Source organism: Zooshikella harenae (assembly GCF_018837975.1).
Lineage (GTDB): Bacteria > Pseudomonadota > Gammaproteobacteria > Pseudomonadales > Zooshikellaceae > Zooshikella > Zooshikella harenae.
In genome coordinates this window covers 1-43,981 of sequence record NZ_JAGSOY010000040.1, presented here as the reverse complement: position 1 = coordinate 43,981, position 43,981 = coordinate 1, and the positions used below count along the sequence as shown (strand labels likewise).

Sequence of the window (43,981 nt, the reverse complement as noted above, 5' to 3'; positions counted from 1 at the left end):
TGAAGAAGGGCTTTATTGGTTACAGAAAGCGGCTAAGCAAGGGCATACAGAAGCAATGTATACAGTTGCTAGTTTAATGTTGATTGGTAAAATTAGCGCGGAGAATGCTCGTAATGAGGCTATTTGTCTATTAACGCAGTCAGCGGCAAAAGATTTCTTGCCTGCTGAAGAATTATTAAGAAAAATGCGTAGCCGACAACTAGAGATGCTCAGAATGAAAAAAACTGCGTAATAGCAGGCGATATTAGCAAATAGGTAGTATTAAATTTAGTTGTTAATACCATCTTGTTTTATGATTTTGTCAAAAGTGCCTGACAGTTTTATCTTTTTTAATCCATAATTGATAATAAAGATTTTTTGTTGAGGTGCTGTTGTTTTTTTTGAAATGGCTATATATTGAGTCATCATTGCTACAGGTGGATTGATAACAGTAAAGGCATTTTTATAGCGATGGTGTTTGACTTTGATTAAATAGTTAAGATAGTTTTCATCTAAAAGAGTAAGTTGAATTCTGCCTGAAAAAAGTTTTTGTAGATTTTTTTCATCATCAGCTACAAGATCAATATCATAGCCCTTTTTTTTGACTGATTCAGGAATATAGTAGCCTCTTACAGTACCAAGTCTGTAGTCACTTGATGTTAGGTCAATAGTTGTTCCTCTTTTTTTAATGAGTGACCATTTATTTGTCATCACTGGATCCGAGTATAAAAAATACTGGGTGCGTTCCTCTGAATACCAAACTCCCATTATACCATCTACTTTTTCCCCAAATTTGGCTTCTTCAATGGCTCTGTTCCATGGTACAAATTTGAGTTCAAGAGTATAACCTGAAATGTTGATGGCTGCAGATATAATGCGGGGAATGGGGCCATTTTGTTCCATACTTCGGCTATGGTAAGGAGGATAATCCATCACTGACAGAATGATGGTATTTGGTTTGTTGGCAGCTAAAACCTGAGTTGGCAATAAAGTGAGTAATATCAAAATTAAATGCTTTATTGTGTATAAACGTTCCATATGATTATTCATTAATGAGTACGATTACTAGTTAATAGTGTAGTCATTTTAAAATGCTACGTAATTATGATTGATTAATAGTTTGGCTTTCGGAAATTTAGTGATTTTTTTTGGGTTAATATTCAAAAAAATATTGTAACCCAATAGGTTGTCTTAGAAGTGTTAAGGTATATCGAATTTAACTAACGTTTGTATAAATTGTATGAGGAGGTTATGGGGCTATTAAATAGATACTTTTTCTGACATTATGGGTATCGATAAAAAGAAATATTTTTTTAGAATGTTGTTGTCAATAAAAATTCAGAAAAAACAGGCATCAATTAATCGGGTGATTGGTATAGTGTAAGTTAAAGGATGACTTAATATATGGAAATATCTTACATGTTATTTGCTTATTAGCTAAGAAGTGCTAGAAATAAACGGGCATTGAGCATTATTTAGAGTTCATTTTTTTGCAAAGCTGTAAAGTTTTATATGTCTTAAAAACAACAAGCACTATTTGCTTGTTTTGCATAACAAGGAGTGGTTATGTCTTTGAAAAACATACTTTTACGACCATTTTTTACTCCAAACTTATCTCTCTTTGATAAAAATACTGTCATTTTTTTATGTTGTTTGTTTGTTGCCAGCAGTTCAATGACAGTATTTGCATTGGATACTGAAGAAGCTTTTTGTATAGAAGAGACGGCAGGGTTTTCTGTTCAATGTTCTGCAAACGATGTAAGAGTAGCAGGGGTTGCAACTAACCCAGATGGCACACCTCAATTACAAATACTGGATGATGGCTGTGCGTATCAGGGCGATACCGTATCTTTTACCGCAACCTTTAAGGTGGAGGCTTCTGCAAAAGAGCGGCATGATATTGGTATTTACTTTGTTTCAGATGGTGATCCAAATAATGATGGGGCCCAAAGTGGGCGCTGCAGTATTTCGACATTGCCTTATCAACCTAATCCACCATGGCTTGATTTGGATGGTACTAATGATCCATTTCCAGGCACGACTGATCCTTCTGGTATTCAAGACACATGTGGTGATATTGACAAGCCAGATCATAACCCACTTTATCCAACAATCACCTTAACTGCAGTATGTATCGACCCTGATAAAGATGGAAAGTTAAATCTTCCTTATTGTACAAGCTGGCGACAAGCGGGTGCTAATGAGCTTTGTGTTAAACCAACCGATGCTTTTCCTGGCTCACCCTCTAAGTGTAAGTGTGATGAGACGTTTAATATTCCGATTGATGTGCCTCCCGCTGAGTTATTAGTTAATAAAACAGTTAATCCAGCAGAATTAAAAGAACCAGGTGGAGAAGTTACGTTTACAGTAGCTGTAACAAATGTAGGTATTGATCCAAATAATGATGTGACGTTAAATTCATTAGTTGACGATATTTATGGTGATATTACCCAGTCAGGCCATGATAATATTACCAATACCACGTGTAGTACACCTCAAACAATTCCATCAGATGATAGAAACCCAGGTGGAATAGATACCTACTCATGCCAGTTTACAGCACTAATAGCGGGTAATGCTGGTATGGTAGAGACGGATACGGTTACTGCTCAGGGGACAGATGACAATGGTAATAGTTTAAGTGGACAAAGTAGTGCAACAGTTACGTTACTTGATGAATTACCCGAAATTGTAGTCAGTAAATTAGTATCACCCTCAGAGCTTATTGAACCCGGTGGTAATGTTACTTTCACTGTTTCAGTCAATAACGCAAGCAGTGCCAGTAGTGATCCTGTAACGCTATCTGAGCTGGTTGACAATATTTATGGTAATTTGAATGGTTTGGGTACCTGTAGTACACCGCAAACAATCCAACCAGGTGCGATTTATACATGTTCTTTTACCATGCATGTGACTGGGAATGCAGGTGATGCTGAGACTGATACCGTAACCGCTTCAGGAAGTGATGATGATGGTAATGCTGTGGCTGCAAGTGATTCTGCAACAGTGGTCATACAGAATGTACCATCAGCTATTTCGTTAGTGAAAACTGCTAATCCTGATCAAGTATATGAGCCAGGAGGTAAGGTTACTTATACCTATATTGTGTCGAACGACTCCAGTGTTGATTCAGTAACAATTAATAGCCTTACTGATAACTTACTGGGTGGTCTTAATGGACAAGGAACCTGTAGCTTGCCTCAAACGTTAGCGGCTGGTGCCAGTTACACTTGTCTTGTGACCAGTGTTGTGAGTGGTAATGGGCATGACTCTGTTACTAATGTTGCTGAAGCAAAAGGTATTGATGATGATGGTGAAGCTGTTTCTGCTATGGATGATGCAACAGTCAATATTAGCAATGTACCACCTGCTGCTAGTTTATCAAAAGTTGTAAGCAGTGCATTGGTGACATATACAGTGACTATTTCAAATGACTCTGATGCTGAGCCATTAACAGTGAATAGTTTAATAGATGATAAGTTTGGCGATATTACACAAATACAAGGCAGTATAAAAAATACATCATGTATTGTGCCTCAGCAGCTGCAGCCTGCAACGCGGCCAGGAGATAGTTATAGCTGTACATTTGATGCGCAGGTGAATACTGTTCCACATACTAATACTGTGGAAGGCTCTGTTGTTGATGATGATGGATCAGCTCCAGTCAAACCAACAAGTAGTGCTACGATTTCGTGGGAATAGTAAGTTAAGTAAATAAAAAAGCCGAGCAATGCTCGGCTTTTTTATTGAATAATATTGACGATAAAACATAAAATTTATACTGCTTCGATAATGACTGTTGGTAGAAGGAAAAAATATGAAGGATACCTTTCGTTTATTGAAAGATAAAAAATTACGTCATAAGGAAAGATATACGTCATTGGGGTACCAATATGTTATTGCAGATAATATCAATTTTTTAAAAAAAGATGACTGGAATGAAATAACGAAGAATAAATCAGTATTTATGAGCATCGATTACTTACGGGTTTTAGATGCTTATAGTCCTGAGAATACCGAACAACGCTATGCTCTAGCTTATCAAGAGGGAAAACCCATCGCGGCATTTGTTTTTCAAATTGCTGTTATTGGAGGTGAACAATTAGTTTTACCTGACAAAAAACTAAAAGAACAAGTCATTAAACGCTATCAAGAACGTGTATTAGTCTGTGGTAATTTGGTATCTAATGGTTTGCATGGGCTTGCTTTTAGTGATGAGCTTTCTATTGAGCAAGGGTGGCGTATTGCTGCGGAACTGATGTATCGGATTCGTCGTGGTGAGAAAATAAATGGATCAGTTAATTTTGCGATAGTTAAGGATTTCAATGAGAATGAGCTGGAGGCTTCTATGGTTATGGAGCGTTACAGTTATCGAAAGATACAAACGGACCCGGATATGGTGTTACAACTCTCTCAGAACTGTGATTCGTTTGATGAATACTTGCAGCTATTGACCTCAAAATATCGGAACCGAATAAAAAAAGTCATAAAAACGCTTCAACAGGCCAATATCACTGATCTGCGAATCGTTGATTTAGCTCCTTATGAGGCTATTATTCATCGTTTGTATTTACAAGTGGAAGAGCGAGCAGAAGTCAGGCCAGCCACATTACCAAAAGGTTATTTTTCAGCCTTAGCTGATGCGTTAGATGAAGGTTTTTGTTGTTCGATTATTAAACTCAATAATGAGGTTGTGGGCTTTGTTACAACAATAAAAGATGGTGATATTGCTAAGGGGTATTATGTAGGGTTTGATGCACAAATTAACCAAACATTTCCCATTTACTTTAGACTGCTGCAGTTAGTGGTAGAGCACGGGATTAGCATGGGGTGTCAAGTAATCTCTTTTGGAAGAACGGCATCTGAGCCTAAAACAGGTTTAGGGGCTAAACCATCTTCTACTTTTGTCTGGGCTCGTCACCGGTTGCCCTCTGTGAATTTTATTGTGAGAAAATTGTTTCGTGTGATTCCTTATGAAGAAGCACCCGATCGCAATGCGTTTAAAAAATTGGAGGGATAACTTTGTTTCTAAAAGAACAAAATGAATGATCTATAATATTAAAGTTAAGTTCTATTGAGTTGTAAAATTAGTCGTATTTAAAGGTGTACTGTCATGAATAAGAATTATGTGGGTTCATTGGCAGTGTTTATTGCAGCACAGTTTTGTATTACGCCATTATTTGCTAGTAAATCACATTACGGAGAACGGTTTTGTAGCTATGAGACAATTACCTGTTACAAAGTAAAGCATGGCGATAGTTGGCATTCCCTTTTTCCTGATTCGGCGCGGCGCGATTTGATTCAGCGATTTAATCGTATGAATGTAAGGTTGCGTCCAGGAATGAAACTTGCTGTCCCAAATGAGCTTCACACATTGTCGGTTATGGATATTTCTCCATTTAAGCCGCAAATACCTAACTCAGGTGAAAAGTTAATAGTGGTTAATTTAAATGTATTAGCATGGGGAGCATATAATGAGGAAGGTAATTTAGTTCATTGGGGACCGCTGTCTGGTGGCAAGGATTGGTGTCCGGATGTAAAACGTCCTTGTCGAACGGTGACAGGAACTTATTCGATAAAACGTAAACTAGGTTCTAGTTGTAAGTCTTCCAAATATCCTATAGGCAAAGGTGGCGCACCTATGCCTTACTGCATGTTCTTTTTCCGTGGGTTTGCATTGCATGGCTCACCCTATGTACCTGGTTATAATGCAAGCCATGGTTGTGTTCGCTTGTTTCCTGAGGATGCTCGCTGGATTAATCAAGAGTTTGTCGACCCCCCATCATCTCCATTTGGTGGAACAACGATCGTTGTTGAGCGTTCCTAAGATGAAAAAGGCCAGTTTGTTAGCTGGTCTTTTTCATCTTTAACGCTGGATCTTAAGGGAGGTATTAACTTGGATTTTCTGGGGGAACTTCCTCTATTGCGGTTGGCGTTACTGAATCAGTACCTTTTTGAGAATTTAGGTAAGTAATTTCGGAGTCATCAATAATTGTAGTATTACCTGATTGATTATCAATTGTCACGGTATACACACCCGCAGCAGTGGCAACAGTCATATACGTTTGTTTTGCGCCACGACTGATAGATACTGTTTCAAAGCTTTCTCCATTGACTTTTTGACCTGTCCAAACATTTACATCATCGAGAGCGTTACGTGTGCTGGTAAGCTTCATATCAACCACATCATTAATATGAGGTAATGGTAGGGTAAGTGTTTGGCCAACGGCAAAATTTTCAATGACACCTGTATTTATTTGAGCATGAGCGACATGAAGTCCATTTTCTTCAACGATGGGCTGTTGGTCGTTAATTTCCCACGCTTTTATGGGACCGTAATCAACTGAACCTTGTTGCATAAGCGCTGGATCTATCTCTGCGACATTAATAGGGTTTAGCTCTTTTAAGTTCTGTTCTGGTTTTGCAGTAGCGACTGTCGTTTCTGTTTGTTGTTGCGTTGGTTGTGTTTGTGACGATACGGTTGTTTGCTCTTTTGTTTCTGGAGCTTGAGCTACTGGTTTTGGAATTGCTGAGTCGTCACTGGGTTGATAAAAAATGATAACGGCTATTGCACCAACAATTAAGGCAACAACGGCAGTGGTTAAATGTTTAGACATGGTGGCACCTCTTAAGAGATGTAAAAAAGGGTGTTTGTGGAACTACTTTATGGAGTGTTAGAGCTGATGAACTTAGCCTAATAACGTCTGTAAATACTTTGCCTTTCAGTATTTATAAGATGCTTGCAAACAGTATAGTCGAATATAGGAGTAAGTGATTTTTAGGTGTGTTAGAAAAAATATTTTTTTAGTATTTAAATTTATTTAGTTATAAAAAAAGGGGCATGGAATGCCCCTTTTTTTATTGCACTTATTATTTCTCTACAACTTTGACATTGTCGATATTAAATTTAATACCAGCGTTAGGGCCAAAGAAGAAGAGTTTTTCGTAGCGAAGCTGACCTACAGGTTTGAAGGTAATATCGCCACTGATTGCTTGCCATTGGCCAGCAGCTGTTGGTTGACGCTTGATGACTACCCAGTGATGGCCAGCATCATCAATATAGTACAGTCTCATATCAGCATACTGAGTGCCGGTAGAGGCTGCATCAAGACGGAAGTCAGCAGAGATAGTGTAAGTTTTGCCTGACTTGATGATACCTTTAACATCATACAGTGCACCAGAATACCAGTAAGGGCGGTAAGTAACAGCTAAGCTGTTATAGCCTGTTCCTGCTGATATTGGGGCTAATTGGATTGAGCTTTGGAAAGCGGCTCCCCAACTTTGTAAACCATTTTCAAAATCACTGTAGAGTAATGATGCTGGCACTACAGGTTTTGGCTGCTCACTGGACTTGGTTAGCTTAACTTCGTCAATCAACAATCCTGTATCACTATAGGGTGAATGAATGAACAGGTAGGCGGTTTCTAATGAGGTCAATGTTGAGGTTTCTTCAATATTGATACGCTCAGAAATAACCGTAAATTCCTGATCAGTAACTGATGCTACTTTGATGGTTTTATAACGCTGTCCAGGTATAACGAGAAAGACCTGTACGTCACGGCGAACATTTGCAGTGCTATCTATTTTGACTTTAGCGGAAAAGTCGTAGTTAGTATTGAGCTGTAAACCTTCGATAGGCTGATAAGCACCATTACTGTAACGACCATTGCTAGCATGTAAAACATTGTCAATACAGTCGTTAGTGACTTCAGAGATTGCTAGCTGTCCCCCGTAAGTAGAGCCCCAGTAACGAGTGCTATTTTCATTGAAATCACCATCTTTAACCAGGTTGTCTGCAACAGGTTGTTTTTTACAGGCAGTTTTAGTGACTGTAGTTTCTGTTGTTGTTTCCGTGGTGGTTTCAGTGGTCGTTGTCTCTGTCGTGGTTTCTGTCGTTTCAGTTGTTGTTGAGGAAGTTTCATCAACAACTTTGGTTGGCATAAAATCAGCCAGTTGAGTAGCTAAGCGGTTTAGTGCTTCAGAGGCATTTGCTGATTTGCTGTCTGTGATTGGTTTACCACAGGCTAAGCCTTTACATGCATAAACATTGGGGTTAGAGAAATATTGTAAACGAGGTACATAGCTACCACTTGAGTAGGCTGATTGGTAGGCCATTGTTGTTACGAAAATATTATTTTCACCATGACCGCGTGCCCAGTCGTAAACACCTCCTTTACTACTTTGGGCATAAGAGTGTCCAAGACTCATGTTATGCCCTAATTCGTGGGCATAAGAGCTAGTACATTTAATATTTACCCAGTTGAAGGCATAAGATTTGGCATAACTGTAGAGTTTGTTGGTTTTTTCATCGCCCATACCAACATAACCTAAACCACAATAGCCTGTTGCTGGGCCAACTAATGATACAAAGTCAGCACCATATTGTGCACGAAGTGAAGCAACATATTCGCTATTTTTTAATTTTTCCAGGTCGCCATCACCAATGACATCGCCAAAACCTTCACTAGCGGGTAACGCGCTGTGGTGTACTAAGCGTAACCGCATATTGATTTTACTGTTGATATAGCTTTGATTAGCGTATTCAACCAGTGCATTGAGACGTGCAGCCATATCATTACTTTTTTCAGTATTGGCGGTATATACAGCCATTACGTCGATGACAACAGGCTCAGCAATAGCAACTGTCGATATCGATGCTACAGCAAAAGCCACTGGACTTAGCAGTGCCTTACCAAGTGCGTTCATAACTATCCTCTTTTCCCTAATCTAACGTCGTTAACGTGACTTTGTTATTTATTAATTTTAAAAAAACAAATAACAAAACCATTTATTTTGGTGCATAGGATTTAATGGTTGTGTTGGCAGTAATACCTTTTTTTAATTTATTGACGCTGAGTTGTGGGAGAGAAATTTACCTCATTGAAACAATAGTATGACTTGAAGTTTGTCACAAAAAAACTTTGTTCGTGAGGTGAATCAACATAATAAAGATAAACGGTTAACGATAAATATGTATTTTTTATCTTGTTTATAGTGTGATATTGATCAGATTGATAATGATGGGAGTGTTGGTAAGTTTGTACCAGCTTAAGTTATTAATTAACTTGATAATAAATTTAATTAATAACAAAAGGCGATAGAAATACTGAAATTAGTGAGAAAAAAATTAAAAAATGGAGAAACGCATATTGTTTCTCCAAAAAAATAGAGTATTTAAATTTGGTTTATGCAGTGAGAGGTAATTGGAAAAAAGACTTAGTCACTTGCCAGGTTTCGTTAGCAACCCTTGCATAATCAGTGTGTTGGCCGTCAGCGATGGTTTTTACTACTTCAGGTAAGAAGGCTGGTTCGTTGCGTCGAGACTTTGGTTTAGGATTTAGTGTTCTTGGTAAAAGGTAAGGTGCATCAGTTTCAACCATAAGTCGGTTGCTGGGAATACTTGGTATAAGCTTTAGGAGATGTTGTCCACGCCGTTCATCACAGATCCAACCTGTTAAGCCGATGTGCAAATCTAAATCCAGGTAGTTAAACAACACGTGTTTCTGTCCAGTAAAACAATGAATAACGCCATTAATAAGGTGATCCCGATAGTCTTTTAGAATGGCTTGCATACGCTGATCGGCATCTCGTTCGTGTAAAAAAACGGGTAGCTTTAACTCACAAGCAAGCTCAAGTTGTTGAATAAATACTTTTTCTTGCTGGGGGCGAGGTGAAAAGTCTCGATTAAAATCCAGGCCCATTTCTCCCAAGGCTACTGCTTTTTTATCGGTTGCTAGTGAGCGAAGTTGGTTAATACTTTTAGCGTTTGCCTGTTTGGCATCATGGGGGTGAATACCTACGGTGGCAAAACATGTATCATCATATTGGTTTGCAAGTTCCAGAGCTTTTTCACTGCCATTAACCGAGGTACCCGTAATAATTAGGGTTTTAACCCCAGCTTTTTTTGCTCTTGCAAGTACTTCTTCTCTGTCATTAGCAAAAGATTTATCCGCAAGGTTGACTCCAATATCAATTAAGGTGGGTGCTGATGATTCCACAGTTGAAAAGACCTCTTTTACATGAAAAAACTTTTTATGTTTTTTTTACAAAGATGCTTTTAATAAAAGCGATAGGGGACTTTTAGCGAACTTGTCGTTGTATAACCAAAACGGTATATCGCAAATATTGCCCACATAATTTGTCCATATAAAGTGTGTTTATATAAAAGGGATAAGCTTACAGTTTTTGCAGCTGGTGTGCAGCACTTAAACTAGCAAGGTAGGCGTCTCGAACAGTAAAATCACTAATGTTGAGTTGGAGTAGTCGTCCCCAGTTAATTTTTTGCCAAGCAGCTTGTTCATATAATATTGTGGTTGACAGGATAAACCCCATGATGCCTTTATAGTGTAATGCGGCATCAATATGTTCAGAGGGTAAAGCTAGACTTGATAAGACACTCTCTAACGTTTGGTCAAAAAAGGCATCGAGCATTGACAGTAACCCTACCAGAAAATATTGAGAAGGATCACTGCCTTTAATATGGCGAGACATCAGCTGGCACATCAAAGCCCTTTGTAAAGCCAGAACGATGAGCTCATTGGGTTTATCCACCAGGGTGCTTAGTTTAAGCATGATAACAAGGTTGCGTATTTGGGTAATACCAAGCATCGTGATGGCTTGCTTAATACTTTCAACAGTCCTTGTTCGGCGGTAATAGGCGGAGTTTACAAGTCTTAATATTTTGATCGCAATAGTAGGGTCTTTATCAATAATGGACTCTAACTCAGAGACTTCTACATCAGGATTTTGCAGTTTTGCTAACAGCTGCATCACGATCGCTTTATTAGACTCAAGCCGGTGACCATGAATTTGTTCGGGCTTGCATAAAAAATACCCTTGAAATAAGTCAAAACCAGCCTCACGACAAAAACTAAGCATGCCATAGGTTTCAACTTTTTCGGCCAGGGTTTTTACGTTGTATGCTTTTAGTTCGGCCAGAATTTGGGGGATTTCTTCTTTTGAGGTATCTAATACATCAATTTTTACAATATCAACATAGGGTAGGACAGAAGGTTTATCTTCACTATGCTGGTAATCATCAAGGGCAATGGTAAAACCTTCATCATGTAACTTTTTTACTGCAGCAACAGTTTGTTCATCGAAAATAATATCTTCTAACACTTCTATGACAAAACGGTTTTTATCGATGACTGGTGGACTAAATAAGAGCTGATGAGTGAAATTTACATAGGCAGGAACATCACCAATCACATCCTCTAATTGTAATGATCCAATAACACTATCCAGTAAGTTGGATGTGGCGGCATTCCCATCTTCAAAAATGGCTTGATGATCATTCTGGTCTCTAAATAATAACTCATAGGCCTTGACTTTTTTTTGTGTGTCAAAGATAGGTTGTCGAGCCAATAAAACTGTCTTTTCTGCCATGATGATAAGTAAATTTTAGCCGTGAGGGGTTCCCTAATCCTTTCTAGTCTAGTTGACTGAGTATAGCTTGGGTAGCTCAATGGCTGTGCTTTTTGGCTTTAGTAATAAGGTGGGATCAGTAGAAGAAAGCCTCACTAATAGACTGAGATTCTATCAGTGAAGCTTGAAGTTGAGGTTAGGATGAGTGAGTGGCAGGTTGTGCAACTAAATCATCGGTCTCAATGTCTTCTTGGTGTTTGCGAGCAAAGAAGGTGTACATAGTGGGTACAATGTATAAGGTAAATAATGTACCAACAGTCATACCTGTTGCTATAACCAGGCCAATATTGAAACGGCTAATAGCTCCAGCGCCATCCGCCAACACGAGTGGTACGACACCCAGTACCATAGCACCAGTGGTCATAAGTACTGGACGTAACCGAATTGCCGTAGCTTCCAGAGCCGCCTGATGAACACTGTAACCACGTTCTTTTTGTAACTGATTGGCAAATTCCACAATGAGAATGCCATGTTTACTGATCAGACCTATTAGTGTCACCAAACCAATCTGGGTGTAAATATTCATTGTGCTGACACCCAAAAAGAGTGGCACTAATGCCCCAAAGATTGACATCGGTACACTGATCAGAACGACAAAGGGATCACGGAAACTTTCAAACTGTGCAGCAAGCACCAGATAAATCACAATTAACGCAAAGACAAAGGTAATCAGTAATGCGTTACCTTCTTGCATAAATTGGCGCGATACTCCCGAATAATCTCGACTGAACCCTTGTGGAAATACTTTATCAGCAGTTTTATTCAAAAATGCCAATGCATCACCCAAGGCAACACCTGGCATAACAATACCTTGGACAGTAGCAGCATTTAGCTGTTGAAATTGCTTAAGCTGATTGGGTTTACTGATTTTTTTAGTCGTAATAACCGTACTTAGTGGAATAAGGTCATTCTTCTGGTTTCTTACGTAGTAACGTTTAAGCCAACTGGGATCAATACGTGATAAAGCATCGGCTTGAGGAATGACTTTGTAGCTTCGTCCATCAAGGGTAAACCGGTTTACTCGGCCTTCACCCAGCATGGTGGCCAATGTATTACCGATAGCCTCCATACTTACTCCAAGTCGTGCGGCTTTATCCCGGTCAATCCAGACTTGCAGCTCGGGCTTATCAAATTTGAGATCACTGGTGATCATCATGAATTTACCACTTTTTCTGGCTTCAGCTAAAATTCGTTCAGTGACTTGATGAAGTGTCCGATAGTCTGCGGTGGTATTCACAATAAACTGAACAGGTAAACCTTCACCTGAGCCAGGTAGTGGTGGCATGTTAAATGAAAAAATTTGTAAGCCGGCAACTTCATTTAATTTTTGCTGTAGTTGAGGTTGTATTTCCAGCTGACTGCGCTCACGTTCATTCCAGGGTTTGAGAATCATGCCTGCAATAGAACTATTGACACTGCCCATACCATTGACCAAAAAAGAGCTGTCATACTCAGGGAATGAGCTAAAAATAGACTCAAACTGTTTAGTGTATGCATTCATATAATCAATATTGGCATACTGCGGTGATGACGAAGAAATAAACACAATGCCTTCATCTTCGTTTGGTGCAAGTTCACTTTCAATGAATAAAAACATGACAGGTAAACTGCATAAAATAACCATCGCAAATACAACAGTTGGCGCACGGTATTGTAAAATACTGGCAAGAGAGCGTTGAAAGCGTTGTTTAAGTAGGTCAAAGAGTTGATCTAATTTAGCGGCTAATTTACTCTCATGGCTGGAATCCTGTAATAATTTGGAGCACATCATAGGAGATAACGTCAGAGCAATAATGCCTGAGATTATGACTGCTCCTGCCAGGGTAAAGGCAAACTCAGTAAATAATTTACCCGTAAGCCCTCCCAAGAATCCAATTGGGGCATATACTGCTGCTAAGGTAATCGTCATGGCAACAACAGGCATGGCAATTTCTCGTGCACCTAATATTGCCGCTTTAAAAGGGCTTAATCCTTTTTCAATATGACGATGAATATTTTCCAGTACGACAATCGCATCATCCACCACCAAGCCAATAGCCAGTACCATGGCTAACAGGGTGAGCAAGTTGATGGAGTAACCCATGACAAGCATGAAAAATAACACACCTACCATGGATAACGGGATTGTCACAACCGGAATAATGACAGAGCGTAATGCCCCCAAAAACAGGAATACAACAAAAATAACAATGACTGTGGCTTCAACCAAGGTATTGACCACCTCATTGATAGACGCTTCGATAAAGCGAGTCGCGTCATAAACAACATCAGCTTTTAAAGTAGAAGGAAGTTGTTTTTTGACTTCGGGTAATTTGTTTCGTACACGCTGAATGACTTCCAGAGGGTTTGCTGAAGGTGTTGAGCTGATTGCCATATAAACGGACTGAATACCATTAAAGGCAACATAGGAGTCAAAGTTTTCAGCAGACAATTCGACGCGAGCGACATCCTTAACACGCACAAGCACATCTGCACGACTGGCAATAACAATATTGCTAAAGGCTTGGGGTGAGGTTAAATCTGTTTTGGCATTGACGCCTGTAACAATAAATTCACCTTTTGTTTCACCTGCGGCAGAAAGAAAGTTATTGGTGAGGATTGCCTGGTTAATATCTTCGCTTGTAATTTGGTGGGCTGCCATTTTTACAGGGTCCAGCCAGATACGCATAGCGAAGGTTTTTTTACCTAATATTTCCGCCTCTGCAACTCCTTCAATGGTAGCTAATTTTGGTTGTACGACACGTGTTAGGTAATCTGTTACTTGCTCGTTATTCATTTCCTCGCTGTAAAAACTCATATACAGTAAGGCTGTACCTCGTGCAGACTCTTTGGCGACTACAGGTTTGTCAGCATCTTCAGGTAGTTCATTTTGAACTTCAGCCACTTTTGCCATAATTTCAGTTAAAGCAGAGTTAGCGTCATACCCTAAATTAAGATTCGCTTTTACCGAAGATACACTTTGTTGACTGTTTGACGTGATGTAGTCAATACCTTCTGCACTGGCGATAGCCTGTTGGATCGGTGTGGTAATAAAGCCTTGAATAACATCACTACTGGCACCAGGATAGGTGGTGGTAATGCTGATAACAGCATTTTCGAGCTTGGGATACTGTCGAATACTGAGGGTTTCAAAAGCTTTAAAACCTAATAATAAAATCATCATACTCACGACAGTGGCCAGCACCGGTCGTTTAATAAAAACATCAGTAAAATGCATGGTGTAGCTCCTGCCTACAACTCAACATCATTATTGATAATGATGCGGGTACCATTATTGAGCTTTAATTGTCCAGAGGTGACCACCTGAGCTCCAGCTTCCAGACCACTAAGGATGGCCACATCACCATTTCGTTCTTCACCTGTTTTGACATAATGGCGTGTGACAGTGAGTAAGGGATTACCATCTTCAGCTTTTCCATCCTCTTTAATTAAAAATACTGAGTCGCCATATAAACTGTAGGTAATAGCGGTGAGAGGAACTGTGATGACAGATTTGGTCGTAGGTAATAAAACACGTAAATTAGCAAACATACCAGGTAAGAGTTTATCGTGTTCATTACTGACACTGGCACGAACTAACAGATTGCGTGTTTCTTCATTAACCTTTGAGTTAACTGCAATTAATTTCCCCCGGAAGACATCTTTATTATGTGCTTCAACCGTAAATTCAACTGTTTGATTAGTTGCTAATTTAGGGAAATCCTGTTCAGGTAAACTGAAATCAACATATAAAGGATTAGTGTCCTGAAGGGTGGCAATAGGTGTTCCTGGAGAAACATATTCTCCTAAGTCGACCATACGAATACCTATTTTTCCATTAAATGGTGCACGAATCGTTTTTTTCGCAATAACTGCTTTAGTACTTTCTACACTGGCAACGGCTTCTTCTAAGGTTGCTTTACTACGATCAAAAGTAGTTTGAGGAATTGCCCGCTTAGCCAGGAGCGTCCGATCACGTTCGTAATTAATTTTGGCCAGTTTTAATTGTGCTTCAAAACGTTTTAAGTCTGCCTGCTCAACTTGATCATCAATTTTGATTAAGATCTGGCCTTGAGAAACATCTTCCCCTGATTTAAATAATATTTCTTTAATTGTACCTCCGACTTCAGTACTTACCTCTACACCATTGACGGCGGTGAGTGTACCAATTGAGTTTAAATAGGGTTGCCAGTTTTGTGACTTTGCTTTGTCTGCAGAGACAGTAACAGGAGGGGGTGTATAGTTAGCAAATGCTGCCATACCTTCAGTTATTTGCTGGTATTTCAGGCCAAAAATAGCACCAAATATAATTAGTAATATGATAATGACAATCATCATGCGTTTAAACATGAAGAATTCCTTGCTTAAGTGTTAGTGACTTCAATGACCTGAAAACAGGCATATACCATTTATAAATAATATTAAATTTATGGAGTTTTTAATAACCCATGTTGTATACAGTTTTATTATACGTAACGTTATGTACGCTTTATGAGTGAATGAATAGCGCTAATTGTCCATTATAAAGTGATTGTCGGTGTACTTCATCGTTGATTTTTTTCTGTCATTGTGAGCAGTAATAAACGTAAGATTAACTATTTAGTGTCGGTTGCTCTATCTATGCACTCTCGCAAAGTATTTTTCTCCAATTAATGAGGTTAACCAGGAGATCGTGCTAAAGCAGATTGGGCTAATCATTAGCCAGATGAAAAAAGCTCACAATGTGTGGTTAGTTTCAAAAATGTCCCAAAGTCTATTTATCCTTCGCGACAGCGATTTAGAGACTTAGTTGCTTAAGTCGCTGATAGACAAAGAACAGATAACATTTTAGGGAGTAACCATACTCAATAAGCGCAGATGTTCTTAAAAAGGGTCTCTGTTTAAGTTTTGTCAAAATAGCGTATGATGCATGGTTTTCTACCATACTATAACGTATGTTTTTATTTTCATGCAATCATTCTTGCTGAGTTCAGCATGATAGTAAGATCTTTCGGTGAGTGGATAGATAAGGTATGACTAAAGCGACACATGAAGATTGGCTCTACGCAGGGTTTCGTATTTTGGTTAACAAAGGACATAACCAATTAACCATTGATCATTTGTTATTGTTGCTTGGGGTTACCAAAGGGTCGTTTTACCATCACTTTAAGAGTCGCCATGATTTTACTGAGCAGCTACTGAGTTATTGGCGAGAACATATTGCTACCCGAAGTATCCGTGAGTTACAGCAACGTCATTTGTCCCCTTTAGCTTGTTTAGATGAAGTATTAGTAGGAATGGCCAGTAGTCGGGATGTAGGAACAATTATACCACAGCTCCAGGGAATTGATGCTTTGATGTTGGAAATGGCAATACGTGCTTGGGCACAACACTGTAGTTATGCAGCAAGTCATCAGCATAGTGTTGATCAGGAGCGAATGGCATTTTTACACAACATGTTTAGCCAATTGGTTAACGATCAGACATTAGCTAAAAGTTTTAGTTGGCTGCTAATGTTAACCTGTGTGGGCGAAAAACATGTACCTATTGAAATTAGCAAGCAACAGTTTCGTCAGGTTCTATTATTAATTCGGCAATTAGTGGTAGAGCAATCAGCTAATGGGTAGGTTAGCGTATTACCCTTGGTATTGTTTTTGTCATTGTTTTTACCATAGTGTTATCTGCCATGGAGATAGGCATCGAGCAGACTATTTGCGAAAAAAAGGACAGACGGCTGACATGACAGAGTTAACCATCAGGATGAATAAACTCAAGCAGCAGATTGTAGAATGTGAGCGTAAAGCCAGGGAATATGAACAGCAAGCGCGAGAAATAACAGTTTATCAGCGCTTTGATAATCGACGGGCAAGTTTGTTAAAACAAAAAGCACGTGCTGAGCGTCGTAAAGCTGAACAGCTAAAGCAAGAATATGCTCAATTAAGATAATAAAACGATGATAACCCAAGGTTGGAGTGGTATGGTGTTATTGCATGAGTAAGATGAAGTGATAATAAGGGTACCATATGGTTTGTCATATTGTATTGTTGAAATGCAAGTCCACAGTGACTGAGGAAGATTTTCGGCAACTTGAAGCGGCACTACAGGGCCTAGTTGGTAAAATACCAGGTCTACAGCAGGTTGAGTTTAATAAAAACACAAGTCCTGAAGGTAAGCACCAAGGTTATACCCATGGCTTTTATATGATGTTTGAAGATTTAACTACGCGTGATGTGTATTTGACTCACCCCGAGCATCAGCAGGTTAAGCCATTTATCCGTAACGTGTTGGCTGATGAGCCAGAAGCGCTATTAGTGATTGACCTTTGATCATTAGTGGCAGGTAACTTACATATAGCAGACATTAATATGTTGGTTATTTGATGTTTGTTGTTAATGTCATGCCAAACGATATGAACTACATAGGTTAGCGGTTAGCTGACAGTTCACTTTCTGAGTCCTTTCCAATAAAGCGATACCCAATCCCTGGCTCAGTTTCAATAAAGCGTGGCTCTATGGGGTTATCTTGCAGCTTTTGTCTGAGCCGAGCGATAAAAATACGTAAATAATGCGTATCATGAATATGATGTTCTCCCCATAGTTCTTTAAGTAAATACTGTTGGGTAACCAGACGCCCTTGGTGATTAAGGAGTGTTTGTAGTAATGCAAACTCTTTTTTAGATAAGTGAACAGGTTGGTCATTAACCAGCACTTTTCTTGAGGCAAAATTAATGTATAGGCCTTGTTGCTGATGCTCAACAGTGGGGGTTGATACGTTGGCAAAACATTGCAGTAGGTTTCTTACGCGGGCTAAGAACTCTTTAATGCCAAAGGGTTTTTCTACATAATCATTCCCACCATGATCAAAGGCCATGACTTTTTCATGCTCTTGGTTCCTTACAGAAAGTACCAAAATAGGCTGTTGAGCAAACTGTCGTATTTCCTGAAGGACCATTTGTCCATCCATGTCAGGCAAGCCTAAATCAAGTACGATTAAATCGGGTTGCTCTGTTGCAGTTAGATTAATGCCTTGCTGTCCATTTTCAGCCTCAACAATTTCATATTGCTGAGACTGCAGGCTGATGCGCAAAAAACGGCGTATCTGAGGCTCGTCATCAATGATCAGAATCCGCGCCATCGACAGGCTCCTCTGTAGGTTGTTGAGTGGGGAGTGGGATATGGAATACAAAGGCTGCACCATTGTGAGGGGAGAGGGGATCAGTGACATCAATAAAGCCACCATGGGCTCGCAGAATACTTTGACTAATCGCTAGGCCTAAACCCGTGCCATGTGGTTTACGATCACCTCTACTCACGGTATAAAACATATCGAAAATTTGCTCTCGTTCATCCTGAGGAATGCCAGGTCCTTCATCGATTACGCGCAGTATTAACGTGTTTTCTTGCAATGCTGTTTGCAGTTCAATTGCACCACCCTCTGGAGTGAATTTAATAGCATTTTCAACCACATTAAATAGTGCCTGTTCAATCAAGGCGGGGTGAATATAAAGCAGTGGTGTTGGCTGAATTCCTGTGACATGGATTTGTTGTTGATGTAAGAGTGGTTTGGTCCGTTTTAGCGTGACATTAATGATATCTTCTATGGTGACCCAGTCTCTTTCCAGCTTAAGTTCACCATGTCCAATTCTGGTCATATCTAATAAATTCTGAACATAACGGTTTAACCGTTTAGCTTCTTCTAGAATTGCAGTCAGGAGTTCTTGCTGGTCATCAACACTGAGTTGCTGGTGAAAGGCTTGTAACGTGCTTACGGAACCAATCATGGTTGCAAGTGGGGTACGTAAATCATGAGACACAGAAGACAGTAGCGCTGAACGTAACATCTCTCGCTCTTTGTTCATTTTTTCTTGCTGCAGGCTATTCATCAAATTGCACTGGCGAAGTGCCTGTTCTGCTTGTTGAACAAAAGTGTGGATGAGAATAGTGGTCGGGGGAAAGGGTGATGAATCTGTTTTTGCTGAGATCATGAGTACAGCAATCACGCTATCCACTTGTATTGGAAAAAAAAGATGCGGGCTTTGGCTGAAACTAGAAGCACCAGCACCACAAGGCTGAGCGTGTTCGGTGGCATTTTGAAAAGCATTCTTTGCTGCTGGCCCCAAAGAAGGTGGGCTGTCTGGTGAATAATGTTGACAGTTGACGTGTAGTACCTGGTTAATATGTTGACATAAAGTATCAAGAACCGCTTGTTGGGATAGGCAAGACGACAAGTGTTGGGCAAGCTGGAGTTGGTGATGCAGCATTTTATCATTGCTGTGTAGTAGCAACATTTGCTGCCGTAGGCGTCCACCAATTCGACCAACGACGAGTGCAATAAATAGAAAAAAACTGACTGTCAGAATTTCTTCTTGATGGATCATCTCTAAGGTAAAGCGTGGACTCATAAAAAAGAAGTTATACGTCAAGAAGCTTATGAGTGCACACAAAATTGCAGGTGTGGTGTGGGTATGGAGAGCCGTGAGTAACACCGCCGTTAAGTATATGAGCGACACATTCGCAATAGGCAAATAGTTTGCTACAACCGTCGCCAACAGTGTGGCTAAAATGGGGGTGGCTAATGCTAACCAATAAGGGTGGTTAAGCCACTGAGGTGGAAACAGATTCATCATTAGCGACGCCAGAAATCACGAGAGAATACCACTAGTACGCTCAACAGCTCCAGGCGTCCAAGAATCATTGCTATGGCTAGTAGCCATTTAGCACCTGCAGGTAAGCTGGAAAAATTGCCTGCAGGTCCAATAGTATCACCTAGTCCTGGGCCTACATTCGCCAGAGCAGTGATAACACCCGTTAGGCTGGTTAGTAAATCAACGCCTAATAAGCACAATAAAATAGTAAATACAGCAAGTGATAAGAAAAAGATAAAGGCAAAGGCTACCGCTGAGGCAATAATGTCATCGCTTAGCTTGCGATTATTGTAGCGTCGACTGACGATAGCATAAGGATGTACAAGCTTGCGTAATTGCTCACGAACTAAGCACCAGGAGATTTGAAAACGAAATATTTTTATGCCACCACTGGTAGAGCCAGAACATCCGCCAATGAATGTAATAATAAAGAAAACAGCAATAGGAAACTCACCCCAAAGGGTATAGTCCGTTGAGGCATAACCTGTTGTGGTAATGATCGATACGACATTAAAGGTAGTAACAGTAATCGCTTGGACAAAGCTGGTGTCGGTTTGTTGAGCCAAAAAAATAGCTAACATGACTGATGGAACAGCAAACGAGATAATTAAGCCTTTTATTTGCTGGTCATTAAGTAAACGAAAGTCATGACTATGCCAAAATCTTACCAATATTGTAAAAGGTAAAGCAGCACATGCCATAAACAATGTGCTTATCCATAAAATGATTGGGGTTGCAAACTGCCCCATAGACTGGTCTGAGGTTGAGAAACCACCTGTAGAGATTGTAGTCATTGAGTGATTCAAGGCATTAAACCAGTCCATGCCTGCCAATCGATAACAGAGAACGCAGACAACTGTGAGGGTTAAATACAGTAATACAATGGTTTTTGCGACCTCACGAAACTGGGGTAGGGCTTTATCTGACCAGTCAGAAGACTCTGTTTGGAATAGCCGCATGCCCCCGACACGCAGAAAAGGTAAGATGGCTACCGCCATACCAATAATGCCAATCCCACCCAGCCATTGCAGAATGGACCGCCACAGCAAAATATCTCGTGGTAAATGTTCTAAGCCGCTGATGACGGTTGAGCCTGTGGTGGTAATACCTGATATCGTTTCAAAAATCGCATCCGTTACACTTAGCCCCTGCTTTACCAAAATAAGCGGCAGGGAAGCAAATGAGCTGACCACAACCCAGCTAAAAACCGTTAGCAGGAAGAGTTGGTTTGGATTAAGACGATTAATTGGGGTTCGACAAACGCCTATCGCAAGAATGCCACAGCCTGCTGTAATCGCTGAACACATAACAAATACCTTCCAGTCCTGGCTTCCCGCTAGAAGGACTATGGGCATTAGCATTAAGGCTGCAAGTAACAGCAGAACAATACCAATGATACGAATAACAGGCTTGGCAAATGACATGGTTGATCCTGTGTTTTTTAGAGTCAGTGAGGTAGCTGAGAACATTGACATGTTCTCTGTCGTTAGTGGGTGAATACACTGAGCACTAGAAGCACTTGATTAGGTTGTAGAACCTTATATCCTTCATGCATGATTTTTGTATATAAGTTTCTGGGGCTTCATCGCTTGACGGCTGCCCTTATAAACCATTCGTTGTGGATATAACATTGATCTTGCATAAAATAATCAATTTTCCCGTAAAAATAACAGTTATTTTTTTGCTTGTGTCCGTAAATAAAGCGTAAATATATGTCAAATATTTGCAATCTACATCAGATCGGTATAATAGCGAGCAATTTACATCGTCATTGTGCGTTATGTGTTGTACACCCTAGGGTGCCATGACTATCAAAAAACATATCAAGTCTTCTATCTCTGCGAATGAGATGACTATTTGCGTAGGTCTGAGAAACTGTACCTTCAGAGAAGAGGGGGTAGAAGACATTGAGATAAGCGTACCTTAGCCTGCGCTAGGGTAATTTTAGCTGAGATGGTTAACCTGTCGTGACTGAGTTTTTAAGCGTCAACCAGTTAGTATGTGAGCGTGATGAACGTCTGTTATTTCATGGACTGAGCTTTACGCTTAACTCCGGAGAGATTCTTCAAGTAACAGGTGCAAATGGGAGTGGTAAAACTTCTTTACTACGCATTTTGGCTACGCTTACAGAAGATTATGAAGGTGAGATTAAGTTTGCAGGTGAGTTGATACAACGTGTATTACCTGAGTACAGACAGCAACAGTTGTATCTTGGGCACTCTCCAGGTATTAAAGGCCCTCTGACGCCTATTGAGAATTTGCGTTGGCTTCAAGGGTGGTATCAATCATTATCTGAGCAAGCGATAGAAAATGCGCTTACTGCGGTAGACCTATACGGTTATGAAGATGTTCCTTGTTATAGTTTATCGGCGGGTCAGCAGCGACGGGTTGCACTAGCCCAACTTTACCTAAGTCATCAGGCACTATGGATTTTGGATGAACCTTTTACGGCAATAGACCAGAATGGGGTTCACCATCTTGAAGCTTTGCTAGCAGAACAGGCTAGTCAGGGTCGATCTATCATATTAACAACACACCACCAACTAAATGTGCCAGATGGTTTCATTAAAAAACTGGATATCGCTGATTATGGTGAGTGAAATTAACGCGCCTGCCTCAACAGTAAAGCCTATGCTGGTGAGTCCTGGAGCTGCTGTATGGGTAACACTATGCCGTGATTTGCGGCTTGGTTTTAGACGACAGGCTGAGCTGATTAACCCACCCTTGTTTTTTTTAATTGTTGTCACGCTATTTCCTCTGGGTATTTCTCCTGATCCTGATTTTTTAGCCAAGCTTGCTCCAGGTGTTATATGGATTGCAGCTTTATTAGCAACGCTTTTGGCTATGGACTCTTTGTTTCGGGGCGACTATGAAGATGGGGCATTGGATTTGTTGTTAGTCGTGCCACAACCACTATTTATGCATGTTCTTGCCAAAGTTTGCGCGCACTGGCTTTTGACTGGTTTACCTTTACTGATATTGGCGCCAATGCTTGCTTTGATGCTATCTCTGCCATCTCAAGCCTATATGACACTGATAGCCAGTCTTGCTTTGGGAACACCGTTACTGAGTCTGTTAGGTGCAATAGGTGCAGCACTAACGGTCGGCATTCGGCGGGGTGGCATGTTATTATCATTGCTTATTTTACCCTTATATATTCCTGTGCTGTTGTTAGGCACGGGAGCTGTCGTTGCCGCCAGTGAGGGACTACCCGCTGATGGTCAGTTACTCTGGCTTGCTGTGTTACTGACATTGGGATTAACGTTGGCTCCATTTGCTATTGCGGCAGGGTTAAGAATTACCGCTTCGGGATAAGCCTGGAAAAGTTTAGAGTTTAAATAAATGAATTGGACGTGGTTTCACAAACTTGGGTCACCCAAGTGGTTTTATGAGATTAGCAGTCGCTGGTTACCCTGGTTAGTTATTCTCACCATATTGTTATTGGTGACAGGTGTGGTATGGGGTTTAGCTTTTGCCCCTGCAGAACGGTTTCAAGGTAATAGTTACCGCATCATTTTTATTCATGTACCAGCGGCTTTTTTGGCGCAAGCGACCTATGTGTTGATGGCCATTACCGGTGGCGTTGGACTCATTTGGCGAATGAAAATGGCTGAGCTGGTAGCAAGCTGCTGTGCTCCAATTGGTGCCTCTTTTACGTTATTGGCATTACTAACAGGTGCCATATGGGGGAAGCCAACCTGGGGAGCTTGGTGGGTGTGGGATGCCAGACTGACATCCATGTTGATTTTATTGTTTCTGTACTTAGGATTTATGGCACTGCAGGCTTCCATTGATAATATGAAAACAGCGGCGCGCGCATCTGCTGTGTTAGCCCTTGTTGGTCTGGTCAATATTCCCATCATTAAATATTCTGTTGATTGGTGGTTTACGCTGCACCAAACGGCATCAATTAAGTTAACAGAAAAGCCAGCCATGCCGGCTGAAATGTACTACCCACTTTTTATTTGTCTTGCAGGTTTTTATTGTTTTTTTACCGTAGTTTTACTTTTAAGGTTACGGACAGAAATATTACATCGAGAGCATAAGACAGGTTGGGTAAAAGCGTTGATGAGCAATAAGCGCTGATCAAGGCTAAAGGAGACTTATCATGTATTTTGAATCCTGGGCCGATTTTTGGGCAATGGGCAAGCATGGCCTTTATGTATGGAGCTGTTATGGTATTGCTGTTGTGGTCATGATTTACAATATTTGGGCGCCACTTGCACAGCAAAAACGTTTTAAACAGCGCTACTTACGTCAGTTAAGACGGGAGGCTCAGCAACAATGAACCCAGTCAGAAAAAATCGCTTGAGGATCGTATTGTATATTGTGTTTGGATCGAGCCTGGCTGCTGTTTTAGGACTGCTCGCGCTAGATGAAAACATGAATTACTTTTACTCACCTGTTGAGTTGGCTGCAGGGAAAGCACCCGTTAATAAAACAATTCGTGGCGGTGGCCTTGTTGTCGTGGGTTCTCACCAGCGTGATACCAAATCTTTAGCGAATACGTTTTCGATTACGGATGGTCAGGCAATAATAAAGGTTCATTTTACAGGCATATTGCCTGATCTATTTAGAGAAGGACAAGGCGTAATCGCGGTTGGTAAACTGAATGCATCAGGTGAGTTAATGGCTGATCAGGTGCTTGCCAAGCATGATGAGAATTATATGCCACCAGAAGTAGAAGGCGCGCTAAAGCAAGCGGGCCACCCTGATTATTCTTCTTCTCCCGCCGCTGCGACGAACTAATGGTGGAGACCAAATCATGATTGCTGAGATAGGTCATTTTGCCGTTATTCTTGCATTTTGCTTATCGCTGGTGCTGGCGATAGTACCGTTGATTGGCACATTGCTAAAACAAGAGTTATGGATTGCTATGGGAAAGCCGTTAGCCGTGGGTCAATTTGGCTTTCTGTTAATTGCGTTTATTGCTTTAGGTTACTGTTTTGCTACTGATGATTTTTCAGTGGCTTATGTGGCTCAAAACTCTAATAGTCTACTGCCTCTGCCTTATAAAATAAGTGCAATTTGGGGTGCTCACGAAGGCTCTTTTTTGTTGTGGTGTTTGATGACTGCGGGCTGGACACTGGCTGTTGCTATTTTTAGTCAAAGTCTACCGCGTTACCTGGTTGCTAGGGTATTAAGTATCCTGGGGCTTTGTAGTGTTGGTTTTTTAGCTTTTTTATTATTTACCTCAAACCCATTTAAACGTTTATTGCCTCATGCCCCTATCGATGGTCGCGATCTGAATCCTCTATTACAGGATTTTGGCCTGATTATTCATCCACCTATGTTGTATATGGGCTATGTTGGATTTTCTGTGGTTTTTGCGTTTGCTATTGCGGCATTATTAGGTGGGCGCCTTGATGCTGCTTGGGCGCGTTGGTCTCGTCCTTGGACGACAATTGCCTGGAGCTTTTTAACTGTAGGTATTGCGCTGGGTAGTTGGTGGGCATACTACGAACTTGGCTGGGGGGGCTGGTGGTTTTGGGACCCTGTCGAAAATGCCTCTTTTATGCCCTGGCTGATGGGAACAGCACTTATCCATTCTTTAGCGGTCACTGAAAAGCGTGGTGTCTTTAAAAGCTGGACAGTTTTTCTTGCCATTGCAACGTTTTCTTTGAGTCTTCTAGGTGCATTTTTAGTTCGGTCAGGTGTTTTAACATCTGTACATGCATTTGCCACGGACCCAGCACGAGGCGTATTTATTTTAGCCTTTTTACTGTTAGTTGTGGGTGGCTCGCTTCTGTTATACGCGCTTCGTGCACCTGCAGTACAGAGTAGTACTCAATTTTCGCTGTGGTCGAGAGAAACACTGTTGTTGCTGAATAATATTGTGCTAACCATTGCCACAGCATTGATTCTTGTGGGTACCTTGTATCCGTTACTTGCGGAAGCCCTTTCAGGTAGCAAGTTATCTGTTGGCCCACCTTATTTTAACCAGTTCTTTCCTTGGCTTATGGTCACACTCGCACTGTTATTAGGGATTGGTATTACCATTAACTGGAAGCAAAGCCGAATGCTGCAATTGTTTAGCTATTTGCGTTGGGCTTTGTTAGGTGCATTACTCTTGGGCTCGGTCCTGAGTGTTTGGCATACACAAGGTTGGTTATTACCTGTATGGGTTGGCTTGGTTGTTGTCCTGTGGATTGTCTTGTCGGTGTTGACTGATGTTCTCCGCAAATTAAGAAATCAGTCATCCACTTGGCAAGGGCTGCGGAAATTGACCTTAAGTTATTACGGAATGCATTTGGGCCACATTGGGTTTGCTGTTTGTATTCTTGGTGTAGTGTTAACCAGCTTTTACAGTGAGGAGCGTGATTTGCGCATGGCACCTGGTGACCAATTACAGCTGTCTGGGTTGACCTTTACTTTTATGGGGACTCAACGTGTAAAAGGTCCAAACTTCGAAGCAGATCAGGGAGAAATTAAGGTTACAACCCTTGAGGGTGGACATGTCACAACCTTGCATCCTCAGAAACGTCGATATGAAGTACAGCGCTCAATGATGACTGAAGCGGCTATTGACCCAGGCTTAACACGAGACCTCTATGTTGCACTGGGAGAGCCACTGGGTGATGGTGCTTGGGCGGTACGTATTCATTATAAAGCCTTTGTGCGTTGTATATGGCTTGGCGCTTTAATTATGGCATTGGGCGGTATATTAGCAGTGCTGGATAAGCGTTATCGACGACGACGGGTTGTTGTGGCGCGTACTGAGCAAACTTCTGAAACTGCCTATTCTCATGCGTAAATTGCTATGAAACGACTAAAGTTATTCATCCCGCTGTTAGTGTTTTTGTTACTGGCTGGTTTTCTCTATCAAGCTTTGTACCAGAACCCTCGTACGTTGCCATCTGCATTACTCAATAAACCGTTTCCTGTGTTTTCTCTCCCAGGGCTAGGAGAAAATCAAAAAACGCTTGATGCTTCATTACTTAAGGGCGAGGTCACGTTAGTTAATGTGTGGGCAACCTGGTGTCCTTCCTGCCATGTTGAACATCCTTTTTTATTGAGGCTGGCTCAGCAGCAGGGGGTGCGTATTGTTGGGATTAATTACAAAGATGATACCCAACAGGCAAAGCAGTGGTTGGCGAAACTGGGTAATCCCTATCAAGCTACTGTGGTTGATGCTTCTGGAGATTTAGGTATTGAGTTAGGGGTATATGGCGCACCAGAAACGTATGTCGTTGATCGGCAAGGCGTCATTCGTTACAAGCATATTGGTGTTATTGATGAGCGAGTATGGCAAGAGTCGCTTCAGCCAATTGTCAGCCAGTTGCAAGGTAAAGGAGGCCCATCATGAGTCAGGCAACCTGGTCTAACGTGCTCAAATTTATCAGCGTGCTATTTATTTGCACCAGCTTAGTTTCTTTGAGTTGGGCTGCGATTGATACCTATGAGTTCAGCTCTGATCAGCAGCGTGAGCGCTTCCAGGTTTTGACAGAAGAGTTACGTTGTCCAAAGTGTCAAAACCAGAATATTGCTGACTCTAATGCACCTATCGCCGTGGATCTGCGGCGTAAAATCTACACAATGTTGCAGGTCGGTGAGTCTGACAAGGCCATTATCGACTTTATGCAGTCACGTTATGGTGATTTCGTTCTTTACAATCCTCCCTGGGATCATCGTACTTGGCTGTTATGGAGCTTACCCTTTATCTTACTTACTGTCGGGCTTCTTGTACTGGGCCACCTGCTGTGGCGCCGACGATCTCAAGCACAACCACAGGCATTGTCTGAAGAAGAAAAGGCTGCGTTAACTGTGATTCTTAAGGAGTCAGAAAAGTCGTGATGATGTTGTATTGGATAAGCCTTATTGTTCTTGCCTTAGTGGCCGTTTTTTTTATCTTGTCTCCGTTATTACGAAAAACAGTTGCTACAGCAAGTGCACTAAACACTACTGATGACATGGTGCTAGTGCTGGAAAAACAACAGGATAAGCTTAATGTAACTTTATATCAGCAACGGTTAGCAGAGCTTAATAGCAGTCTGGAATGTGGTGATATTTCAGCCATTGATCACCAAACGATGGTAGTTGAGTTACAACGGCAGCTGCTCAAGGATGTTCAAGGAAAGGAGGAGCTGGATCAAACGCAGGGTATAACACCAAAACTAGCTAGGCTTAGTATGTGGGGTATGGCTTTTATTGTTCCATGCCTAGCATTGGCTATTTACTGGCAACTTGGTGCAAGTCAGGAACTTGCTATGGTTGCTTCAATGCCTTCTTCTGCGGAGCTGGCTAACTTATCTTTGCCTGAACTTACCAAAAAGCTTGAAAGTGCAGTACAAAAACAGCCAGAGAACAAAGATGGCTGGTTTTGGCTGGCACGAGTCTATGCTGCACAGCAACGCTACTCTGACTCATTAACAGCGTATCAAACCTTACAATCGTTAGTGCCTAATGATGCTGAGGTTATGGCGAGACTGGCGGAAACGCTATATTTGGCAAATGGTAATCGAATGACCGATGAAGTGATTGCCTATGCTAAGCAAGCTTTACAGCATAAACCCAAACAACAAATAGCTCTTGGCTTATTGGGAATTGCTGCATTTGAATCAGGAAAATATCAGCTGGCCATTGATCATTGGCAGCAAATTCTTGATTCAGGTATTCCAGAGGGTGAAGCTCAGCCAATTCAACAGGGAATCACTAAGGCAAGACAACTACTTGCTGAGCAGCAAACAGAGCAATCCTCATTAGTAAATGCTCCATCTTCGGCCCAAGCTGATATAGATAGAGGGACTGCATCTACTGCAACAGCAGCAGTGAAACTACAGGTTTTGGTTGAAGTTGACCCCAAGCTGTTAACCACACTTCCTAGAACGGCAAAAGTCTATGTTTTGGCTCGTCCTGTTGGGGTTAAGATGCCTGTAGCAGTGAGCGTTTTACAGTTATCAGAGCTGCCCAGGTTGGTCACCCTTGATGATAGCCAAAGTATGATGCCTGATATGAAATTATCACAGCAGACTACTGTGGATGTGGTGGCACTGGTTTCAGCCACGGGTAATCCTAAACAAGTTAATGGGCGCATGGTCCAGTCTGGGGTATCCATTAAAGATCAGGATGATGTAATAAAACTAAAAATACCTTTCGAGCCATAAATTCGCATTACATTGCTAGTGTTGTTTTTTGTATCGTGTTATAAAGAGAAGTAACATTTGTTGTGTAGTTGTTAATATCATATTGTTTGTGTTAACAATCTATTAAATAATTTGAATGTTAAGTAAGTAGTACCGTAAAGGAACAAATGATAAATGTTAGGTTGCTAATTCATGCGGTTTTTTTTTGTTAAGCGCGTTAAATTGGTAACCTAGTGGTTTTAGCGTGTGGAAGAAATACCAGATACCAATAGGCCGACAGGTGAGTGATACCTGTTTATGCATGACTTGTGAGTGACTGGTAGTGGATGGATATTTTGGCCAAGGCCTGGCTCACTTAACACAGCCTATTTTTCGTTAGTCTCACTTTGTTAGCCAAGCCTCACCCATCTAGCTATTCGCCATACGCTGTATTGGCTGCTTGATCTTGCTTTATTGGGGGGACTGTTTTCGATTATGTTTTTCAAAGCTGCTGATAGCCTCACTGAGCAGATTGCACAACACTTAGCGAATAAAATTATCACTGGTAAGCTAAAATCTCGTGAGCGTATTCAAGAGTTAAAAATTGCTCATGAGCTTGATGTCAGCCGGGGATCTGTTCGTGAAGCACTGCTGCTGCTGCAACGTCGCCACTTGATTGATATTTTACCACGGCGTGGCGCAATGGTAAGTGACTTAACGGAGCATAAAATTCGCTGTTTGTACGTAATGGTGGAAAACCTTTATACCATGTTAGCTGTAGAGTTAGCAGGTAAATGGAAGGAATTACACCAGCTGAAGCCTTTTGAAGTTTATCTTGAACGGCTAAAGAATCTTGCTCGTGAGGGAAATATAGAAGAGTTCGTCAAATGTAGTTTTGTGGTTATCGATTTAGCGAATAACATTGTTAAAAATCCTTATTTAACCCAGATTCTTAATAATCTACAACCTGCAATTCACCGTACCTATCATTTAGCGTTATCACGTCGTGAAGAAGAATTAGAACAATCACTCAACTTTTTTAATCAAATCCTGATTTCGATTATGCAGCGTGATGTTGTTCGTATTGAACAGTTAGTACGAAATTATGCACATAGTAATCGTGACTCGGTTTTAGCCATTATGTCTAATGAGCACAGCGTACCAGAAGTAACACTTGCCTAAAGTGTATCTGCTTAATCACACTTAGCTGTGAAATTTTTGGCGTGCTAGCACTGAATTCCATTGCTGGCACGCGTTGTTTTATGCTGAAAGTGACGAGTTATTTTGCAGTGTAAAACACCTCTCTTATGCAATAAATAGCACTTGTACTTGTGGGCTGGCTTAGTAGCGTTGTTTTAGATACTGGTATACAAAATGCTTTGTAAATAACTAATTTTGGCTGATTAATGTGTATACACATAGATTAAAGCTGATTAAACTAAGCGCAGTTTTGCATTATTAGACGTTACGTGTGGATTTTATACCTCATATAAAGGGTATAAATGTGAACAAGTGTTGAACCTATAGTGGTTGATTAACAATTAGCAACAAAAAATAATTCACTGTAACGGATAAATCAGGATAATGGCCCGATTGTTTCGCTAGGACTTTGACTCAAATTGTTGTACTTAAGGCAAGCAGAATTCCATGCGTCTTAAATGTATTAAGCTAGCTGGTTTTAAATCTTTTGTAGACCCTACCACCGTACCATTTCCCACTAACATGAGTGGGATTGTCGGGCCGAATGGCTGTGGCAAATCAAATATTATTGATGCCGTACGTTGGGTAATGGGTGAGAGCTCCGCAAAAAATTTGCGGGGAGAGTCAATGACAGATGTTATTTTTAATGGCTCCAAAGGACGTAAACCTGTTGGACAAGCATCAGTAGAGCTAGTGTTTGACAATAGTGATGGCACGCTTAAAGGCGAGTATGCAAAGTATAACGAAATATCCATTCGCCGAAAAGTTACACGCGACGCAAAAAATTCGTATTACCTTAATGGTGTTAAGTGTCGTCGAAAAGATATTACGGATATTTTCTTGGGTACAGGTTTAGGCCCCAGGAGCTATGCTATTATCAGTCAGGGTATTGTCTCTAATTTAATTGAGTCAAAGCCTGAAGAGCTTCGAGTATTTATCGAAGAAGCAGCAGGTATTTCTAAATATAAAGAACGACGTCGTGAAACTGAAAACCGTATTCGTCGTACACAAGAAAACTTGGAACGATTGACAGACTTACGAGACGAGCTTGATCGGCAGTTGCAGCATTTACATCGTCAGGCTCAAGCTGCAGAAAAATACAAAGAATATAAAACTGAAGAACGCTTGAAAAAAGCACAGTTGCAAGCGTTAAAATGGAAATCGCTTGATGAAAAACTCACCACTGAGCGTAAGCAGGTGAGCACGTTGGAAGTGGAGCTGGAAAAGCACATTGCTGGGCAACGATCAGTAGATACAACACTGGAAGAAAAACGTCAGTTTCATATTGAAGCAACAGACCGCTTTAATGAGGTTCAAGGTCGATTTTACAGTCTTGGCAATGAAATCAGTAAAATAGAGCAAACAATCCAGCACAGTAAAACGAGAGCTCAAGAATTAAAGGCTGATTTACAGCAGACTGAAGCTAATCTTGTTGAGAGTCAACAACTGTTAGAGAGTGATCAAAGTTTAGAATTACAGTTGACGGAGGAACTGGCTGGCCTTGAACCCGAGCTGGAACTATTACGTGAAACTGAAGAAATGTCTACTCAGGCATTGCAAGAAGCTGAAGAATCCATGCAACGCTGGCAGTTTGACTGGGAGCAGTTTAACCAGCAAGTGGCTGAACCTAAACGTCAGGCAGAAGTCGAGCGATCTCGTATTCAGCAATGGGAGCAAACAATAGATCGGTTACAAGCACGCCAGCAACGTTTGCGTGAAGAGCAGGCAGGTGTGCAAATCGATCCTCTTGCCGATGAAATTGAAATGCTTTCTGAACGTATTGCTGAACGCCTACTTGAGCAAGAGCAAGGGCAAGAACTGATTCAGTCTCTAGCAGAGCAAATCACCCGTCAACGCCAGGTAATTAATACACATCAACAGCAGCTTAATCAGTATCAACAAACTTTACAGGAAGCACGAGGCCGTTATGCTTCACTTGATGCATTACATCAAGCGGCCTTGGGTGATAATGGTGAAGAACAGCAGCAATGGTTGGCTGAACACAAATTAAATGAAAAGCCTCGTTTAGCTGAAGGTTTAAACGTTGTTCCAGGTTGGGAAACAGCGGTAGAAACTGTGTTGGGTGATTATCTGCAAGCGTTTGCGGTTGACCAGTTTGAGTCGTTTACTGAAGCACTAGCCACATTTAACTCTGGATCATTAACACTCTATAAATATGCTCAGCGCCTTGAGCAAGCAACTCGTGGTATGGTGGAGCAGAATACATTACTTGCGAAAGTGATTGCTGCAGATTGTGATTTACAGCCTTGGCTGGGATGCATTAAAACGGCTGATACATTGGGTGAAGCTTTTGCCATGCTAGATGGTTTGCCTATTGGAGAAAGCATTATCACCCCTGAAGGTATTTGGTTATCTCATCACTGGCTAAGAGTCACACGCGAAGATAATGCTGCTGCCGGGATGTTAGCCCGCCAGCAAGAAATGGTTGAACTTCAGGCACAGATTGAAAACATTACTGACAAAACTCAGCAAGAAGAGGAAGCTTTGCATATTGCGGAGCAATGCTTGCGAGATGTGGAGCAGCAACTGGAAACAGAACGTCAGCAACGGAGTAGTGAAGAGCGAGAACTGTCTGTATTACAAGCTGACTTAAGTGCCAAAAAAGTAAAAGTGGATGAAGTCAAAGCGCGAGCAGAGCGATTGAAGCTTGAACAGGCTGAACTCTGTGAACAGTTAACGCTGGAGCAAGAGCGGGTTGCTGAAGCGCGGTTAACGTTGCAAGAAGCGATTGATGCAATGGCGCAAGGTGAAGAGCGACGTGAGTTTTTACTTAAACAGCGGGATAGCATCCGAGGGCAGTTGGATCAGGTACGTCAGCAAGCTCGCCACGATAAAGATGCAGCCCATCAGTTAGCGCTTCGCCAGCAGTCGTTAAGTACCCAGCTGACATCAACATTGCAAGGAGCTGTTCGTTTACAGCAACAGGTTGATAAGATGCTCGCTCGTAAACAAGATATTCTCACTTCGCTGGAGGAAAGTGAGCTACCTGTTGATGATTTAACCGTTGAGTTGGAAGCACTGCTAGAAGAACGGTTGTTGATTGAAGAAGAAATGACTGAGGCAAAACAGCAGCTCGGCGAAATTGATCATGGTATGCGCCAGCTTGAACAGCAAAGAACACAAGCAGATCAGCAGGCGCAACAAGTTAGAACCGCATTAGAAAAATACCGGCTGACTGCGCAAAGCTTGGAAGTTCAGCGTCAGTCTTTACATGAGCAGTTGCAAGCAGATTCTTTTGATTTAACTACGGTCCTAGAAAATTTACCTACAGAAGCGAATGAGTCTCAGTGGGCAACGGAGCTGGAAAAAATTGCAGGACGCATTCAGCGTCTGGGTGCTATTAACTTGGCGGCTATTGACGAATACCAAACACAATCACAACGTAAGAAGTATTTAGATAGCCAAAATGATGACTTGGTTCAGGCGTTGTCTACTCTTGAAGAAGCGATTCGCAAAATTGATCGGGAAACGAAAGCACGTTTTAAAGAGACTTTTGATCTGGTCAATAATGGACTACAAATATTATTCCCCAAAGTGTTTGGTGGGGGAAGTGCTTATTTAGAGCTAACGGGTGAAGATTTATTGGATACAGGGGTAGCAATTATGGCGCGCCCCCCTGGTAAGAAAAACAGTACTATACATTTATTGTCGGGTGGTGAAAAAGCGCTTACCGCAATTGCGCTCGTTTTTGCTATTTTTCAATTAAACCCTGCGCCATTTTGTATGCTGGATGAGGTCGATGCACCTCTCGATGATGCAAATGTGGGTCGTTATGCGCGCATGGTGAAAGAAATGTCATCATCAGTACAGTTTATCTATATCACGCACAATAAAATCGCGATGGAAGCAGCTAACCAAATGATGGGGGTGACAATGCATGAACCCGGTGTTTCCCGTTTGGTCGCTGTTGATATTGAGCAAGCAGCAGCACTTGCCGCTGTATAAAGACTAAACTAATAAGTGATTGGCAAGTCTGATACAAAATGGTGAGAAAAAAAGAAAACTTTTTACGCCTATTATTGCGACCTTTTTTATCTCTGGACCATAATTAAAGATAAAGTTTCTAGCTTGCTTGCCACGGTCTTGTGCGTGTGCGACGAGAGGGTATTAAGGCACAATGGATATAGGTTTGCGAGAAATCATATTTATTATCGGCTTTCTATTGATTGCTGGTATCATTTTTGACGGCTACCGTCGTATGCGAGTTAATCGGAAGAAAGCGGATGAGCTTTCTTTGGGACTCAGTGGTGGCGTAGATTATTACGACGACTGTAATGGTGAGTTACCTCATGGTGGAGCTCGTCTGATAAAAGGAGATACAGCACATGATGCAGAGCAAACAACGTTTAAAAAAGTAGAGCCTCATTTTCAACAGGAATCTGCTGAGCCATCACTTTCTGATCAGGTTGATAGTCATAAGCAACCATTTTCAAATACAGGGCAGGAAGCTCTTGTCCAGCGTTTGCAGTCAGCACAACAAAAGCAAAGAAACGCTGATGCTATGCAATCAGCTACTGATCACGAACCACCTGTCATAACAGATAAAGTGGCTGACGGCTATGCTGATGCAGAAGAGCCTTTGGTTGCTAACCCTGCAGATCATGTCAGCTCTGCTGCTATGGGGAGCAGTCCCCATCATGAACGACGTAAAAGCTCAGCTAAAGGGGAGTCAACACATTCATCGTTACTTAAAAATGCGGCAGATGGCATTAAAACGGTTGCCAAGTCTGGTAGTAAAGTCAGTAGCAAGGAGCCTAATAAAGGCTGGAAACAATCTAAGAAAGCGGCTGCTGATGTGGCACTGACAGAGGAGTCTGCAGAAGAAAATAAAGTTGTTGAAGATATTATTGTGATCCATGTAATTGCCAAATCGGATACTACGTTTGCGGGTGATGAGCTATTAACCATTCTTACCAGAAATGGTTTGAGTTATGGTGATATGAACATTTTTCATTGCTATGACACCTCTGTAACTCGAGGGGCAAAAGGTGCTTTGATGTTCAGTATGGCTAATGGTATAGAGCCAGGTACATTTGACCTTGATAATATGGATGAATATTGTACACCTGCTGTTAGCTTTTTTATGAGCTTACCAGGACCAGATAAACCCATGCGTGCGTTCGAGCAAATGGCATTAGCAGCCCATGATATTGCATCTACATTAGGTGGGAGCTTAAAAGACGAAAATCGTAGTGTGATGACACAACAAACGCTTGAACACTGCAAACAGCGCATTATGGACTATGAACGACGTCACCTGGTGCGTAAACAAATGGTGCGTTAATCGCTTTACTGGTGCTTATAGCCCTTAAACTGTAGTACATTAACATAGCACTGAATTTTATACCCAAAGTGAAGGGTATGGCATAAGCCGGTCTATAACAGCACCGGCTTTTTTTATGATGAATTATTTTTATCTGCTTTATCAACGGTTGGACGTATTAGGTATTTGGCTATGACCATTCCCCCTCATGTTGTGAGTGAAATTGAACAGCTTCGACAGGAAATTAATCAGCATAATTACCGTTACTATGTCTTGGATGATCCTGCAGTTCCTGACGCAGAATATGATCGCCTAATGCGACGTTTACAAACGTTGGAGCAGGAGTATCCACAACTTGTTTCTGCAGATTCTCCTTCTCAGCGGGTAGGTGCAGAACCTGCGAGTGCATTTACGACGGTTACCCATGAAATGCCAATGCTATCATTGGATAATGCTTTTTCGGCAGAGGAGTTACAGGACTTTGATCGTCGATGCAGGGAACGGTTAGCTATTGCTGATATTGAATATGTTGCAGAGCCAAAGCTGGATGGTATTGCCGTTAGTTTGTTGTATGAAAAGGGTAAACTGGTTCGAGGTGCAACACGTGGTGATGGACAGCGTGGTGAAGACATTACCCAAAATTTACGGACAATTCATTCAATTCCATTAGTACTTTTAGCTGAGGATGTGCCTGATCGCTTAGAAGTTCGGGGTGAGGTTTATATGCCTAAGGCTGGTTTCCTTCAGTTTAATGAACAGGCTCAGGCAAAAGGTGAAAAGGCATTTGTTAATCCTCGTAATGCAGCTGCGGGTAGTCTACGACAACTCGACTCTCGCGTTACGGCTACACGCCCTTTAGAAATGTGTTGTTATGGTGTGGGTGTTTGCAGTGGTGACCTGCCAGGAGATCATAGTCAAATCTTGCAACAACTTAATAAGTGGGGCTTTAAAATCAATAAGGAAATGGCCGTTCTGCCTTCTATTCAAGCCTGTGGCACTTACTATCAGCAATTACTGGCTCGTCGTGAGCAATTATCTTACGAAATCGATGGCATCGTCTTTAAAGTGAATGCATTAGCCTTAAGAGATAAGCTGGGTTTTGTCTCTCGCGCACCACGCTGGGCCATTGCTTATAAATTTCCAGCGCAAGAAGAAATGACCACATTGGAAGCAATTGAGTTTCAAGTGGGGAGGACTGGGACACTGACCCCCGTTGCTCGACTTAAACCGGTTTTTGTTGGAGGGGTTACAGTAAGTAACGCGACCTTGCATAACCTGGATGAAGTGGCGCGATTGGGTATTAAAGTGGGCGATTCCGTCATTGTTCATCGAGCTGGGGACGTGATTCCTAAGGTGGTTCGTGTGGTCTTAGAACAACGTTCAGGGGAAGAGCAGGATATTGTTGTGCCTACGTCCTGTCCTGTTTGTGGGTCTGAACTGGAGCGGATTGCTGGAGAAGCTGCTTTACGCTGTACAGGCGGTTTAGTGTGCTTAGCCCAACGCAAGGAAGCGATAAAACATTTTGCGAGTCGGCGAGCAATGGATATTGATGGCTTGGGGGATAAGTTAGTTGAGCAATTGGTTGATCAGGAGCTTGTAAATTCAGTCGCTGATTTATATGCACTTGAAAAGGATGCACTGATACAGCTTGAGCGGATGGGTGATAAGTCAGCTCAGAACTTGATAGACGCGATTGAACGTTCTAAACACACTACATTAGCTCGTTTTATTTATGCTTTGGGTATTCGAGAGGTTGGGGAGACAACCGCGCTTACCTTGGCCAGCTACTTTGGCTCCTTAAACGCATTAATCGATACAGAAGAAGTACTCTTACAACAAGTGCCTGATGTTGGGCCTGTAGTTGCACATCACATTGTGTATTTCTTTAAACAGCAGAATAATCGAGATGTTATTGATCAACTTAAAGTGGCTGGCGTAAATTGGTCTGAGCAGTCTCGGACTGAGCAAGAAAACTTGCCATTGGTTGGCAAAATATATGTGTTGACAGGCACATTATCCGTCATGAGTCGTGACGAAGTTAAGCAAAAATTACAATTGCTGGGAGCAAAAGTAGCGGGTTCTGTGTCAAAAAAGACTACAGCAGTCATTGCTGGCGAAAAAGCAGGTTCTAAATTAAGCAAAGCTGAGTCATTAGGAATCCCAATACTCGATGAGCACGATCTATTGGCACTATTGGAAACATAGCGCATCTCCAAGATGCAGAACAGCATGGCAGCGATTGAGGCTGTCATTGCTGTTGTTTAGTGTGCTGATATCAGGGTGTGCTCATACGCCCCCACCAGAAAATCCTCATAACTTATGTGATGTTTTTGCAGATAACCTGGATTGGTATCAGGCGGCAAATACCAGCCATCAACGCTGGGGGACACCCATCCCAGTGATGATGGCAATTATGTATCATGAGTCTAGCTTTATTGCTAATGCACGCCCACCTCGCCGTTGGTATTTGGGCTTTATTCCGGGACCTCATCGTTCTTCAGCCTATGGTTATGCACAAGCAATTGATGGTGCCTGGGCAGATTACTTGCGTGAAGCAGGACGTTGGGGGGCCGTACGAGACGATTTTTCGGATGCGATAGATTTTATTGGTTGGTACACCAAAAAAACACGTCAGATTAATGGTGTTTCTCAAAATAATGCTCAGTTACAGTATTTGACTTATCACGAAGGATGGGGTGGTTTTCGTCGAGGAACGTATAAACGTAAACATTGGTTGCAAGGGGTTGCTCGTCGAGTACAACGTAAAGCTAAACAATATGAAAATCAGCTGCAACACTGTGAAGCTTCATTAAAGACGCCTGGTTTTTGGCAGAATTTGTTTGGTTAAGCGGATCTAAGACTTATTTTTTTGTGAGGCGTCATCGAAATTGCTGAGGCTGGGTTTTACTTGGCAGGCCTCTGACACTACTATTGTTTGCCCTTTAGCCATTAACCTTTTGCCTTAGACTGGAAGTATCAGCTAACAATAGATAATCGTATGGTTAATTGTTAAAAGGTTGAGTAATTGAGTTGTTTCCCCATAGGGAGCTGGGCATAATAGACGACTTTTGTCGGTTATTTAAGGAGTAGCTTTTGGATCGCGAATCCATTGTTTATGGTTGTATCAAGGATTTGCCATCAGGCAGTGAGACTGAAATATTAAAGCGTCGCTATCATAATCTTCGAGTGATTAATTCGCTTCCTAAGCATGATGAGTGGCCTTTTTTATCACGTGATCTATTTGCAGTGTCTGGTGTTGAGCCTTCATATGGCACTTATTTGACCCAAGTGATCCACTTTGGTGCTTCTTATCGTGAAGTTGAAGGGGACTGGGGGCAGTGGCTACATAAGTTTGAGGCTGTACTAAAGAAAATGTATTGGGTTGCAGCAACAGTGCATTTAGAAACTGAGCTTACGGGGTTTCATACATTTAGTTGGTATGCGAACAATAGCTGCCATTTGCCTGATGAAGAGCTTCAAGCTCGTTGTGAATGGCAACATGAAAGTTGGGTTAAAACCAATTCTTCACAGACAAAAACAACCCCGTGCCAAGCCTCTTCTGATGTTGCTTAAAAACTAACATAGAAAAAAAGCGCTGTTTTAAGAGCGCTTTTTTGCAGTGAGACTGACACTGTTAATTAAATCTTGCTTTAATCCACCGAAATATACCAATAAAGCCTGCCACAATGACAATCCAGAATTTCTTTAACGCTAACAGTAAACCTGCAAGAATCCCTAGCTTGCTTGCAGCTTTGCCAGCAATTAAAGCTCCAATGCCATAAGCTGCTACGTTGTCGATTGACGGATCAAAATCACTGTAGCGCTGACCTTCATTAAATGAAGCCATGGTAAGGACTGTATCAAGCTGACTATTAATTTGTGGGAGTTGATTAATCCCCGCAATAAAATTCATGGTAAGTACGCCTTTGCGGCCTAAAATCCGAATATTGTAATTCAGCGTATTATCTTCGCTATCGCCAAACTTAAGCTCTTTGGCCCAATGTAATTTCTTACCTTTGCTGTCATAGTATGGCGTAGCTGCCCAGCCAACGAGCTCAATACTTTCATAACCTTGCGCTACTCTATCTTTACTGGCTTCTTTTACGGCAGACTGCATATCGTCAAGCAAGTCATCGTAGTCGATATCCGCTGCATCCTCATCGTCTACGTGACCATCTTCTTCGTAATCAATCTCAACAGCCCAGGCATTACTATCAAATGGAGTATACGAGGCTGGGAAGAGCATGCCTAATGTTGTATCGCCTGGAACATTGCCCCAAAATTTAACAAGTACTACTTCAGCATCTTTCGGACTTAAATAGTAAAAATCATCAGGTACATTTAAGGTGGCAACCCCGTTAGGTAGGATAATAGTGCCTGTTTGGCGATCCATGTTTTCCCAAGTATTTTGGGCCCATTTTGCAAACTCTTGTGCTTCGGGTTGCTCACTTTCGTTGGCGCTAGCGAAAGTAGTACACCAGCAGGTAGTCAGTAGGAGTAATGAGCTAAGAATTCGTGTCATGCAGATTACCTCACAAGGGAAAAGTGAGCAGAGTATAATTATGGTAATCGATTTGAGACTTGTGTCATATCAAAAGATGTGAACAAAATGTGTACGAGGCGAGATAGAGGCTTTTTTTATTTCAAGTTGAAATACACCGCGGGGTGGGAGTATTTAATAGTGTAATAAGAAGTGACTTCTGATATCACAGACAAATAAATTCTTTGCGATCCATTTAAAATTAACTTAATTAATAGGAAGGTTGTTTTATCGTAAATAAAAAGGAAAAGTATGATTTCTTATTTCCTTTGTCGCAAGTTATTCCAAAAAGAATGGAAGAAAGGAGTAACTTTATGTTGCTAAAGCAGCCTTTTTGTATATAATGCTGAAAACCGGAGCGTCTGCCAACGCTCCGGTTTTTTTGTGCCTGCTCTTTATGTAGTTTTACTATCTGCCAATAGAAAACTATAAGGGGAGCAATGAAAGTTAGTTAATAGAAAGGATTAACTATGCGAATCGAAAACGACTTGAAACTGGGTTTTAGTGATGTTTTGTTTCGACCGAAACGCTCAACCCTAAATAGCCGATCTCAAGTTGAATTAACCCGTGATTTTACTTTTAAACACAGTGGTAGTCAATGGTCTGGTGTACCTGTTATTGCTGCGAATATGGATTCCGTAGGCAGTTTTGCTATGGCTCAGGCACTTGCTGAGCATCAGGTGATAACTGCCATCCATAAACACTATAACGTCGCTGAGTGGGCTACTTTTCTTGAAAATGCAGATGAAAAACTTTTGAATTATGTCATGGTATCGACAGGTACTTCTGAACGGGATTTTCAAAAGCTTAAAGAAATACTGCAGTTGTCGAGTGATATAAAATTTATTTGTATTGATATAGCTAATGGTTATTCAGAGCATCTAGTTGAGTTTGTTCAAAATGTTCGTGAGTCTTTTACTAACATAGTGATAACTGCCGGTAATGTAGTCACTGGCGATATGGTTGAAGAACTTATTCTGGCGGGAGCAGATATCGTTAAGGTTGGTATTGGTCCAGGATCTGTATGTACCACACGAGTTAAAACGGGGGTTGGTTATCCTCAGCTATCTGCAATTATTGAATGTGGTGATGCAGCCCATGGCTTAGGTGGTCGTATTATTGGTGATGGTGGATGCACCTGTGCTGGAGACGTTGCGAAGGCGTTCGGGGGAGGTGCTGACTTTGTTATGTTGGGTGGTTTGTTAGCCGGACATGATGAAAGTGGTGGTGAAATCATAGAAAAAGATGGACAAAAATTTGTTCAATTTTATGGTATGTCTTCTTCCTCTGCAATGAAAAAATATGCTGGTGGTGTTGCAAACTACCGTGCAGCAGAGGGTAAAACGGTATTATTACCTTACCGTGGTTCTGTGCATAATACAATTGAGGATATTTTGGGTGGGGTTCGTTCAACATGTACTTATGTTGGCGCGGCTAAGCTAAAAGAGCTGACCAAGCGGACAACATTTATTCGAGTGCAAGAGCAAGAAAATACAGTTTTTGGAAAAGAGGATTAATGTTTGCATGAGTCTATAGTGATGCATTAAGGTAGATTATTTCTGCGAATAGGCTTGCCATAGCACATTACTGTAGTAATTAACCTTGCAATATTTAATGTTATAAAAAACCGGCCATTAGCCGGTTTTTTTTGTGAGGAAATTAAATTAAAAAATATAATAATTTAAATAAATGATATTAACAGTTTATGCTTGTTTATTAATGTGACGCTGTGTTGAGAGATTATCGTCACTATTTTATTGCTTCGTTAGTTTGATAATGCTGTTTGAAATTCCATAAAAACAAATTTAAAACAAAAGTACTTGATGTGGGAAATATGTTGGTGTATTAATTGAAATGCAAGTGGTTGCCTATTAAATTATTGTAGCTTTAAATTTCTTTTTTAAAGTAAAAATAGAGTGTAGGTTATTTAATGTTTGTCGTTTTCATTATTTTTTGAATGGTTGCTTTCTTATTGTAAGTAGGGTGTTGCATAAAATGTTTTATGCTTTTTATTAGTATTTGTTTGTAGAGAGGTGAATAAGAAATGCACTAATATAATTAAGTATGCTGTTCTCGTGTTTTGTTTGTAATGAAAGATAAAAAATTAGTAAGCTAGAGTAAAACTCAAGGGGAATAGTGTGAAAATAAATAAGCGAAAAATATTGTCTATAGTATTTGGGCTTTCTTCAATCAGTTACTCATTTGCTCAGACACCCTCTTTAAATGAAGCTAAGCTCCTGAATACACCGATAAAGTCATTACGGTGGGCGTTAAAAAATAGTGAAGTAAAGTCATATAATATAACTGATAGTCGTATAAAAGAACTTTTTCTGGTTAACCCTAAAGATTTATATTCGGAAGTACGTAGTAAGGATGAGCTGTATAATATCGCAACTGATGTCGAACGAACGTTATTCAATGATGCAGAAGAAGCATGGAATCAGTTTTTAATGTCACAAAATCGTATACCTGGAAGTATTAATTTTTTTTTAAAATTAAAAAAACAACTAGGTTATGAAAAAGCAACTTCAATAGGTAAACCTGACCAGTTTATCCTTTTACAACGCACTTTATCAGGCGTGGATGAAGATATATATAATGGTGCAAAGGATAAAATACCTGGTGTTGCTTTACGTGCTAAGTATGCTTTAGCTGCACAGCTTATGCGGGATGCCAAAAAAGAGACAGTTACTGAGCAGTGGACTGAAAATGGTATTTATCCTAAGGCTATTGATCATTTAGTGAAATATAATCAACCCATTACCTCAGAAGATTTAGACGCATTAAAGGACTATTTGAGCTTTAGTCTAAATCAGTCAAGTTATCGTTATAATATTGAACAGTTAGCTGCTCAATATCGTTTGGTAAGACTTGCTGTCGCGTACCGCAATGACCAAGGTTTTTTTGATGTAGTGTGTACTAAAGAAGGGAAGCATTTATATGATCAAAGTTATGTAAGTCGTTATTGTCTTAGTGATATGACCAATAAGCAACTAATGGATCGTTGGTTTCCGCAGCAATTGAAAATTGATCATCGTAAATTAACTGAGTCAGATCAAAAACCATCATTTGGACAAAAGTTATTAGAATTTGTCGGGGTTTTCTTTGCATTGGATGGACTAGGTGCGGCATTTTTTGACGCTTTTGAAGCCTTGGAGGCAACAGAGCTTGCAGAAGCTGGAATTGTCGAGCGAGAAGAGTTATCAGTGCTAGAGTCAGAAGCTGATGCGGAAGAAGCGTTGGCTGCAGAAGAATATCAAAGCCAGTTCTGTCGAATTTAAGGCATATCATTATGTTAAAGCTAACGAAATGGGCCATTATCTCTGCGTTATGTGTAACGGCTAACCTTCATGCTGTGGAGTTTATAACACAGTCTCCAAAAGGATTTATGGACTTTAAGTTAAAAGATGGCTTAAGAGTACAGACTCACTATCATATTCAGCAAAAACATATGCAGGACGTACGACGAGTGATGGTGCGAACCGGTTTTATGATTCAGAGGTTAAAAGTATCCACTATCTGTATAACTTACAGCAAAATGGGCGTGTTCAAGCAGGAGGAACATTAAAAGGTTATGTCGATAAGGCCGCGTGTGATTCATGTCGTGAAGTACTTACTGCAGCTGAAGAAAATGGACTGGCTTCAAAGATACAGGTTTTCGAGGCTCCTGAAGCGTATACGAATAAATTTAAACAATTACGTGAGAAATTAGGCAAACAGGCTGAAGAAGGTACAAACCCATTGACATGTGATTTGTGACGATTAATTTGGTTAGTTTTGGAGTGGCTAGTGCTTTTTTGCACAAGCCATTCCAAACAATCAAATGGCATATGATGACATGGAACAGATAGTAATAAAAATAAGGCTGGTGTTAATGATCAGAGACC

At 41.0% G+C, this 43,981-nt stretch carries 36 protein-coding genes; 25 read left to right on the top strand and 11 right to left on the bottom strand.

What is annotated here, in order from left to right; translation table 11 throughout:
- Positions 1-232 (top strand): SEL1-like repeat protein (locus tag KCG35_RS15865; RefSeq protein ID WP_215820772.1); only part of this gene is annotated, 232 nt, incomplete at its 5' end.
- Between the two features lie 35 nt (positions 233-267).
- Here the strand turns inward: KCG35_RS15865 and KCG35_RS15860 are convergent.
- A complete protein-coding gene (locus KCG35_RS15860) occupies positions 268-1,017 on the bottom strand; it encodes a transporter substrate-binding domain-containing protein (protein ID WP_215820771.1) in 750 nt (249 codons plus the stop codon).
- A gap of 528 nt (positions 1,018-1,545) precedes the next feature.
- On the opposite strand from KCG35_RS15860, the gene KCG35_RS15855 reads away from it, so the two are divergent.
- The 3 genes from KCG35_RS15855 (at position 1,546) to KCG35_RS15845 (ending at position 5,806) form a co-directional block, all read left to right on the top strand.
- On the top strand, positions 1,546-3,681 hold the full coding sequence (locus tag KCG35_RS15855; RefSeq protein ID WP_215820770.1) for a CLIPPER-2 domain-containing protein: 2,136 nt from the start codon (positions 1,546-1,548) through the stop codon (positions 3,679-3,681).
- Positions 3,682-3,796: 115 nt separating this feature from the next.
- Positions 3,797-4,999 carry a GNAT family N-acetyltransferase gene (locus tag KCG35_RS15850; protein WP_215820769.1) on the top strand — a complete coding sequence of 401 codons (1,203 nt, stop codon included), beginning with the start codon at positions 3,797-3,799 and terminating at the stop codon, positions 4,997-4,999.
- A gap of 93 nt (positions 5,000-5,092) precedes the next feature.
- Positions 5,093-5,806, top strand: a complete 714-nt coding sequence (locus tag KCG35_RS15845; protein ID WP_215820768.1) for a L,D-transpeptidase — start codon at positions 5,093-5,095, stop codon at positions 5,804-5,806.
- 64 nt (positions 5,807-5,870) lie between these two features.
- Here KCG35_RS15845 and KCG35_RS15840 read toward each other — a convergent pair whose 3' ends face one another.
- The 6 genes from KCG35_RS15840 to KCG35_RS15815 form a co-directional block, all read right to left on the bottom strand.
- The gene (locus KCG35_RS15840; protein WP_215820767.1) at positions 5,871-6,596 is read right to left on the bottom strand and encodes a protease inhibitor BamI-like protein; all 726 of its coding nucleotides are present in this window, start codon (positions 6,594-6,596) and stop codon (positions 5,871-5,873) included.
- A 253-nt stretch (positions 6,597-6,849) separates the two neighbouring features.
- On the bottom strand, positions 6,850-8,685 hold the full coding sequence (gene mep72, locus KCG35_RS15835; protein ID WP_215820766.1) for a biofilm-associated metzincin protease Mep72: 1,836 nt from the start codon (positions 8,683-8,685) through the stop codon (positions 6,850-6,852).
- 479 nt (positions 8,686-9,164) lie between these two features.
- Positions 9,165-9,977: a TatD family hydrolase gene (locus KCG35_RS15830; protein WP_215820765.1), complete on the bottom strand. Its 813-nt coding sequence runs from the start codon at positions 9,975-9,977 to the stop codon at positions 9,165-9,167.
- A gap of 178 nt (positions 9,978-10,155) precedes the next feature.
- Positions 10,156-11,367, bottom strand: coding sequence for an EAL and HDOD domain-containing protein (locus KCG35_RS15825; protein WP_215820764.1), 1,212 nt, complete (start codon positions 11,365-11,367; stop codon positions 10,156-10,158).
- Positions 11,368-11,542: 175 nt separating this feature from the next.
- Positions 11,543-14,623 (bottom strand): MexW/MexI family multidrug efflux RND transporter permease subunit, encoded by a 3,081-nt coding sequence (locus KCG35_RS15820; protein WP_215820763.1) that lies wholly within the window; start codon positions 14,621-14,623, stop codon positions 11,543-11,545.
- A gap of 14 nt (positions 14,624-14,637) precedes the next feature.
- A complete protein-coding gene (locus KCG35_RS15815) occupies positions 14,638-15,735 on the bottom strand; it encodes an efflux RND transporter periplasmic adaptor subunit (protein ID WP_215820762.1) in 1,098 nt (365 codons plus the stop codon).
- A 662-nt stretch (positions 15,736-16,397) separates the two neighbouring features.
- On the opposite strand from KCG35_RS15815, the gene KCG35_RS15810 reads away from it, so the two are divergent.
- The 3 genes from KCG35_RS15810 (at position 16,398) to KCG35_RS15800 (ending at position 17,690) form a co-directional block, all read left to right on the top strand.
- Positions 16,398-16,991 carry a TetR/AcrR family transcriptional regulator gene (locus tag KCG35_RS15810; RefSeq protein ID WP_215820761.1) on the top strand — a complete coding sequence of 198 codons (594 nt, stop codon included), beginning with the start codon at positions 16,398-16,400 and terminating at the stop codon, positions 16,989-16,991.
- Complete coding sequence (locus KCG35_RS15805; protein WP_215820760.1) at positions 16,984-17,310, top strand: hypothetical protein; 327 nt, start codon at positions 16,984-16,986, stop codon at positions 17,308-17,310. The genes KCG35_RS15810 and KCG35_RS15805 overlap by 8 nt, the downstream gene beginning before the upstream one ends.
- Before the next feature lie 77 nt (positions 17,311-17,387).
- Complete coding sequence (locus KCG35_RS15800) at positions 17,388-17,690, top strand: Dabb family protein (protein ID WP_215820759.1); 303 nt, start codon at positions 17,388-17,390, stop codon at positions 17,688-17,690.
- Positions 17,691-17,787: 97 nt separating this feature from the next.
- Here the strand turns inward: KCG35_RS15800 and KCG35_RS15795 are convergent, their stop codons facing one another.
- From KCG35_RS15795 to KCG35_RS15785, 3 genes are read right to left on the bottom strand one after another with little or no spacing between them, the layout of a single operon-like run.
- Positions 17,788-18,498 carry a response regulator gene (locus tag KCG35_RS15795; RefSeq protein ID WP_215820758.1) on the bottom strand — a complete coding sequence of 237 codons (711 nt, stop codon included), beginning with the start codon at positions 18,496-18,498 and terminating at the stop codon, positions 17,788-17,790.
- Entirely contained in the window at positions 18,476-19,990 is a 1,515-nt protein-coding gene (locus KCG35_RS15790) for an ATP-binding protein (RefSeq protein ID WP_215820757.1), read from the bottom strand. The genes KCG35_RS15795 and KCG35_RS15790 overlap by 23 nt, the downstream gene beginning before the upstream one ends.
- Positions 19,990-21,432, bottom strand: a complete 1,443-nt coding sequence (locus KCG35_RS15785; RefSeq protein WP_215820756.1) for a TrkH family potassium uptake protein — start codon at positions 21,430-21,432, stop codon at positions 19,990-19,992. Before KCG35_RS15785 ends, KCG35_RS15790 begins: the two co-directional genes overlap by 1 nt.
- A gap of 543 nt (positions 21,433-21,975) precedes the next feature.
- Between KCG35_RS15785 and ccmA the strand changes: the two genes are divergently transcribed.
- The 15 genes from ccmA (at position 21,976) to KCG35_RS15710 (ending at position 39,127) form a co-directional block, all read left to right on the top strand.
- Positions 21,976-22,608, top strand: a complete 633-nt coding sequence (gene ccmA, locus KCG35_RS15780) for a cytochrome c biogenesis heme-transporting ATPase CcmA (protein WP_215820755.1) — start codon at positions 21,976-21,978, stop codon at positions 22,606-22,608.
- Between the two features lie 31 nt (positions 22,609-22,639).
- Positions 22,640-23,323: a heme exporter protein CcmB gene (gene ccmB, locus KCG35_RS15775; RefSeq protein ID WP_230409209.1), complete on the top strand. Its 684-nt coding sequence runs from the start codon at positions 22,640-22,642 to the stop codon at positions 23,321-23,323.
- Positions 23,324-23,350: 27 nt separating this feature from the next.
- Positions 23,351-24,094: a heme ABC transporter permease gene (locus tag KCG35_RS15770; protein WP_215820754.1), complete on the top strand. Its 744-nt coding sequence runs from the start codon at positions 23,351-23,353 to the stop codon at positions 24,092-24,094.
- Between the two features lie 22 nt (positions 24,095-24,116).
- Positions 24,117-24,296 (top strand): heme exporter protein CcmD, encoded by a 180-nt coding sequence (gene ccmD, locus KCG35_RS15765; RefSeq protein ID WP_215820753.1) that lies wholly within the window; start codon positions 24,117-24,119, stop codon positions 24,294-24,296.
- On the top strand, positions 24,293-24,757 hold the full coding sequence (ccmE, locus tag KCG35_RS15760; protein ID WP_215820752.1) for a cytochrome c maturation protein CcmE: 465 nt from the start codon (positions 24,293-24,295) through the stop codon (positions 24,755-24,757). Before ccmD ends, ccmE begins: the two co-directional genes overlap by 4 nt.
- Positions 24,758-24,773: 16 nt before the next feature.
- Positions 24,774-26,762 (top strand): heme lyase CcmF/NrfE family subunit, encoded by a 1,989-nt coding sequence (locus tag KCG35_RS15755; RefSeq protein ID WP_215820751.1) that lies wholly within the window; start codon positions 24,774-24,776, stop codon positions 26,760-26,762.
- A 6-nt stretch (positions 26,763-26,768) separates the two neighbouring features.
- Positions 26,769-27,314 (top strand): DsbE family thiol:disulfide interchange protein, encoded by a 546-nt coding sequence (locus KCG35_RS15750; RefSeq protein WP_215820750.1) that lies wholly within the window; start codon positions 26,769-26,771, stop codon positions 27,312-27,314.
- Positions 27,311-27,802 carry a cytochrome c-type biogenesis protein gene (locus KCG35_RS15745; protein ID WP_215820749.1) on the top strand — a complete coding sequence of 164 codons (492 nt, stop codon included), beginning with the start codon at positions 27,311-27,313 and terminating at the stop codon, positions 27,800-27,802. The genes KCG35_RS15750 and KCG35_RS15745 overlap by 4 nt, the downstream gene beginning before the upstream one ends.
- The gene (ccmI, locus tag KCG35_RS15740) at positions 27,802-29,112 is read left to right on the top strand and encodes a c-type cytochrome biogenesis protein CcmI (protein ID WP_230409208.1); all 1,311 of its coding nucleotides are present in this window, start codon (positions 27,802-27,804) and stop codon (positions 29,110-29,112) included. The genes KCG35_RS15745 and ccmI overlap by 1 nt, the downstream gene beginning before the upstream one ends.
- Before the next feature lie 453 nt (positions 29,113-29,565).
- Complete coding sequence (locus KCG35_RS15735; protein ID WP_215820747.1) at positions 29,566-30,252, top strand: GntR family transcriptional regulator; 687 nt, start codon at positions 29,566-29,568, stop codon at positions 30,250-30,252.
- Between the two features lie 465 nt (positions 30,253-30,717).
- Positions 30,718-34,236 (top strand): chromosome segregation protein SMC, encoded by a 3,519-nt coding sequence (smc, locus tag KCG35_RS15730; RefSeq protein ID WP_215820746.1) that lies wholly within the window; start codon positions 30,718-30,720, stop codon positions 34,234-34,236.
- 172 nt (positions 34,237-34,408) lie between these two features.
- A complete protein-coding gene (gene zipA, locus KCG35_RS15725; protein ID WP_215820745.1) occupies positions 34,409-35,575 on the top strand; it encodes a cell division protein ZipA in 1,167 nt (388 codons plus the stop codon).
- A 171-nt stretch (positions 35,576-35,746) separates the two neighbouring features.
- A complete protein-coding gene (gene ligA, locus KCG35_RS15720) occupies positions 35,747-37,759 on the top strand; it encodes an NAD-dependent DNA ligase LigA (protein ID WP_215820744.1) in 2,013 nt (670 codons plus the stop codon).
- Positions 37,725-38,402, top strand: coding sequence for a transglycosylase SLT domain-containing protein (locus KCG35_RS15715; RefSeq protein ID WP_230409207.1), 678 nt, complete (start codon positions 37,725-37,727; stop codon positions 38,400-38,402). The genes ligA and KCG35_RS15715 overlap by 35 nt, the downstream gene beginning before the upstream one ends.
- Before the next feature lie 245 nt (positions 38,403-38,647).
- Positions 38,648-39,127, top strand: coding sequence for a hypothetical protein (locus KCG35_RS15710; protein WP_215820743.1), 480 nt, complete (start codon positions 38,648-38,650; stop codon positions 39,125-39,127).
- 61 nt (positions 39,128-39,188) lie between these two features.
- Here the strand turns inward: KCG35_RS15710 and KCG35_RS15705 are convergent, their stop codons facing one another.
- Positions 39,189-40,076 (bottom strand): DUF2167 domain-containing protein, encoded by an 888-nt coding sequence (locus tag KCG35_RS15705; protein ID WP_215820742.1) that lies wholly within the window; start codon positions 40,074-40,076, stop codon positions 39,189-39,191.
- 488 nt (positions 40,077-40,564) lie between these two features.
- Here KCG35_RS15705 and KCG35_RS15700 point away from each other — a divergent pair, with 488 nt between their 5' ends.
- From KCG35_RS15700 to KCG35_RS15690, 3 genes are all read left to right on the top strand, one after another.
- On the top strand, positions 40,565-41,611 hold the full coding sequence (locus KCG35_RS15700; RefSeq protein ID WP_215820741.1) for a GMP reductase: 1,047 nt from the start codon (positions 40,565-40,567) through the stop codon (positions 41,609-41,611).
- Between the two features lie 621 nt (positions 41,612-42,232).
- Complete coding sequence (locus KCG35_RS15695; RefSeq protein WP_215820740.1) at positions 42,233-43,375, top strand: hypothetical protein; 1,143 nt, start codon at positions 42,233-42,235, stop codon at positions 43,373-43,375.
- Between the two features lie 11 nt (positions 43,376-43,386).
- A complete protein-coding gene (locus KCG35_RS15690) occupies positions 43,387-43,662 on the top strand; it encodes a hypothetical protein (RefSeq protein WP_215820739.1) in 276 nt (91 codons plus the stop codon).
- Positions 43,663-43,981: the final 319 nt, after the last annotated feature.

Bases quoted from the DNA above. Each gene is read 5' to 3' on its own strand.
- KCG35_RS15860 (WP_215820771.1), bottom strand. From the start codon at position 1,017: ATGGAACGTTTATACACAATAAAGCATTTAATTTTGATATTACTCACT.
- KCG35_RS15855 (WP_215820770.1), top strand. From the start codon at position 1,546: ATGTCTTTGAAAAACATACTTTTACGACCATTTTTTACTCCAAACTTA.
- KCG35_RS15850 (WP_215820769.1), top strand. From the start codon at position 3,797: ATGAAGGATACCTTTCGTTTATTGAAAGATAAAAAATTACGTCATAAG.
- KCG35_RS15845 (WP_215820768.1), top strand. From the start codon at position 5,093: ATGAATAAGAATTATGTGGGTTCATTGGCAGTGTTTATTGCAGCACAG.
- KCG35_RS15840 (WP_215820767.1), bottom strand. From the start codon at position 6,596: ATGTCTAAACATTTAACCACTGCCGTTGTTGCCTTAATTGTTGGTGCA.
- mep72 (WP_215820766.1), bottom strand. From the start codon at position 8,685: ATGAACGCACTTGGTAAGGCACTGCTAAGTCCAGTGGCTTTTGCTGTA.
- KCG35_RS15825 (WP_215820764.1), bottom strand. From the start codon at position 11,367: ATGGCAGAAAAGACAGTTTTATTGGCTCGACAACCTATCTTTGACACA.
- KCG35_RS15820 (WP_215820763.1), bottom strand. From the start codon at position 14,623: ATGCATTTTACTGATGTTTTTATTAAACGACCGGTGCTGGCCACTGTC.
- KCG35_RS15815 (WP_215820762.1), bottom strand. From the start codon at position 15,735: ATGTTTAAACGCATGATGATTGTCATTATCATATTACTAATTATATTT.
- KCG35_RS15810 (WP_215820761.1), top strand. From the start codon at position 16,398: ATGACTAAAGCGACACATGAAGATTGGCTCTACGCAGGGTTTCGTATT.
- KCG35_RS15805 (WP_215820760.1), top strand. From the start codon at position 16,984: ATGGGTAGGTTAGCGTATTACCCTTGGTATTGTTTTTGTCATTGTTTT.
- KCG35_RS15800 (WP_215820759.1), top strand. From the start codon at position 17,388: ATGGTTTGTCATATTGTATTGTTGAAATGCAAGTCCACAGTGACTGAG.
- KCG35_RS15795 (WP_215820758.1), bottom strand. From the start codon at position 18,498: ATGGCGCGGATTCTGATCATTGATGACGAGCCTCAGATACGCCGTTTT.
- KCG35_RS15790 (WP_215820757.1), bottom strand. From the start codon at position 19,990: ATGATGAATCTGTTTCCACCTCAGTGGCTTAACCACCCTTATTGGTTA.
- KCG35_RS15785 (WP_215820756.1), bottom strand. From the start codon at position 21,432: ATGTCATTTGCCAAGCCTGTTATTCGTATCATTGGTATTGTTCTGCTG.
- ccmB (WP_230409209.1), top strand. From the start codon at position 22,640: ATGCTGGTGAGTCCTGGAGCTGCTGTATGGGTAACACTATGCCGTGAT.
- KCG35_RS15770 (WP_215820754.1), top strand. From the start codon at position 23,351: ATGAATTGGACGTGGTTTCACAAACTTGGGTCACCCAAGTGGTTTTAT.
- ccmD (WP_215820753.1), top strand. From the start codon at position 24,117: ATGTATTTTGAATCCTGGGCCGATTTTTGGGCAATGGGCAAGCATGGC.
- ccmE (WP_215820752.1), top strand. From the start codon at position 24,293: ATGAACCCAGTCAGAAAAAATCGCTTGAGGATCGTATTGTATATTGTG.
- KCG35_RS15755 (WP_215820751.1), top strand. From the start codon at position 24,774: ATGATTGCTGAGATAGGTCATTTTGCCGTTATTCTTGCATTTTGCTTA.
- KCG35_RS15750 (WP_215820750.1), top strand. From the start codon at position 26,769: ATGAAACGACTAAAGTTATTCATCCCGCTGTTAGTGTTTTTGTTACTG.
- KCG35_RS15745 (WP_215820749.1), top strand. From the start codon at position 27,311: ATGAGTCAGGCAACCTGGTCTAACGTGCTCAAATTTATCAGCGTGCTA.
- ccmI (WP_230409208.1), top strand. From the start codon at position 27,802: ATGATGTTGTATTGGATAAGCCTTATTGTTCTTGCCTTAGTGGCCGTT.
- KCG35_RS15735 (WP_215820747.1), top strand. From the start codon at position 29,566: ATGTTTTTCAAAGCTGCTGATAGCCTCACTGAGCAGATTGCACAACAC.
- smc (WP_215820746.1), top strand. From the start codon at position 30,718: ATGCGTCTTAAATGTATTAAGCTAGCTGGTTTTAAATCTTTTGTAGAC.
- zipA (WP_215820745.1), top strand. From the start codon at position 34,409: ATGGATATAGGTTTGCGAGAAATCATATTTATTATCGGCTTTCTATTG.
- ligA (WP_215820744.1), top strand. From the start codon at position 35,747: ATGACCATTCCCCCTCATGTTGTGAGTGAAATTGAACAGCTTCGACAG.
- KCG35_RS15715 (WP_230409207.1), top strand. From the start codon at position 37,725: ATGAGCACGATCTATTGGCACTATTGGAAACATAGCGCATCTCCAAGA.
- KCG35_RS15705 (WP_215820742.1), bottom strand. From the start codon at position 40,076: ATGACACGAATTCTTAGCTCATTACTCCTACTGACTACCTGCTGGTGT.
- KCG35_RS15700 (WP_215820741.1), top strand. From the start codon at position 40,565: ATGCGAATCGAAAACGACTTGAAACTGGGTTTTAGTGATGTTTTGTTT.
- KCG35_RS15690 (WP_215820739.1), top strand. From the start codon at position 43,387: ATGTTAAAGCTAACGAAATGGGCCATTATCTCTGCGTTATGTGTAACG.